The organism is Streptomyces flaveolus, assembly GCF_014648815.1.
Taxonomy (GTDB): domain Bacteria; phylum Actinomycetota; class Actinomycetes; order Streptomycetales; family Streptomycetaceae; genus Streptomyces; species Streptomyces flaveolus.
Genome location: NZ_BMRV01000019.1, coordinates 56,758 through 110,687, shown reverse-complemented (window position 1 = coordinate 110,687; position 53,930 = coordinate 56,758). Strand labels below are relative to the sequence as shown.

The 53,930-nt window shown below is 71.3% G+C and carries 60 protein-coding genes and 5 pseudogenes (2 of these 65 only partly in view); 45 read left to right on the top strand and 20 right to left on the bottom strand.

Annotated features, from left to right (window positions below):
- Nucleotides 1-2,008: the 3' end of a DNA repair ATPase gene (locus IEZ05_RS32295; protein ID WP_189233847.1), read on the top strand. It extends 3,005 nt beyond the left edge of the window; the window shows 2,008 of its 5,013 coding nt (coding positions 3,006-5,013); its start codon lies beyond the left edge, outside the window; its stop codon occupies nt 2,006-2,008.
- A 40-nt stretch (nt 2,009-2,048) separates the two neighbouring features.
- Nucleotides 2,049-2,375 (top strand): hypothetical protein, encoded by a 327-nt coding sequence (locus IEZ05_RS32290; protein ID WP_229869959.1) that lies wholly within the window; start codon nt 2,049-2,051, stop codon nt 2,373-2,375.
- Between the two features lie 70 nt (nt 2,376-2,445).
- Here the strand turns inward: IEZ05_RS32290 and IEZ05_RS32285 are convergent, their stop codons facing one another.
- The 3 genes from IEZ05_RS32285 to IEZ05_RS32275 all read right to left on the bottom strand — a co-directional run bounded on the left by IEZ05_RS32285 (nt 2,446) and on the right by IEZ05_RS32275 (nt 4,351).
- On the bottom strand, nt 2,446-2,997 hold the full coding sequence (locus tag IEZ05_RS32285) for a DUF4396 domain-containing protein (protein WP_189233846.1): 552 nt from the start codon (nt 2,995-2,997) through the stop codon (nt 2,446-2,448).
- Nucleotides 2,998-3,172: 175 nt separating this feature from the next.
- The gene (locus IEZ05_RS32280; RefSeq protein ID WP_189233845.1) at nt 3,173-3,829 is read right to left on the bottom strand and encodes a DUF305 domain-containing protein; all 657 of its coding nucleotides are present in this window, start codon (nt 3,827-3,829) and stop codon (nt 3,173-3,175) included.
- Nucleotides 3,830-3,949: 120 nt separating this feature from the next.
- Nucleotides 3,950-4,351, bottom strand: a complete 402-nt coding sequence (locus tag IEZ05_RS32275; RefSeq protein WP_189233844.1) for a DUF6153 family protein — start codon at nt 4,349-4,351, stop codon at nt 3,950-3,952.
- A gap of 130 nt (nt 4,352-4,481) precedes the next feature.
- Here IEZ05_RS32275 and IEZ05_RS32270 point away from each other — a divergent pair, with 130 nt between their 5' ends.
- Nucleotides 4,482-5,165: a hemerythrin domain-containing protein gene (locus tag IEZ05_RS32270; protein WP_308426975.1), complete on the top strand. Its 684-nt coding sequence runs from the start codon at nt 4,482-4,484 to the stop codon at nt 5,163-5,165.
- 2 nt (nt 5,166-5,167) lie between these two features.
- On the opposite strand, the gene IEZ05_RS32265 is transcribed toward IEZ05_RS32270, so the two are convergent.
- Nucleotides 5,168-6,133 carry a Rieske (2Fe-2S) protein gene (locus tag IEZ05_RS32265; RefSeq protein WP_229869958.1) on the bottom strand — a complete coding sequence of 322 codons (966 nt, stop codon included), beginning with the start codon at nt 6,131-6,133 and terminating at the stop codon, nt 5,168-5,170.
- A gap of 545 nt (nt 6,134-6,678) precedes the next feature.
- On the opposite strand from IEZ05_RS32265, the gene IEZ05_RS32260 reads away from it, so the two are divergent.
- Entirely contained in the window at nt 6,679-7,206 is a 528-nt protein-coding gene (locus IEZ05_RS32260) for a hypothetical protein (protein ID WP_189233843.1), read from the top strand.
- A 75-nt stretch (nt 7,207-7,281) separates the two neighbouring features.
- Here the strand turns inward: IEZ05_RS32260 and IEZ05_RS32255 are convergent, their stop codons facing one another.
- Together IEZ05_RS32255 and IEZ05_RS32250 are read right to left on the bottom strand one after the other, a co-directional pair.
- Nucleotides 7,282-7,872, bottom strand: coding sequence for a hemerythrin domain-containing protein (locus IEZ05_RS32255; protein WP_189233842.1), 591 nt, complete (start codon nt 7,870-7,872; stop codon nt 7,282-7,284).
- A 9-nt stretch (nt 7,873-7,881) separates the two neighbouring features.
- A complete protein-coding gene (locus IEZ05_RS32250; protein WP_189233841.1) occupies nt 7,882-9,081 on the bottom strand; it encodes a hypothetical protein in 1,200 nt (399 codons plus the stop codon).
- 218 nt (nt 9,082-9,299) lie between these two features.
- Between IEZ05_RS32250 and IEZ05_RS32245 the strand changes: the two genes are divergently transcribed.
- The 3 genes and pseudogenes from IEZ05_RS32245 (at nt 9,300) to IEZ05_RS32240 (ending at nt 10,368) form a co-directional block, all read left to right on the top strand.
- A complete protein-coding gene (locus tag IEZ05_RS32245; protein WP_189233840.1) occupies nt 9,300-9,692 on the top strand; it encodes a hypothetical protein in 393 nt (130 codons plus the stop codon).
- Nucleotides 9,682-9,798: pseudogene (locus tag IEZ05_RS36635) on the top strand (four-helix bundle copper-binding protein); the annotation flags it as partial. The gene IEZ05_RS32245 and the pseudogene IEZ05_RS36635, both read left to right, overlap by 11 nt.
- A gap of 87 nt (nt 9,799-9,885) precedes the next feature.
- On the top strand, nt 9,886-10,368 hold the full coding sequence (locus IEZ05_RS32240; RefSeq protein WP_189233839.1) for a DUF5994 family protein: 483 nt from the start codon (nt 9,886-9,888) through the stop codon (nt 10,366-10,368).
- Between the two features lie 5 nt (nt 10,369-10,373).
- Here the strand turns inward: IEZ05_RS32240 and IEZ05_RS32235 are convergent, their stop codons facing one another.
- Nucleotides 10,374-11,321, bottom strand: coding sequence for an STAS domain-containing protein (locus tag IEZ05_RS32235; RefSeq protein WP_189233838.1), 948 nt, complete (start codon nt 11,319-11,321; stop codon nt 10,374-10,376).
- Between the two features lie 149 nt (nt 11,322-11,470).
- Between IEZ05_RS32235 and IEZ05_RS32230 the strand changes: the two are divergent.
- A pseudogene (locus IEZ05_RS32230) lies at nt 11,471-11,804 on the top strand (Asp23/Gls24 family envelope stress response protein).
- Between the two features lie 36 nt (nt 11,805-11,840).
- Nucleotides 11,841-12,068, top strand: coding sequence for a hypothetical protein (locus IEZ05_RS32225; protein WP_189233837.1), 228 nt, complete (start codon nt 11,841-11,843; stop codon nt 12,066-12,068).
- A gap of 210 nt (nt 12,069-12,278) precedes the next feature.
- Here the strand turns inward: IEZ05_RS32225 and IEZ05_RS32220 are convergent.
- From IEZ05_RS32220 to IEZ05_RS32210, 3 genes and pseudogenes are all read right to left on the bottom strand, one after another.
- Nucleotides 12,279-12,877 (bottom strand): annotated as a pseudogene (locus tag IEZ05_RS32220) (NAD(P)/FAD-dependent oxidoreductase); the annotation flags it as partial.
- A 5-nt stretch (nt 12,878-12,882) separates the two neighbouring features.
- Nucleotides 12,883-13,302, bottom strand: coding sequence for an arsenate reductase ArsC (locus tag IEZ05_RS32215; protein ID WP_189233836.1), 420 nt, complete (start codon nt 13,300-13,302; stop codon nt 12,883-12,885).
- 47 nt (nt 13,303-13,349) lie between these two features.
- Nucleotides 13,350-13,982: an arsenate-mycothiol transferase ArsC gene (locus tag IEZ05_RS32210; RefSeq protein WP_189233835.1), complete on the bottom strand. Its 633-nt coding sequence runs from the start codon at nt 13,980-13,982 to the stop codon at nt 13,350-13,352.
- A gap of 87 nt (nt 13,983-14,069) precedes the next feature.
- Here IEZ05_RS32210 and IEZ05_RS32205 point away from each other — a divergent pair, with 87 nt between their 5' ends.
- From IEZ05_RS32205 to IEZ05_RS36885, 4 genes and pseudogenes are all read left to right on the top strand, one after another.
- Entirely contained in the window at nt 14,070-14,378 is a 309-nt protein-coding gene (locus IEZ05_RS32205; RefSeq protein ID WP_102638831.1) for an ArsR/SmtB family transcription factor, read from the top strand.
- On the top strand, nt 14,375-15,484 hold the full coding sequence (gene arsB / locus IEZ05_RS32200; protein ID WP_189233834.1) for an ACR3 family arsenite efflux transporter: 1,110 nt from the start codon (nt 14,375-14,377) through the stop codon (nt 15,482-15,484). The genes IEZ05_RS32205 and arsB overlap by 4 nt, the downstream gene beginning before the upstream one ends.
- Nucleotides 15,481-15,630 (top strand): annotated as a pseudogene (locus tag IEZ05_RS32195) (FAD-dependent oxidoreductase); the annotation flags it as partial. The gene arsB and the pseudogene IEZ05_RS32195, both read left to right, overlap by 4 nt.
- A gap of 23 nt (nt 15,631-15,653) precedes the next feature.
- On the top strand, nt 15,654-15,785 hold the full coding sequence (locus IEZ05_RS36885; protein WP_268255244.1) for a hypothetical protein: 132 nt from the start codon (nt 15,654-15,656) through the stop codon (nt 15,783-15,785).
- A 25-nt stretch (nt 15,786-15,810) separates the two neighbouring features.
- Here IEZ05_RS36885 and IEZ05_RS32185 read toward each other — a convergent pair whose 3' ends face one another.
- Nucleotides 15,811-16,176, bottom strand: coding sequence for an ArsR/SmtB family transcription factor (locus tag IEZ05_RS32185; RefSeq protein WP_163078056.1), 366 nt, complete (start codon nt 16,174-16,176; stop codon nt 15,811-15,813).
- A gap of 82 nt (nt 16,177-16,258) precedes the next feature.
- Here IEZ05_RS32185 and IEZ05_RS32180 point away from each other — a divergent pair, with 82 nt between their 5' ends.
- From IEZ05_RS32180 to IEZ05_RS36630, 3 genes and pseudogenes are all read left to right on the top strand, one after another.
- Nucleotides 16,259-16,429, top strand: a complete 171-nt coding sequence (locus IEZ05_RS32180) for a hypothetical protein (RefSeq protein ID WP_189233833.1) — start codon at nt 16,259-16,261, stop codon at nt 16,427-16,429.
- 30 nt (nt 16,430-16,459) lie between these two features.
- Nucleotides 16,460-17,857 (top strand): NAD(P)-binding domain-containing protein, encoded by a 1,398-nt coding sequence (locus IEZ05_RS32175; protein ID WP_189233832.1) that lies wholly within the window; start codon nt 16,460-16,462, stop codon nt 17,855-17,857.
- Nucleotides 17,854-18,186 (top strand): annotated as a pseudogene (locus tag IEZ05_RS36630) (MFS transporter); the annotation flags it as partial. The gene IEZ05_RS32175 and the pseudogene IEZ05_RS36630, both read left to right, overlap by 4 nt.
- Before the next feature lie 152 nt (nt 18,187-18,338).
- Here the strand turns inward: IEZ05_RS36630 and IEZ05_RS32170 are convergent.
- Entirely contained in the window at nt 18,339-18,776 is a 438-nt protein-coding gene (locus IEZ05_RS32170) for a hypothetical protein (protein WP_003974483.1), read from the bottom strand.
- A gap of 514 nt (nt 18,777-19,290) precedes the next feature.
- Between IEZ05_RS32170 and hemL the strand changes: the two genes are divergently transcribed.
- The 7 genes from hemL to ccsB all read left to right on the top strand — a co-directional run bounded on the left by hemL (nt 19,291) and on the right by ccsB (nt 27,096).
- Complete coding sequence (gene hemL, locus IEZ05_RS32165) at nt 19,291-20,607, top strand: glutamate-1-semialdehyde 2,1-aminomutase (RefSeq protein WP_189233831.1); 1,317 nt, start codon at nt 19,291-19,293, stop codon at nt 20,605-20,607.
- A 41-nt stretch (nt 20,608-20,648) separates the two neighbouring features.
- Entirely contained in the window at nt 20,649-21,296 is a 648-nt protein-coding gene (locus tag IEZ05_RS32160) for a histidine phosphatase family protein (protein ID WP_189233860.1), read from the top strand.
- A 153-nt stretch (nt 21,297-21,449) separates the two neighbouring features.
- Nucleotides 21,450-22,748, top strand: a complete 1,299-nt coding sequence (locus IEZ05_RS32155; RefSeq protein WP_189233830.1) for a polysaccharide deacetylase family protein — start codon at nt 21,450-21,452, stop codon at nt 22,746-22,748.
- Nucleotides 22,749-22,814: 66 nt separating this feature from the next.
- The gene (locus IEZ05_RS32150) at nt 22,815-23,456 is read left to right on the top strand and encodes a TlpA family protein disulfide reductase (protein WP_189233829.1); all 642 of its coding nucleotides are present in this window, start codon (nt 22,815-22,817) and stop codon (nt 23,454-23,456) included.
- Nucleotides 23,457-23,466: 10 nt separating this feature from the next.
- The gene (locus IEZ05_RS32145) at nt 23,467-24,228 is read left to right on the top strand and encodes a cytochrome c biogenesis CcdA family protein (RefSeq protein ID WP_228754175.1); all 762 of its coding nucleotides are present in this window, start codon (nt 23,467-23,469) and stop codon (nt 24,226-24,228) included.
- A gap of 4 nt (nt 24,229-24,232) precedes the next feature.
- Nucleotides 24,233-25,960 (top strand): cytochrome c biogenesis protein ResB, encoded by a 1,728-nt coding sequence (gene resB, locus IEZ05_RS32140; RefSeq protein ID WP_189233827.1) that lies wholly within the window; start codon nt 24,233-24,235, stop codon nt 25,958-25,960.
- Between the two features lie 92 nt (nt 25,961-26,052).
- Nucleotides 26,053-27,096 (top strand): c-type cytochrome biogenesis protein CcsB, encoded by a 1,044-nt coding sequence (gene ccsB, locus IEZ05_RS32135; protein WP_373298885.1) that lies wholly within the window; start codon nt 26,053-26,055, stop codon nt 27,094-27,096.
- Between the two features lie 223 nt (nt 27,097-27,319).
- Here the strand turns inward: ccsB and IEZ05_RS32130 are convergent, their stop codons facing one another.
- A complete protein-coding gene (locus tag IEZ05_RS32130) occupies nt 27,320-27,919 on the bottom strand; it encodes a TetR/AcrR family transcriptional regulator (protein WP_189233825.1) in 600 nt (199 codons plus the stop codon).
- 136 nt (nt 27,920-28,055) lie between these two features.
- Here IEZ05_RS32130 and IEZ05_RS32125 point away from each other — a divergent pair, with 136 nt between their 5' ends.
- Entirely contained in the window at nt 28,056-28,559 is a 504-nt protein-coding gene (locus IEZ05_RS32125; RefSeq protein WP_189233824.1) for an LppU/SCO3897 family protein, read from the top strand.
- A gap of 127 nt (nt 28,560-28,686) precedes the next feature.
- On the opposite strand, the gene IEZ05_RS32120 is transcribed toward IEZ05_RS32125, so the two are convergent.
- A complete protein-coding gene (locus IEZ05_RS32120; RefSeq protein WP_189233823.1) occupies nt 28,687-29,016 on the bottom strand; it encodes a PLD nuclease N-terminal domain-containing protein in 330 nt (109 codons plus the stop codon).
- 88 nt (nt 29,017-29,104) lie between these two features.
- On the opposite strand from IEZ05_RS32120, the gene IEZ05_RS32115 reads away from it, so the two are divergent.
- From IEZ05_RS32115 to IEZ05_RS32070, 11 genes are all read left to right on the top strand, one after another.
- A complete protein-coding gene (locus IEZ05_RS32115) occupies nt 29,105-30,562 on the top strand; it encodes a menaquinone biosynthesis decarboxylase (protein WP_189233822.1) in 1,458 nt (485 codons plus the stop codon).
- Entirely contained in the window at nt 30,559-31,464 is a 906-nt protein-coding gene (mqnP, locus tag IEZ05_RS32110) for a menaquinone biosynthesis prenyltransferase MqnP (protein WP_189233821.1), read from the top strand. Before IEZ05_RS32115 ends, mqnP begins: the two co-directional genes overlap by 4 nt.
- A 31-nt stretch (nt 31,465-31,495) precedes the next feature.
- On the top strand, nt 31,496-32,179 hold the full coding sequence (locus tag IEZ05_RS32105; RefSeq protein WP_189233820.1) for a UbiX family flavin prenyltransferase: 684 nt from the start codon (nt 31,496-31,498) through the stop codon (nt 32,177-32,179).
- A gap of 73 nt (nt 32,180-32,252) precedes the next feature.
- Nucleotides 32,253-32,708 carry an Lrp/AsnC family transcriptional regulator gene (locus tag IEZ05_RS32100; protein WP_189233819.1) on the top strand — a complete coding sequence of 152 codons (456 nt, stop codon included), beginning with the start codon at nt 32,253-32,255 and terminating at the stop codon, nt 32,706-32,708.
- Nucleotides 32,709-32,765: 57 nt separating this feature from the next.
- Nucleotides 32,766-33,929 (top strand): aminofutalosine synthase MqnE, encoded by a 1,164-nt coding sequence (gene mqnE, locus IEZ05_RS32095; protein WP_189233818.1) that lies wholly within the window; start codon nt 32,766-32,768, stop codon nt 33,927-33,929.
- Between the two features lie 158 nt (nt 33,930-34,087).
- On the top strand, nt 34,088-34,726 hold the full coding sequence (locus tag IEZ05_RS32090) for a UdgX family uracil-DNA binding protein (protein ID WP_189233817.1): 639 nt from the start codon (nt 34,088-34,090) through the stop codon (nt 34,724-34,726).
- Nucleotides 34,727-34,768: 42 nt separating this feature from the next.
- Entirely contained in the window at nt 34,769-35,293 is a 525-nt protein-coding gene (locus tag IEZ05_RS32085; RefSeq protein ID WP_189233816.1) for a GNAT family N-acetyltransferase, read from the top strand.
- 101 nt (nt 35,294-35,394) lie between these two features.
- On the top strand, nt 35,395-35,694 hold the full coding sequence (locus IEZ05_RS32080) for a DUF4229 domain-containing protein (protein WP_189233815.1): 300 nt from the start codon (nt 35,395-35,397) through the stop codon (nt 35,692-35,694).
- A 139-nt stretch (nt 35,695-35,833) separates the two neighbouring features.
- Nucleotides 35,834-35,935: a putative leader peptide gene (locus tag IEZ05_RS37145; RefSeq protein ID WP_362492336.1), complete on the top strand. Its 102-nt coding sequence runs from the start codon at nt 35,834-35,836 to the stop codon at nt 35,933-35,935.
- Nucleotides 35,936-36,008: 73 nt separating this feature from the next.
- Complete coding sequence (locus tag IEZ05_RS32075; RefSeq protein WP_189233814.1) at nt 36,009-37,322, top strand: dicarboxylate/amino acid:cation symporter; 1,314 nt, start codon at nt 36,009-36,011, stop codon at nt 37,320-37,322.
- 99 nt (nt 37,323-37,421) lie between these two features.
- Nucleotides 37,422-38,099 carry a TetR/AcrR family transcriptional regulator gene (locus IEZ05_RS32070; RefSeq protein WP_189233813.1) on the top strand — a complete coding sequence of 226 codons (678 nt, stop codon included), beginning with the start codon at nt 37,422-37,424 and terminating at the stop codon, nt 38,097-38,099.
- Here IEZ05_RS32070 and IEZ05_RS32065 read toward each other — a convergent pair.
- Nucleotides 38,084-38,941: a MaoC family dehydratase gene (locus IEZ05_RS32065; RefSeq protein ID WP_189233812.1), complete on the bottom strand. Its 858-nt coding sequence runs from the start codon at nt 38,939-38,941 to the stop codon at nt 38,084-38,086. The genes IEZ05_RS32070 and IEZ05_RS32065 overlap by 16 nt on opposite strands.
- Nucleotides 38,942-39,285: 344 nt before the next feature.
- Between IEZ05_RS32065 and IEZ05_RS32060 the strand changes: the two genes are divergently transcribed.
- The gene (locus tag IEZ05_RS32060) at nt 39,286-41,211 is read left to right on the top strand and encodes an AMP-dependent synthetase/ligase (RefSeq protein ID WP_189233811.1); all 1,926 of its coding nucleotides are present in this window, start codon (nt 39,286-39,288) and stop codon (nt 41,209-41,211) included.
- A 15-nt stretch (nt 41,212-41,226) separates the two neighbouring features.
- On the opposite strand, the gene IEZ05_RS32055 is transcribed toward IEZ05_RS32060, so the two are convergent.
- Both IEZ05_RS32055 and IEZ05_RS32050 read right to left on the bottom strand, forming a co-directional pair.
- Nucleotides 41,227-41,871 (bottom strand): class I SAM-dependent DNA methyltransferase, encoded by a 645-nt coding sequence (locus tag IEZ05_RS32055; protein ID WP_189233810.1) that lies wholly within the window; start codon nt 41,869-41,871, stop codon nt 41,227-41,229.
- 139 nt (nt 41,872-42,010) lie between these two features.
- Nucleotides 42,011-42,214 (bottom strand): cold-shock protein, encoded by a 204-nt coding sequence (locus IEZ05_RS32050; protein ID WP_003974443.1) that lies wholly within the window; start codon nt 42,212-42,214, stop codon nt 42,011-42,013.
- Nucleotides 42,215-42,502: 288 nt separating this feature from the next.
- On the opposite strand from IEZ05_RS32050, the gene IEZ05_RS32045 reads away from it, so the two are divergent.
- From IEZ05_RS32045 to IEZ05_RS32025, 5 genes are all read left to right on the top strand, one after another.
- A complete protein-coding gene (locus tag IEZ05_RS32045; RefSeq protein ID WP_189233809.1) occupies nt 42,503-43,351 on the top strand; it encodes a menaquinone biosynthetic enzyme MqnA/MqnD family protein in 849 nt (282 codons plus the stop codon).
- Nucleotides 43,352-43,414: 63 nt separating this feature from the next.
- Entirely contained in the window at nt 43,415-45,067 is a 1,653-nt protein-coding gene (locus IEZ05_RS32040; protein WP_189233808.1) for a serine/threonine-protein kinase, read from the top strand.
- 50 nt (nt 45,068-45,117) lie between these two features.
- Complete coding sequence (locus tag IEZ05_RS32035; RefSeq protein WP_189233859.1) at nt 45,118-45,855, top strand: prepilin peptidase; 738 nt, start codon at nt 45,118-45,120, stop codon at nt 45,853-45,855.
- A gap of 78 nt (nt 45,856-45,933) precedes the next feature.
- Complete coding sequence (gene mqnC / locus IEZ05_RS32030; RefSeq protein WP_189233807.1) at nt 45,934-47,133, top strand: cyclic dehypoxanthinyl futalosine synthase; 1,200 nt, start codon at nt 45,934-45,936, stop codon at nt 47,131-47,133.
- 7 nt (nt 47,134-47,140) lie between these two features.
- Nucleotides 47,141-47,740 carry a hypothetical protein gene (locus IEZ05_RS32025; RefSeq protein WP_189233806.1) on the top strand — a complete coding sequence of 200 codons (600 nt, stop codon included), beginning with the start codon at nt 47,141-47,143 and terminating at the stop codon, nt 47,738-47,740.
- A gap of 5 nt (nt 47,741-47,745) precedes the next feature.
- Here the strand turns inward: IEZ05_RS32025 and IEZ05_RS32020 are convergent, their stop codons facing one another.
- Nucleotides 47,746-48,762, bottom strand: a complete 1,017-nt coding sequence (locus IEZ05_RS32020) for a chitinase (RefSeq protein ID WP_189233805.1) — start codon at nt 48,760-48,762, stop codon at nt 47,746-47,748.
- Nucleotides 48,763-48,945: 183 nt separating this feature from the next.
- On the opposite strand from IEZ05_RS32020, the gene IEZ05_RS32015 reads away from it, so the two are divergent.
- The 4 genes from IEZ05_RS32015 to IEZ05_RS32000 are packed head-to-tail and all read left to right on the top strand — an operon-like array spanning nt 48,946 to nt 53,474.
- The gene (locus IEZ05_RS32015) at nt 48,946-49,353 is read left to right on the top strand and encodes a hypothetical protein (protein WP_189233804.1); all 408 of its coding nucleotides are present in this window, start codon (nt 48,946-48,948) and stop codon (nt 49,351-49,353) included.
- Nucleotides 49,354-49,372: 19 nt separating this feature from the next.
- Nucleotides 49,373-51,622, top strand: a complete 2,250-nt coding sequence (locus tag IEZ05_RS32010; protein ID WP_189233803.1) for a bifunctional polysaccharide deacetylase/glycosyltransferase family 2 protein — start codon at nt 49,373-49,375, stop codon at nt 51,620-51,622.
- Nucleotides 51,622-52,755: an acyltransferase family protein gene (locus tag IEZ05_RS32005; protein WP_189233802.1), complete on the top strand. Its 1,134-nt coding sequence runs from the start codon at nt 51,622-51,624 to the stop codon at nt 52,753-52,755. Before IEZ05_RS32010 ends, IEZ05_RS32005 begins: the two co-directional genes overlap by 1 nt.
- Before the next feature lie 23 nt (nt 52,756-52,778).
- Nucleotides 52,779-53,474, top strand: coding sequence for a demethylmenaquinone methyltransferase (locus IEZ05_RS32000; protein ID WP_189233801.1), 696 nt, complete (start codon nt 52,779-52,781; stop codon nt 53,472-53,474).
- Between the two features lie 12 nt (nt 53,475-53,486).
- Here the strand turns inward: IEZ05_RS32000 and IEZ05_RS31995 are convergent, their stop codons facing one another.
- Nucleotides 53,487-53,831, bottom strand: coding sequence for a PASTA domain-containing protein (locus IEZ05_RS31995; protein ID WP_189233800.1), 345 nt, complete (start codon nt 53,829-53,831; stop codon nt 53,487-53,489).
- 92 nt (nt 53,832-53,923) lie between these two features.
- On the bottom strand, nt 53,924-53,930 hold the final stretch of the coding sequence (locus IEZ05_RS31990; protein WP_189233799.1) for a GNAT family N-acetyltransferase. Its footprint extends 500 nt past the window's final position; only the last 7 of its 507 coding nucleotides appear in the window; its start codon lies off the right edge, out of view — the gene reads right to left on this strand; its stop codon occupies nt 53,924-53,926.

Genomic DNA, 53,930 nt, shown 5'->3' with positions numbered 1-53,930 from the left:
GCTGCGTCACGAGCCCGCCGCCCGCGCCGCCGCCCAGATGTTCTGGGCGCACGGCACGACGGACCGGGCCCGGCAGGACTGGCGGCGGCGCGCGGTCTCCCTGGCCCGCGCCCGGGACACCTTCGGGCTCGCGCCCGCCATCGCCGACCTGCGGCAGGAGCTGGCGCGGGCCGTCACCGAGGGCGCCGGGGAGACGGCGGCGACGGGGGAGGCCGCCGCGGCGTACCTCTTCGAGGAGCTGACCTGCGGACCCGACGGCTTCGTCCTCGGCGCCGGCACCCGCACGCTGCTGGACAAGTTCCGCCGCACGGTGGGCGGTCCGGCCTACGACGAGGACGTCGCCGCCCTCGGTGACCTTGCCGCGCGCCGCCAGCTGGTCGAGGCCTGGCTCACCGCGTACACGGCGTCCACGGGCACGGAGACCACGCCGGGCGACCTGGCCGAGGCGGTGGCCGCCGAACTCTGCCCGGACCTGCCGCGCTACCCGTACGACGCCCCGCTCGCCCTGACCGTGCGCGGCCTGCTCGGCACGCACCCGCGCATCACCGACGGCGCCCTCACGCTGCGCCTCGACGAACTCCTCGCCCGCACCCGCGCGTTCCGCGCCCACGACCTGCCCGGCCACCGTGCCTACCAGCGCCGCCGCGCCGCCCTGCTGGACGCCGAGCGGGCCCGGCTGCGGCTGGACGAGTACCGCCCGCGCGTGCTGCCGGCCTTCGTCCGCAACCGGCTCATCGACGAGGTGTACCTCCCGCTGATCGGCGACAGCCTCGCCAAGCAGCTCGGCACCGCGGACTCCGCGCACCGCACCGCCGGCGGCGGACTCCTCCTGCTCGTCTCCCCGCCCGGCTACGGCAAGACGACACTCGTGGAGTACGTCGCCGACCGCCTCGGCCTGATGCTGGTGAAGATCAGCGGTCCTGCGCTGGGACACGCGGTGACCTCCCTCGACCCCGCCGACGCGCCGAACGCCACCGCCCGCCAGGAGGTCAAGAAGATCAACTTCGCGCTGGAGGCGGGCGGCAACACCCTCCTGTACCTGGACGACATCCAGCACACCTCGCCCGAGCTGCTCCAGAAGTTCATCCCGCTGTGCGACGCCACCCGCCGGATCGACGGCGTACGGAACGGCGCACCGCACACCTACGACCTGCGCGGGAAGCGCTTCGCCGTGTGCATGGCCGGCAACCCCTACACCGAGTCCGGCAGCCGCTTCCGGATCCCCGACATGCTCGCCAACCGCGCCGACGTCTGGAACCTCGGCGACGTCCTCACCGGCAAGGAGCACGTCTTCGCGCTGAGCTTCGTCGAGAACGCCCTGACGGCGAACCCGGTTCTCGCTCCGCTCGCCGGCCACGACCGTGCCGACCTCGACCTGCTGCTCCGCCTCGCCGAGGGCGACGGCACGGCCCGCGTGGACCGGCTCGTCCACCCGTACGCCCCGGCCGAACTGGAACGCGTCCTGGCCGTGCTGCGCCATCTGCTCACGGCCCGCACCACGGTCCTCGCCGTGAACGCCGCGTACATCGCCTCCGCCGCCCAGCAGGACGACGCCCGCACGGAACCGCCCTTCCGGTTGCAGGGGTCGTACCGCAACATGCGCAAGATCGCCCAGCGGATCCAGCCGGTCATGAACGACGCGGAACTGTCGGCGCTGATCGAGGACCACTACCGCGCCGAGGCCCAGACCCTCACCACGGGAGCCGAGGCCAACCTCCTCAAGCTGGCCGAACTGCGCGGCACGCTGAGCTCCGGGCAGGCGGCCCGCTGGGCCGAGGTGAAGACCGCCCACATGCGTGGCCGGGCGCTCGGCGGCCCGGAGGGCGATCCTTCCCCGGCCTTCGGCCGGAGGGACCCCCATCTCGCTGCCCTCGCGCGGGCCGTGGCCGCCCTCGGTCTGCTCGCCGACCGCATCGGCGCCGTCGAGTCGGCGATCGCCCGCGCCGCGGCGCCGTCGCCCCGATCGGCCGACGGGCATGCTCGGCACCCGGAGGCGGGCGGGGAGTGATGCCGCGCCCCGGAACAGGCGGACGTCCGGCGTCGGCTCCGTGGGCGTCCGGACACCGGGGCAACGCGCCTCCCTCGGCGTGGGCGCGGTCTTCGTCACCGCGACCACCACGGCGCTCGCCATGGTCGACCACCGGGAGGCGGGGCTGGCGTCGGGTGTCGTCAACACCTTCCACGAGGTGGGCGGGTCGATCGGTGTGGCGGTCGTCTCCACGGTCGCGGCCTCCGGCTTCGAGCCGGGACCCGCCGGCGGATTCACCGGCGCGTTCGCGCTGTGCGCGGTCGCGGCGGCCGTCGGCGCGGCCGTGGCCCTGGTCCTCGTGCCGCGGGGCAAGCTCCGGACGACGGGGGGACCGTACGTCCACTGACAGGACGGCGGTACGACGCCGGGCGGCCCCCGCGATGGTCGAGGGGCCGCCCGGCGGGGTGGGGGTGCGGTCAGTGGTAGGCGTGGACGACGGCGTGACCCTTGCCGCGGCCGATCATCCACTTGTTGACCGGCGTGGTGAGTACGAAGGCGACGGCGAGCCCGCCGAGCAGCGCGTACCAGAACAGCCCGTCCGACAGGTGCGCGTCCATCGCGCCCGGCACGAGGGCGATGATCCCGTTGTCGACCAGTTCCATCACCGCGATGGAGACGGTGTCGGCGGCCAGCGCGACCTTGATCGCGGCCTTCAGGTCCAGTCCGGCCCGGCGCACCGCGAAGAGCGTGAACGAGTAGCCGAAGAGGAACGCGAGCGCGATGGCGAGGGTCATCGTCGGGACGTTGCCCCACATCAGGGCGGTGCCGATCACCATCCCGAGGATCTCTCCGATGGCGCACCCGGTCAGGCAGTGCAGCGTCGCCTTCGCGGCCATGGCCCACGACGCCGGGCCGGGCCCGTGGTGGTGTCCGTGGCCGTGGCCGCCGTGGTGCTCCCCGTGTCCGTGGCCGCCCGCGGGAGCGGCGTGGTCGTGCGTGGCGCCGGAGTGGTGCGTGCTGTGGTCCATGACGTCGTCCCCATTCGATGTCCCGCGAGCCTCTGGTGGCCCCCACGTCTTCGACTATATACCCCCCGGGGGTATAACGCCAAGGGGTGTGGGCGACCGCTGAACAGAAGCGGGTGAAAAGGGAGGCGGGCGGGGCGGGCACCGGCGGTACCCACCCCGCCCCGGGGCGACGAGGTCAGCCCTTGCCGAGCAGCTTGTTCATCTGCTCGATCTCCGCGCTCTGGGAGGTGATGATCTCTCCGGCCATCTTCTTCGCGGGCCCGTAGGCGCCGTCGGCCCGCTCGGCCTCGGCCATCTCGACCGCGCCTTCGTGGTGCTTGATCATCATTTCCATGAAGGCGGCGTCGAACGCCGTGCCCGAGGCGTTCTCGAGCTCGGTCATCTCCTGGGCCGTCATCATGCCGCCCATGCCGCCCGTACCGCCCGTGCCGTGCATGGAGTGGTCCATGGCGCCCTCGGCGGGCACCTCCTCACCCCAGGAGGTGAGCCAGCCGGACAGCGTCCTGATCTCCGGGTCCTGGGCCTTCTTGATGTCCGCGGCGAGTTTCTTCACGTCGGCCGACCGGGCCCGGCCGGGCGCGAGGTCGGCCATCTCGACGGCCTGACGGTGGTGGGGGATCATCCCCTTCGCGAAGGCCACGTCGGCGGCGTTGTGCTGCCCCTGCGGGGCGGAGGCGGAGGCCGGCGCGGAGGGGGAGGCGGCGTTGTGGGCGCCGTGCCCGGCCGGGCTGCCGCCGTCGCCGTCCCCGCCACAGGCGGCCAGGATGAGCGCTGCCGCACCGGCGGCGACCAGGGCGGCACTGCGGCGGACGAGAGAACGCTTGCGGTTCATGGTGGTGCGACTCCTTCACGCGCGCCGTTCGCGGCACGCGGTGGAACGGATGGAGGGCGTGCGAGGGCACGGCACCCGTCATCCGGGGATCACCGGGCGTGGGGTGCCGAGCGGGCCGCTCTATATCCGCAGGAGCTGGAGTTCGGAGAGGTCGGGCGGTGCCCGTCCGTCATGGGGCGACCCCGGCAAGGCCGCGGCCGGCGCGGGGGCCGGGGGCGCGTCCAGCAGAGCGCCGGCCAGAGCCGGCGGCGCGTACGCCGAACCGATGCCGGCAGCCGCACACGTCCCGTCGGCGTGATCGAGGTGACGTGTTCCGCCGTCCGTGTGCGCACAGGCCCCGCCCGCGTGCGGCATGCCGTCCGCCGCGGTCGTCACCATCGCGTGGCCGGCGTCCGCGTGCGCCGTCGGCGTCACTCCGGGGGCCAGGCCGTGCATGGCGAGCACACCGGCCAGCACCGCCATCACCAGCAGCACGAACGACCGCCCGGCCGGGCGGTCGCTTGATCGGGTGCTCCTGGTCACGCGCCCATCGTACGGACGGGCCCCCGCAGCGGCACGCCGACTCGTGCGGCGGCCGAGGCGACGGCCGGGACGGTGCGGGACGCGCGCGGTGGGCACCCGGACCCCACGAACCGACGAGGCAGGAGTGACCGTGACTGTTTCGATCTCTCACCGGGATGCCGCAGCGCTCGGAGGCGGCGAAAGCATCCTGATGCGCCAGCGCCGGGACCACGCACGGCTCGACGCGATGATGAACCGCTGGCCGGCCGAAGGGGGCACGGACGAAGAGCGGGACGCCCTGTGGCAGGACATCGTCCAGCTGGTGTTCAGCCATGCCTTCGCGGAGGAGACGGTCCTGTGGCCGCTCCTGCGCCGGGTGGCCCCCGAGGGCGAGGAACTGACCGGCCGGGTGGAGCTGGAGCACCAGGCGATCAACGACCTGATCACCCGGGTCGAGAAGGCGCCCGACGACCCCCGGCGTGCCGAGTGGATCCAGGAGGCGTTCACGCTCATCCGCGAGGACATCCGCGACGAGGAGGACGAGCTGCTTCCCCTGCTGCGGGACGCGTTCGGTGATCGTCGGCTGCGGCGCATCGGCGCCGCGTGGGAGGCCGTACGGGCGACCGCGCCGACCCGCCCCCACCCAGGGGTCCCCCGGCGCCCGCCGGGCAACGCCCTGCTCGGCGTGCCCCTCAGCGTCTTCGACCGGCTGCGCGACCTGGCGCCGGGCGGTGGCCCCGTCGCCCGCAGGGCCGCCCTGGTGATCTCCGCAGCCGCGGCGGCCGCCGTCGTGCTGGCGGCGCGTGCCGCCCGCCGTCCGGCGCACGGCGGGTGAGGTCAGGCGCCATGCCCGTGCAGCCTGTTCTCGTCCACCCGCGATGACACCTCGTCCGCCTCGGGGCCGGCCGGTACTGCGTCCGGCCCGCGAAGGCTGATCTCCACGTGCCCGTCGACGACGCGCGTGTCGAAGGCGGGCTGGGGCGCGGTGGCGGGGCCGCGGACGTTCCAGCCGTCCGAGAGCCGGAAGACGCTGCCGTGCCAGGGACACTGCACACACCCGTCGGCGACCGTACCCTCGGACAGCGGTCCCGCCAGATGGCTGCACCGCTCGGCCAGCGCGTGGAAGGTGCCGCCGACCTCGCGCACCACCAGGACCGGCACGTCGTCCACGGTGCGCCGTACGGCCTGGCCGGCGGGGAACTCGTCCACGCTGCCGACCCGGTGCCACCCCTCGGAGACGACGTGCGGGACCTCCTCGGCGTGATTGGCGCCGGACGCCTGCCGGTAGGCGAGGTGGCCACCGAGCATGCCTCCCACACCGACCGCGGTCAGCCCGAGGAAGCCGTACGCCCGGCCCGCCCCGGCCCGCCCGGTGAGGCGGCAGAACAGCGAGGCACCGTACAGACCCACGGCCGTCACGTTGGTCAGCGCGTGCACCAGCCCCACCCGGGTCTGCTGACGGTGCAGTTCGGCCCAGTCGACCGCGCCCGCCAACGCGGCGGGACCGGCCGCCGCCAGTCCGACGCCCACCAGGAATCCGGCCTCCCGGGAACGGCCCGGCCACAGGTCCAGCACCGCGGCCGACATCCAGCTGCCGATGGGGACCTGCACCATCAAGGGGTGCGCGGGATGGCCGAGCGGCTTGCCGTGCAGCGCGTCCCGCGCCCGGCCCAGCGGCAGCGCCCGTACGCGCTTGGTCAGCACGTCGATCACCGCGTCCGCCCGGGGGTCACGTTCCAGGGCGTCCAGCAGCGACAGCATGCGGTTCTGTCCGATGATGCGGCGGTCTGACCTTTTTCTCATGGGCGCAGGGTTTCCCCGGGCGCGAAGGACAAACAGCGGACCTGGACGCGGCGGCGCCCGTGCCCGTCCGGTCGGACGTGCTCGACCGCGCCACCTCACTCGTACGGCTGGAAGTCAGGGCCGTTCGGCCCCAGTCCTTCACGATGCACGGCACGATCACGCTGCTGCTGTTCGCCACCCCGACGTGCGCCGGGTTCGCCAACGCGATCAGGCCGTTGCAGATCGGCTCCGCGGCGGGATCCCGCGTAGGCGGCATCGCGGAGCCGGCATCGCGGAGCCGGCGCAGTCGACCGGTGGGATGCAGGTGGGGCAGGTCCCGGGCGTAGTGGCCGAGGACACGGTGGTGGTGCCCGGAGCGGGGTGTGCGGCTTCCAGGGACAGCGAGGCGAAGGTGCGCCGGCGACGACCGGGAGCATCCCCAGCGGTTCCCCATGGACAGCCCTCCGCTGGAAACCCGGCCATCGCCGATCGCGGGGCGGGCTTCCGCGACACCCGTGAACCGAAGCGGGTGGGGCGACCGCGTCCGGTGTGGGTACCCGGGCGGCATGATGAAGAGCGCACTGTGGCAGGGGCTGTTCGCGGGAACGGCCGGGGTGCTGGTGATGACTCTGGGGGAGAAGGCCGAGCAACGGCTCACCGGGCGTCCCGACAGCCATGTGCCCGCACGCACCTTGGAGCGCCTGGCCGGCCTGCCGGAGTACCCGGGCCGCCAGCCGGTGCCGCTCAACTTGGCCATGCACGTGGGCCAGGGCGCGGCCCTCGGCGTGCTGCGGTCGGTGATGGCCCACGCCGGGCTGCGCGGGCCCTGGTCGTCGGCGAAGTTCGCCGTGGTGCGCCTCACCAACGACCAGATCCTGGAGAACGCCACCGGCGTCGGCGCGCCGCCTTCGACCTGGCCCCGCCGCGAGCTCGTGGTCGACCTGCTGCACAAGACGGTGTACGCCATGGTCACCGGTGCCGTCGCCGACGCCCTGGCCGCCCGCTCGGGCCCCGGCCCCGGGCAGCGCCACGCCGCCGTGCGTTCCGGCCGTCACAGCGACGTGGGCCCGCTGCCCCGGGAACGGGGACGTTGACCGCCGGTCGTCCTCTCCACTCGTCCGCGACCCGGCCGACCGGTCAGGCGTGCCCGGCCGGCCGGCAAACGGGAGTCAGCCCTTGCCCATGGCCTTGCGGACGGCATCCTTCGTGCGGTCCATGAGCGCGGCGACCGGGCCGAGGGCCATGTTCTTCGCCCCGGACTCGACGCCCGGGTGGGGCCGGGTGGGCGCCATCGCCTCGGCGGCCTTGACGGCCTTGGCCATCGCGGCGAGGTTGGCCGCGTCGGCGCTACGGCGGATGTGGGTGAACTCGTAGCGTTCCTCGGCCCGGGCGTGCGCCTGGACGTCCTTGCGCAGCTTGAGCAGCTGGGGCATGAACTTCGGGTCGTCGGTGTCCAGCTCGTCCAGGGCGGCCAGCGTCTCCTTGGCCGCCTTCTCCTCGGCGAGGCGGTCCTCCACGATCTGCTCGCCGCCGGGGAAACCCTTCCGGGCAAAGGGGTGGACGACCTCTTCCTCGGCGGTCTCGTGCACGGCCAGCAACCTCACCAGACGGCGGAACGCGTCCCGGCGCTCCTCGCCCTTACCGGCCTCGACCTCGTCGAAGAGGTTGCGGATGTCACCGTGCTGGCGCATCAGCAGGGAGACGACGTCGTCGTCCTGGGCCTTGTCGTCCCCGGCGTGCGGGGTGTGCAGCTCGGACATGTCGGTTTCCTACTTCTCGCGCTGCGCGGGGTCGGGGTGCTCGCCCTCGGTCTGGACCCGGTACTCGCGGCCGAACATCTCGTCGTGCTCGGTCATGACCCGGTCGCTCGGGGGAGCTTCGCCGCCGTGGATGTCCTCCTGCATCTTCTCGAACCGCTCGTGCGCCTCGCGTACATAGCCGGCGCCGAGCGTCGTGAGGTCCATCTGGGTGTCGAGCAGCTCGCGCAGGTAGCCCTTGTTCGGCTCGAAGGTCAGCACGTTGGGCAGCTCGGGGGCCAGCACGGAGGCGGGGTCGCGGCCGTCGTGCGCGCGCATGAGGTCGCAGGCGGCGTGCAGGTGCTCCAGCTCCATGTTCAGGTGCAGCTCCCAGATCGCCTTGACCCTGGGGTCGCTCTCCTGCTCCATGAAGGAGTAGTACAGGTAGCACTCGTTGTACTCGTGGTTGACGAGCTGCTCCCACCACGTCTCGCCCGGGTCCACGAGGGACTCGTAGTGGGTGACGTGCTCCTCCTCGATCAGCCCGATCTCCTGGTAGAGCTGGCGGGCGATCGGCTCCATGTAGGTGGGGCCGGTGTTCATGTAGAAGTTCATGGTCTGCTGCTCCGCCGACATGATCGTCAGGGCGTGCAGCTTCGACAGCGGGTCCGTGCGGTCCTTGGCGTACGGGTCGCGGACGTTGTCGACCGGATTGCGGTGGTGGTACCGGGTTGGCCGACCGGGCATGACCTCGGTCAGGTTGTCCACGATCGACTCCGCCTTGCGGTGCTCGATCATCTCGTACAGGTTCGCGTACCGGTACAGGTGGTCGAAGTCCTCCAGCACACCGAACTGGTACGCCTGCTTCAGATACGGGTCGGGCTCCATCCGCGCCACCCACGCGGTCAGGTCCACCGCGACCTGCTCGTAGGCGATGGTCGTCTCCAGCACCGACGACACCCCCGGGAGCAGCCAGTTCACGACCTTCTGCTGCTGTGCCTCGATGTAGCGCACCCGCGCCAGCTGCCGTTTGATCTCCGGGTCCACCGTGTGGCGGGCGAGCTGGTGGCTGAACAGGATCGCCTCCACCTCGATCCCGTTCATCGTGATGATCCGGCACCGGGTGTACGGGTCGCAGTGGTCCGGATCGATCGGATCCACGTTCAGCTCACGCCAGTTGCGCAACTGACGGTCCAGCGGGATACCCCGCTGCCCCAGCGGATTGAAGGTCATGGGGGTGGTGCCTCCTGAGGACTAGGGGGACTCGCGCGCCGCTGGGGTACCCCGCTTCAAGCGACGAGCACAGACTTGCGCCCCAGTCTGTTCACCTTGGTCACTTTTGAGCCACCGCTCGCACCCGCGGAGCGCACGGTTCCCCCGTACGGCTCAGACACGGCGTGATCAAGCCCCGGCAGGGGCACTTGGAGGGCGCCCCATCGAAGGGACGGGTCATGAGAGAGACGCGAACCGGCGATCCCATGCGTAGCGTCGCGCTCGCGCACGGTGCCTGCAACATCATCGGCGGACTGTGGCCCCTGCTGCACTCGCGCAGCTTCGAGTGGGTCTTCGGGTCGAAGACCGACCGTTGGCTGCAGAGGACGACCGCGGGACTGCTGGTCTCCGCCGGCCTCACCCAGATGACGGCGGCGCGTGACCCCCAGGGCTTGGCCCACGCCCGCCGAACCGGCCTGGGCACCGCCGGTACCTTGCTGGCCATCGACCTGGTGTACGTGCCGAAGGGCACGATTCGGTGGACGTATCTCCTGGACGCCGCGATGGAAGCGGGCTGGATCGTCGCCTGGGCACGCTGCCCGACCACAGCGGACCCGGCCGGCCCGCGGTGACGAGTGCGCCGGCCACGCGGACATGCGCGAGCCCTGCCGCGTGTGCGCCGAGGCGTGCCGTCGGTGCGAGCAGGGGTGCAACGACCTGCTCGCCGGCCTGGGGTGATCGTCGGTGCGCGTGGTGCCAGGAGTAGCGTGGCAGGTGCGGAGCGGGGAACACGTCCGCACCGGCTCTCGAAGACGGGTGGCCCTCATGACCAGCTCGGACACGCCCCCTGTTTCCTCTCGCCTGCCCAGCGGCGCCCACGACGCGGTGCGACCGGGGTCCGCGCTTCTCCGGCTGGAGACGACCGAATCGCGCGAAGGTGTCCTCGACGGTGCGTGGTGGCCGCGGTCGCGCGACATCGAGGTCGAGCTGCCCGCGCTGCTGAGCGCTCTGGTCGGACACATCGGCCCCGTGACCCGCGTGGGACTGGACGCCGCGGCCTGGGAAGGCATCCCGACGCGCATCGTCGTGGACGACCGGGTGGTGCGCGTCGATTCCTTCCCGGTCGGTGACGACACGGTCCTGATCACCCGGGGGGACCGGGACGTGTTCTCGCTGCTGGTGGTCCCGCCGAACACGGCACCGGACGCCGCCCGCGCCGCGATGACCCAGGCCGTCCGGGCGGACAACGTCAGCCAGGCGGAACAGATCCTCATCGACACCGCGAGCGAGCGGGGGCCGTCGGACTGATCGGTTCACCGCCCGGATCGTGGCCGGACCGGATCCTCCCGAGGCAGTGTCATCACGCACGGGGTGATCGACCCCGGCAGCCCGACGATCTCTCCCATGTTCCGCCAGCCCCAGGACGCGAAGGTGGCTTGTCCGGCTCGGTCAGCCGGGTGGAGGAGGGCGACTCCGAGCTGGGAGTGCCGGTCGGCGAGCAGATGCTGCTGCAGGCGGCGGGCGATGTCGCGGTTCCGAGGGTGCGGATGCGCGACGAACTGGGTGAGGACGACGAACTCGGCGCAGGACGTGAGCCGCCCGATGCACGTCAGCAGCGTTTCGTCGTGGCCCTGCTGCGCGGAGCCGGCCTCACCCACCGGAAAGCCGTAGGCGCAGCCGACCAGCTCCGTCGTCTCGGCGACCAGCAGCGCGAAACCGGGGTGCCGGGCGCTGACGGCCAGCCGGCGCAGGATTTCGCGCCCTTCTTTGTGCGCCTCGCCGGCGGTGCCCGCGACGGACGCCACGGCCAAATCCGCGATGTCCTCCTCCATCGCCTCCGTCTGCCAACGACTCAGCCGGCGAAGACGGACCCCCTCCGGGATGTCCGGCCCGCGAACAGACTCCGCGAGCGTGTCCGCCGTGCCCTCCAGGGAGGCCGGTTCGAGGAGGCCGAGTCCCTCGGGAGCGGATTCCGTGGCGGCGAGAAGCCGGCTGATCTGCGCGCACGGGTGGTGCAGCCGCAGGGAGGCGTGCACCCGGCCGGCGCGCCGTGACGCCGACAGGAGGACGTCCAAACCCCTGGCATCACAGGAGCCGACCGTCAGCAGGTCGACGTCGATCACGGTGACGCCGTCGCGCAGACACTCCTCCAGCGCGGCACGCAGCAACGGCGCCGTGGCCGGGCCGATCTCACCGGCGAGCGTGACGAGCGCGCCCTCTCCTTGGTTGCGCCGGTGGATGTCCAACCGGGACAGGGTCATCACATCTCCCCTCGGCGGGGGCACGGCCGGAGTGCGTGATGCCCTCGGTACTTCCACCGTACGCGCTTGAATGAGGTCAAAATGCCCAAAAACGCTATAATTTGACCGGCGAGTGTCGTGTGAAGACCTCTCTTGAGGGAGGAAACCGGATGTCTGAGAACACCGGCCTGAGGCACGGCGGAGCGCCCGGTTCTCGCGGCCGGACGGCCATCGCGGACGTGGTGGTGGAGAAGATCGCAGTGGCAGATCCGCGACGCGCGGGGTCAGTGTCGAGGTCGGAGAACTGCAGGCGGCCATCGATCTGGAGATCGTCGTCGAGTACGGCGTCACGATCGCGGACCTGGCCAGTGCGGTGCGGGAAAACGTGATCGCGGCAGTGGAGCGGAGGCGCGTCGGGAAGTCGTGGAAGTCAACATCATGGTCAGCGACGTGAAGCTGCCCGATGGGGAGGAAGAAGGAGAGGAGCGGCAGCGGGTCCAGTAGCCGGGGCGGAGCAGCTTCCCGAGTGAGGAGCGCGTGATGAGCAGGGCGATGGTGGGCTTGAGCGCGGGAATGGCGCTGGGTTTCGCCGCGTACTTCGGGGACTTCTGGGCTTTCCTGCTGGTGTTGGGGCTGGGCGTCGTCGGTCTCGTGGTCGGGCGGTTGACGGAAGGTGACCTTGAACCGAGCGACTTCGTCCGTCGCCGGGACCGGCAGGGGCGGATCCGCGAGGACCGGCGACGGGCGCGGGGAGACTGGCGGCAGTGACCGGCTGAGCCTTTCCAGGCCGGCCTCTTGGCGAACCGTCCCGTCGCGCCCTCGCGTGGTGACGGTATGGACCGTGGTAGTCGACAGACATGCCGATGAAGCCTTCTACTGCCGCGGACCGTTGGTCATGGGTCGGGCGGCTGCGCCGTGCCCTCAGTCGTTCGCCAGTCGGGCGTGGGTGGCGACGGAGCAGGGCCATTGAGCTGGGGTGGCGAAGGAGATCTTGTCGTCGGCGAAGGCCCGGTTCTGCATGGCCTGCGAGGCGCGCAGGGTGGAGCGACGGTGAACGACGGTCACCGAGCGGGCGAAGCGGGTGAGGAAGGTCGCCTCCTCGATCGCGGTGACACCGCCGCCGACCACCACGATGTCGCGGTCCCGGAAGAAGAAGCCGTCGCAGGTGGCGCACCAGGACACGCCCCGGCCGGAGAGTTCGTCCTCCTTGGGCAGGCCGAGCCTGCGGTAACCGGACCCGGTGGCCACGATCACCGTCTTCGCGCGGTGCACCGTGCCCTCCGTGTCGGTGACGGTCTTGATGTCCCCGGTGAGGTCGACGGCGACATCGTCGCCGTCGACCATCTCGGCGCCGAACTTCTCGGCCTGGGCGCGCATGCTCGTCATCAGGTCCGGGCCGTCTACGCCCTCGGGGAGCCGGGGAAGTTCTCGACCTCGGTCGTCGTGGAGAGCGCGCCGCCCCCGAAGATCGCACCGCCGAACACAAGCGGCTTGAGTTCGGCGCGGCCGGTGTAGAGGGCGGCTGTGTACCCGGCGGGGCCGGAGCCGATGACCTCGCGTATGCCGGTGTCGCTCACCGAGGTCACGCCTCCTGCTCGGCGTCGATCTCGGCGATGAGCGCTTCGATGCGGGTCTTGATCTCGTCGCGGATCGGGCGGACGGCCTCGACGCCCTTGCCCGCCGGGTCTTCAAGGGCCCAGTCGAGGTACTTCTTGCCGGGGAAGATCGGGCACGCGTCGCCGCAGCCCATGGTGATGACGTAGTCGGACGCCTGGACGGCCTCGGTGGTCAGGATCTTCGGCTTGGCGCCGGCGATGTCGACGCCGACTTCCCTCATGGCCTCGACGGCTGAGGGGTTGACCTGGTCGCCCGGGAGGGAGCCGGCGGAGCGGACCTCGATCCGGTCGCCCGCGAGGTGGGAGAGGAATCCGGCAGCCATCTGCGAGCGCCCGGCGTTGTGGACGCAGACGAACAGCACGGAGGCGAGCGGGCTGGAGGGCATCGGTTCTTCCTTCGTCAGTGGTTCTTGCGGTGGTGCGGGGTACGGGTTCAGGTGCTCGGCAGGGAGGCGAGCAGTTCGGTGATGTGGGCGTCGAGCTCGTCGCGGATGCCGCGGACCACGGCGATCGGGGCGCCCTCGGGGTCGGTGACCGGCCAGTCCAGGTAGCGGCGCCTGGGCAGGACGGGGCAGGCGACCCCGCATCCCATGGTGATGACGATGTCGGCGGCCTGCACGACCTCGTCGGTGAGCGGCTTGGGGAACGCGTCGCTGAGGTCCACGCCGGCCTCGGTGAGCACCTGGGTGACGACCGGATCGACCTCGGCGGCCGGGAGCGGGCCCGCGGACGAGACGACCACGTGTCCGCCCGCGCGGTGCGCGAGGAGGGCTGCCGCCATCTGCGAACGGCCGGCGTGGCTGCAGACGAAGAGCACGCGGGGCAGGCCGCAGCCGGGCGCGCCCTCGACGTGAGCGAGCGCGTCCAGCCGCTCGGGGGCCAGGTGCTCGGCCAGTACGACCAGGTGGGTGCGGATGCGGGCGTGCTCGGCCAGCCGTTCGCAGGAGTCGGTGACGAGGCGCCGGATGGTCTCCGGGGCGAAGCGCCCGCGGTAGCGCAGGGCGCGTCGGGCGATGCCCGACGCGAGGAGCTCATTGGGCAGGACGGGAGGCGGGGATGCGGTCACGGGAACCCCCTTCGGGGCAGAGGGACGCGAGTCCCACACATCAGCCCTGGCTGATATCAGCTCGGAGTGATGTGACAGTATCAGCCCATGATGACGTCAGTCGACACTGACCTGATCCGGGTTCTGGCCGACCCGCTCAGGCTCCGGATCGTGACCCTGCTGGCCCGCGAGACGCTGTGCACCACCCACCTCGTCGAGGAGACCGGCGCCCGGCAGACCAACCTCTCCAACCACCTGAGGGTCCTGCGCGAGGCCGGGGTCGTGGAGACCGAGCCGTGCGGGCGCTTCACCTACTACAAGCTGCGCCCCGACGTCATCGCCCAGCTCGCCGGGCAGTTCGCCGATCTGGCCGAGTCCGCCCGCAACGCCGCCGACAACAAGAGGGCCTGCCCGTGACCTCCACCGAGCCCACCACCTCCGCTCCGGCCGGGGTCGGGGACGACTCGATCGTCAAGAGGCTCTCCACCCTCGACCGCTACCTAGCGGTGTGGATCCTCATCGCCATGGCCGTGGGCCTCGGGCTCGGGCGACTGATCCCCGGGCTGAACGACGCGCTGGCGAAGGTGGAGGTCGGCGGCGTCTCCCTGCCCATCGCCCTGGGTCTGCTGATCATGATGTACCCGGTCCTGGCCAAGGTCCGCTACGACAAGCTGGACGCAGTCACCGGTGACCGCAAGCTGATGATCTCCTCCCTGGTCATCAACTGGGTCCTCGGACCCGCGGTGATGTTCGCCCTGGCCTGGATCTTTCTGCCGGACCTGCCGGAGTACCGCACCGGCCTGATCATCGTGGGTCTGGCCCGCTGCATCGCCATGGTCATCATCTGGAACGACCTCGCTTGCGGCGACCGCGAGGCCGCGGCCGTGCTCGTCGCGCTGAACTCGGTCTTCCAGGTCCTGGCGTTCGGCCTGCTGGGCTGGTTCTACCTCGACCTGCTGCCCGGCTGGCTCGGGCTCGGTGACGGGGAGCACCTGGACATCTCGATGGGGGAGATCGCCTTCAACGTGGTCGTCTTCCTGGGTGTCCCGCTGCTGGCCGGTTTCCTGACCCGCCGGATCGGCGAGAAGAAGATGGGCCGCGAGAGCTACGAGTCCCGCTTCCTGCCGAAGATCGGCCCCTGGGCGCTGTACGGGCTGCTGTTCACGATCGTGATCCTCTTCGCCCTGCAGGGGAAGACCATCACCTCCCAGCCGCTGGACGCCGCCCGCATCGCGCTGCCGCTGCTGGTGTACTTCGCGGTCATGTTCTTCGGCACCTTCCTCCTCGGCAAGAGCCTGGGGCTGGCCTACGACCGGACCACCACCCTGGCGTTCACCGCGGCGGGCAACAACTTCGAGCTGGCCATCGCGGTCGCCATCGCCACCTTCGGCGTCACCTCCGGCCAGGCCCTGTCCGGCGTCGTCGGACCGCTCATCGAAGTCCCGGTGCTCATCGGCCTCGTCCACGTCGCGCTCGCCTGGCGCAAGAAGTTCACCGCCGACGCGGTGACTACGACCCCGTGACGCAGCACGTGGATGTGGTGGTGGCCGGCGGTGGCCAAGCAGGGCTCGCCGCCGGCTATCACCTGCGTCGTCAGGGCATCGACTTCACCATCCTCGACGCCGAACCGGCGTCGGGCGGGGCCTGGCAGCACATGTGGGACTCGCTGCGGAGACACCCAACGGGCCGTACATGCGACGGATACCTCCGGCGCTACCACTGCCGTCCGACGTCCACCGCGCCGACGGTGCCACCATGGCCCATCGCCTGGACGCCCTCAAGGAGTACCTGCTGCGCTGCTGCCCGCCCGGCTGCGGCGCCTGACCGCGGACCCGGCTCATGGCGGCGGTCAGCCGCGCAGGTCGAGCATGGCCGCCATGGCCGCCACCACGGACGGGGCGACCTGGTAGTAGACCCAGGTGCCGCGCCGCTCGGAGGTCAGCAGTCCGGCCTCGCGCAGCTTCTTGAGGTGGTGGGAGACGGTCGGCTGGGAGACCCCGACGTCGGCGATGTCGCACACGCACGCCTCGCCGCCCGGGTGGGAGGCGATCTTGGAGAACAGCCGCAGGCGCACCGGGTCGGAGAGTGCCTTGAACATGGCGGCCATCTTCTCCGCGTCCGCCGGGGACAGCTCCCCGGCGGTGATCGGCGGGCAGCACGGCACGACGTCGCCGTCCTGCAGGACGGGCAGTTCCACGACCTCTGATTTCGACATGCGTCTATGTTGACACTCGTCGATACGGGTGGCAAGCTCCGAGGTGCAGGGACATCGACAAGTATCGAATCAAGGGGTCGTCGTGACCACCGTCCTCCGTACGGTTCTCACCGCGGCCCGGGTCCGCCGCACCACCCGCCACCTGGTCGGCGTCACCTTCTGCGACGGCTGCGCCCAGGTCAGCGACAGCGCCTCCCGCGTGGCGGCACGTCGGCGGCACGCCCAGATGACCGCCTTCACCCACGCGCGCTGACCCCTTCATCCCCAGAGGAGACCGAGCATCATGAGCACCCAGCAGCTCCCCGTCATCGTCGTCGGGGCCGGCCCCGCCGGACTGGCCGCAGCCACCCACCTCATCGAGCGCGGCATCGAGCCCCTCGTTCTGGAAGCGGGCGACAAGGCCGGCGCGGCCGTGCGTGAGTGGAGCCACGTGCGGCTGTTCTCCACCTGGGGTGAGGTCGTCGACCCGGCCGCCGAGAAGCTCCTGGCCCCCACCGGCTGGACCCGGCCCGACCCGGCGACGTACCCGTCCGGCGGCGACTGGGCCGAGCAGTACCTTCAGCCGCTCGCCGACACTCTCGGTGACAAGGTTCGCACCGGCGCCACCGTCACGGGTGTCTCCAGGGAGGGCCGTGACCGGATTGTCGACGCCGACCGGGAACAGCAGCCTTTCGTCGTGCATGTTGAGTACGCCGACGGCCGTGAGGAGCGCATCCGGGCCCGCGCGGTGATCGACGCCTCCGGTACCTGGGCCACGGCCGGCCCGGCCGGCGGCAGCGGCCTGCCCGCGCTCGGGGAGAAGGCTGCGGCCGACCGGATCAGCTACCGCGTGCCGGACCTGAGGAACCCGGCCGTCCGTGCCCGGTACGCGGGCAAGCGCACGGCCGTCATCGGTTCGGGCGCCTCCGCGTTCACCGCGCTCGCGTACCTCGACGAGCTGGCCGAGTCCGAGGACGGCGGGGGAACGCGCGCGGTGTGGGTCCTGCGCCGGGGCATCTCCGGCTCCACCTTCGGCGGCGGCACCGCCGACCAGCTCCCCGCACGCGGCGCCCTCGGCCTCGCTGCGAAGGCCGCTGTCGACAAGGGGCACGCGGACGCGGTCACCGGCTTCCGCACCGAGGCGTTCGAACGCGACGCCGACGGACGCCTGGTCCTGGTGGGCGAGGACGGCCGCCGCCTGGAGCCCGTGGACGAGGTGATCGTGCTTACCGGCTTCCGTCCCGACCTGTCCTTCCTCTCCGAGATCCGCCTGAACCTCGACGAGCGCCTCCAGGCACCTGTGGAACTCGCCCCGCTGATCGACCCCAACCAGCACTCCTGCGGCACCGTCTACCCCCACGGGCACCGCGAGCTCTCCCACCCCGAGCAGGGCATCTACCTGGTCGGCATGAAGTCCTACGGCCGCGCCCCCACCTTCCTGGCCATGACCGGGTACGAGCAGGTCCGCTCCGTCGCCGCGGCCATCGCCGGCGACCTCGACTCCGCCGACCGCGTCGAACTCACCCTCCCCGAGACCGGCGTCTGCGGGGGCGCGGGCCTGTTCGACACCCCCGACGCTCAGCAGACCGAAGGCGGCGGCTGCTGCGCCGCACCGGAACCCCAGCTCGTCCAGCTCGCCGCGCCCGCGGCAGTGAGCGCCGCTGCTGAGGACGCTTCGGCGGGCGGCTGCTGCGGCTCCTGACCGGCCTCGACACCCGCGACAGCGGGGCCGCGACCGGAACAGGGGACCGGTCGCGGCCCCGCGCCGCTCTACCCGCCCTCTGCCTGACGCAGATCGTGAGCTGGGGCATCGTCTACTACGCCTTCCCCGTCCTCAACCCACAGATCACCCAGGCGACAGGCTGGTCGGCCGGAGCGACCACGGCGGCGTTCTCACTCGGCCTCGTAGCCTCCGCGCTCGCCGGAATCCGTGTCGGGCGCATCCTCGACCGGCGTGGTCCCCGCGCTGTCATGACGATCGGCTCGGGCCTCGGCGTCACCAGCCTGCTGGTGGTCGCTACGGCTCCCAACACGGAGCCGTCGGAGACCGGAGAGCCTCAGGGCACATCACCGCCCCAGCAGAACCGATGTGCCCTCAATGTGCCCTGGCCGCCTGACGGCCCCTCCCCGGCACGCAAAAGGGCGAGGCCCGAAGACCTCGCCCGACCCCCACGAACCCCAGCTCAGGGCCACACCAGGCAATACGGCTGGTGCCCCGCCTCATGCAGCCGGTGCGAGAAGTCCTGCCACTCGTGCAGCAACTGGTAGACGTTGAACGCGTCCCGCGGTCCGCCCCGGTCCGGGACCGTCGACCAGATGAAGGCCGCCGCGCCGACCGCCTCCTCGCCGATGCCGCGCAGGGGGTCGACGACCGTCATCGGGAGTTTCACGACCGCGTAGTCGGGGTGCAGGACGACCAGCTCCAGCGGGGGCACCTTGTGCAGGGGCACGCCCTCGATGCCGGTGAGGACCATGGCCGCCATGGTCTCCGGCTTGATCTTGGTGAACATGCCGTTCATCCCGAGCTCGTCGCCGCCGAGTTCCTCGGGACGCATCGAGATCGGGACGCGGGCCGCGGTCGCGCCGTCGGGCGCGCCGAAGTACTTGTACGTCACCCCCACCCGACCACCATTCCCGCTCCCCGCCCCCGGTCGGCCGACCCGTCGGTCGGTCCGGTCGGGCTCGATCGGCGCACCGTGTGCCTGACGTGTCTCGCGTGCTTCGGCGGTGTCCTCCGCGTCGCGTCGGTGCCTTCCCCGCCGGGCACGTCGAGGACCCAGGTCGTCGGTCCCCTCGCCCAGTCCGCCACCGCGATGCATATCTCCACCCGACTGCTTTTCTAGGACGCGTGACCCCCGCCGCGCAACCCGATCATCGTGTCAGTGACCTCCCCCACGGCCGCTCGCCGAAACGTGCGGTGAACATCTGGCCGTCACCTGGCCGTCAGATGCCCGCAGGAGCCGGCGGCCCCGGTCCGCGCCGCCCGAATGAGCTGCGTGGACGGGCTCCAGTCTGGCAGACGGCACGGCGTTCGGGCGGGTTGTCTACCCTGAATGAGGTCACCCTGGGCAACCAGAGCCGGAGCAGGGTCCGAGAAGTCGGAGAAGGTCGAGAAGGTCGGAGAAGTCGCAGGTCATGAGCGAACTGGCATATCCATACGAAGCACCGGCCTCGCAGGCTCTGTTCGACCGTGCGGCGGCCGTCACGCCGGGCGGGGTGAACTCCCCGGTGCGGGCGTTCCGCGCCGTCGGCGGCACGCCCCGGTTCATGGTGTCCGGCACCGGGCCGTATCTGACGGACGCGGACGGGCGGGAGTACGTCGACCTCGTCTGCTCCTGGGGTCCGATGATCCTCGGGCACGCGCACCCCGAGGTGATCGCCGCCGTGCAGGAGGCGGTCGCGCGCGGGACGTCGTTCGGCACGCCGGCCGAGGGTGAGGTCGCCCTCGCGGAGGCGATGACCGAGCGGGTCGCGCCGCTGGAGCAGGTGCGGCTCGTGTCCAGCGGGACCGAGGCCACCATGTCGGCCATCCGGCTCGCCCGCGGGTTCACGCAGCGCACCAAGGTGATCAAGTTCGCCGGGTGTTACCACGGTCACGTCGACTCGCTGCTCGCCGCCGCCGGGTCCGGCCTCGCCACGTTCGCGCTGCCCGACACCCCGGGCGTCACCGGCGCCCAGGCGAGCGACACGATCGTCCTGCCGTACAACGACCTCGACGCCGTGCACGCCGCCTTCGCCGCCCACCCGGGTGAGATCGCCTGTGTGATCACCGAGGCGTCGCCCGGCAACATGGGTGTCGTGCCGCCGCTGCCCGGCTTCAACCAGGGACTCAAGGACGCCTGCGCCGCGAACGGCGCGCTGTTCGTGTCCGACGAGGTGATGACCGGCTTCCGCACCAGCAGGGCCGGCTGGTACGGCGTCGAGGGCGTCGTCCCCGACCTGATGACCTTCGGCAAGGTCATGGGCGGTGGGTTCCCCGCCGCCGCGTTCGGCGGGCGCGCGGACGTCATGGCGCACCTCGCCCCGGCCGGCCCCGTCTACCAGGCCGGCACCCTGTCCGGTAACCCGGTCGCCACCGCCGCCGGGCTCGCTCAGCTGCGACTGCTCGACGACGCGGCGTACGCCAAGGTCGACGCGGTCTCGGAGCAGATCCAGGGCCTGGTCACCGAGGCGCTCACCAAGGAGGGCGTGGCGCACACCCTCCAGACCGCCTCCAACATGTTCTCCGTCTTCTTCACGGACCGGCCGGTGCGCAACTACGAGGACGCCAAGGCGCAGGAGTCCTTCCGGTTCACCGCGTTCTTCCACTCGCTGCTCGCGAACGGCGTCTATCTGCCGCCGTCCTCCTTCGAGTCCTGGTTCGTGTCCACCGCCCACGACGAGCGGGCCGTCCAGCGCATCGCCGACGCCCTTCCGGCGGCGGCCCGCGCGGCTGCGGAGGCGACCGCGTGAGCGCCGGGGACCGGAAGGACGAGCTGACCGTCGTCCACGTGATGCGGCACGGCGAGGTCGAGAACCCGACCGGCGTGCTCTACGGCCGGCTGCCCGGCTACCACCTCTCCGAGCTGGGCCGGCGCATGGCCGACCGGGTCGCCGAGCACCTCGCCCCGCGCGATGTGACGTACGTCGTGGCCTCCCCGCTGGAGCGGGCGCAGGAGACGGCGACGCCGATCGCCAAGGCGCACGGTCTGGACCTCGGCACCGACGAGCGGCTCATCGAGGCCGAGAACGTCTTCCAGGGCAAGACCTTCGGCATCGGCGACGGCGCGCTGCGCCGGCCCGCCAACTGGAAGCACGTCGTCAACCCGTTCAAGCCGTCCTGGGGCGAGCCGTACGTCGACCAGGTGGTGCGGATGATGGGCGCGCTGAACGCCGCCAAGGACAAGGCGCGCGGGCACGAGGCCGTCGTCGTCAGCCACCAGCTGCCGATCTGGATCCTGCGGTCGTACGTCGAGCGGCGGCGGCTGTGGCACGACCCGCGCAAGCGGCAGTGCACGCTGGCGTCCCTGACGACGTTCACGTTCCAGGGCGACCGGATCGTGTCCGTCGGCTACACCGAGCCAGCCCGTGACCTCGTCCCGGCCCACCTCCTCGCGGGGGCCAAGCCGGTGAAGGGACAGGGCAAGGCCTTCGGGGCCTGACCGGCCTTCGAAGCCTGACGGCCACGCAGGCCGGCGTCCACGGCCCGCCGTTCGCGAACCTCGTTACGGAATCCGCACAAATATCCGGAACCCGACCGTTCGTCACGTCCTCTCACCCAGTGACCACCCAAGGACGTGACGAACGAGGTTGCGATGCGCACTTCCACCCGCACTCTCACCCGCAGGGGGATGCTCGGACTCGGCGCGGGCGCCGCGGCCGCCGTCGGGCTCGCGGGCTGCGGCTCCCACCCGTCGACGGACGGCTCGCACCAGGCCGGCGGTTCCGCCGGGCGGCCCTCGCCGTCCGGCAGCACGGCACCGCCCGCCCGCCCCATCGGCGACGGCTCCACGTCGTACACCGGCAAGCAGCCGCACCAGCCGGACGCGCCCGTGCCGCTGGAGCCCGGCGAGACCCCGCCGCAGTTCGTCGTCTTCTCGTGGGACGGTGCGGGGGAGGTCGGCAACGGGCTCTTCCCGCGCTTCCTCGACCTCGCCCAGGAGCACGGCGCGCACATGACCTTCTTCCTCTCGGGCCTGTATCTGCTGCCCGAGTCGAAGAAGCGCCTCTACGACCCGCCGAACAACCCGCGCGGCGCCTCGGACATCGGCTACCTCACCGACGCCCACATCAAGGACACGCTGAAGAACGTCCGCCGGGCCTGGCTGGACGGCCACGAGATCGGCACCCACTTCAACGGCCACTTCTGCGGCGGCAGTGGCACCGTGGGCAACTGGACCCCGGCACAGTGGCGCAGCGAGATCGACCAGGCCAAGTCCTTCGTGAAGGAGTGGCGGACCAACAGCGGCTGGACCGACCTGCCGTCGCTGCCCTTCGACTACGACAAGGAACTCGTCGGCGGCCGCACGCCCTGTCTGCTAGGCCAGGACAACCTGCTGCCCACCGCCCGCGAGCTCGGCTGGCGCTACGACGCCTCCTCGCCCGGCGGCCGGCAGGTATGGCCGGCGAAGAAGGACGGGATCTGGGACCTGCCGTTGCAGCAGATACCTTTCCCCGGCCACTCCTTCGAGGTCCTCTCGATGGACTACAACATCCTCGCCAATCAGTCGGTCAACTCGACCAAGGCCCCCGCCCACAACTACCCGGGCTGGCGCGATCAGGCCACCCAGTCGTACATATCCGGCTTCAGGCGGGCATACGAGTCGAACCGGGCACCCTTCTTCATCGGCAACCACTTCGAGGAGTGGAACGGCGGCATCTACATGGACGCCGTCGAGAACGCGCTCGAGCACATCGCGCGGGAGAAGGAGAAGGGCGGGGACATACGCCTCGTCTCCTTCCGCCAGTTCACCGACTGGCTGGACGTGCAGAAGCCCGAGGTGCTCGCCAAGCTCCGTACGGTCGAGGTGGGGCAGCAGCCCGCCGGCGGCTGGAACGCCTTCCTCAAGGACACGTCCACCGAGGGCTCGACACCCACGGGGAACGCCGCCTGAAATGCGGATTTCCGCCCGTGAGGGGGGTGCGCAAGATCCCCGGAACGGACATGCGAAACTTTTCACATGAGTGCCGCCAGCCGCGCCCCCCTGCGCTCGAACCGCACCGCCGCCCGCGTCCGCCGTCGCGCCGCCCTGACCACCGGTGCGGCCGTGGCCGCGCTGCTCGTGTCCGCGTGCAGCTCGGGAGGGACGTCCGGCGGTGGCGGCCAGACCGGCTTCATCACCGGCTCGGACGGCATCTCCACCGCCAAGAAGGGGGAGCGGGCGGACGCCCCCGAGCTGTCCGGCAAGACCGTCGACGGCGGACAGGTCGACGTCGCCGACTACAAGGGCAAGATCGTCGTCATCAACGTGTGGGGCTCCTGGTGCGGGCCCTGCCGCGCCGAGGCGAAGAACCTGGAGACGGTCTACCGGGACGTCAAGGACCAGGGCGTCCAGTTCGTCGGCATCAACACCCGTGACCCGTCCATCGGTCCGGCCCGGTCCTTCGAGAAGGACTTCGGGATCAGCTACCCGAGCCTGTACGACCCCACCGGCAAGATGATGCTCCGGTTCGAGAAGGGCACGCTCAACCCGCAGGCCATCCCGTCCACGCTGGTCATCGACCGGGACGGGAAGGTCGCCGCGCGCAGCCTCCAGGGGCTCAGCGAGGAGAAGCTGCGCAAGATGCTCGCGCCGTTCCTCGCGGAGAAGCCGGGGACGTGACGTGACCGTGATGTCCACGCTCGCTGCGGACGGCTACAACGGCACTGTGCTCAACGGCGCCCTGCTGGTCGCCCTCCCCGTCGCGCTCCTCGGCGGCCTCGTCTCCTTCTTCTCGCCCTGCGTCCTGCCGCTCGTCCCCGGTTACCTCTCCTACGTGACCGGGGTCACCGGCACCGACCTCGCCGAGGCCCGGCGCGGGCGGATGGTCGCCGGCGCCTCCCTCTTCGTCCTCGGCTTCACCGCGGTGTTCGTCTCCGGCGGGGCGCTGTTCGGCTACTTCGGCGAGACGCTCCAGGCCAACCGGGGCGTCCTGACCAAGGTGCTGGGCGTCTTCATGGTGCTCATGGGCGTGTTCTTCATGGGCCTGATGCCCTGGCTCACCCAGCGCGAGTTCCGCTTCCACCGCAAGCCCGTGAGCGGGCTGGTCGGCGCGCCCGTGCTCGGCGCCCTGTTCGGCATCGGCTGGACGCCCTGCATCGGCCCGACCCTCTCCTCGGTGCTGGTGCTCTCCTCCCAGCAGGGCACCGCCGGCCGCGGCGCCATACTGACCGTGGCCTACTGCCTCGGCCTCGGCGTGCCGTTCGTCCTGGCCGCGGTCGCCTTCCGCAAGGCGCTCGGCGCCTTCGGCTGGATCAAGCGCCACTACGTATGGGTGATGCGTGTCGGCGGCGTCATGATGATCGCGACCGGTCTGCTGCTGCTGACCGGCGCGTGGGACAGCATGGTGCAGGACATGCAGACCTGGTCCACCGGCTTCAACGTGGGAATCTGAATCGATGAGCAGCACTTCGAAAACGGTGCCGGGGAACACCCCGAGGGCCGGCGACGACCAGGACCTCGGCGCCGCCGGCTCCCAGCTCTCCACCGCCCCCCAGGAGGAGGCCCCGAACCTCCCCGCACTCGGCGTCGTCGGCTGGGTCCGCTGGTTCTGGCGGCAGCTCACCTCGATGCGGGTGGCGCTGCTGCTGCTCCTGCTGCTGTCGCTGGGCGCGATCCCCGGGTCGCTGATCCCGCAGGAGGGCATCGACGCCACGAAGGTCGACGACTTCCGCACCAGGCACGACCTCCTGGCGCCGGTCTACGACAAGCTCGGCCTCTTCCACGTGTACGGCTCGGTGTGGTTCTCCGCGATCTACATCCTGCTGTTCGTCTCCCTCATCGGCTGCATCATCCCGCGCACCTGGCAGTTCGTCGGCCAGTTGCGCGGCCGCCCGCCCGGCGCCCCCCGGCGCCTGACCCGGCTGCCCGCCTACACCACCTGGCGCACCGGGGCCGAGCCCGAGCAGGTCCGCGAGGCCGCGCTGGCGGTGCTGAAGAAGCGCCGCTTCCGCGCCCACACCGTCGATGACGCCGTCGCCGGTGAGAAGGGCTATCTGCGCGAGGCCGGCAACCTCGCCTTCCACATCGCGCTGATCGTGATGCTGATCGCCTTCGCCTGGGGCCAGCTGTTCAAGTACGAGGGCAACAAGCTGATCCTGGAGGGCGACGGCTTCTCCAACACCCTCACGCAGTACGACGACTTCAAGTCCGGCAACCTGTTCGACCCGGACCGCGACCTGGCCCCCTTCAGTTTCACCCTGAAGGACTTCCACGGCACCTACGAGGCGACCGGCCCCAACCGCGGCACTCCGCGCGTCTACGAGGCCAAGGTCACCTACAGCGAGGGCGCCTACGGCAAGGACGAGCCGACCACCATCAAGGTCAACGAGCCGCTGGAGATCGACGGCTCGAAGGTCTACCTCACCGCCCACGGCTACGCGCCCGTCCTCACCGTCAAGGACGCCAAGGGCAACGTCGTCATGGACCACGAGGCGACGGCGCTGCTGCCGCTGGACTCCAACGTCACCTCCTCCGGCGCCGTCATGGTCCGGGACGGCTACCGCAACGCCGAGGGCGTCAAGGAGCAGCTCGGCTTCAACGCGTTCTTCCTGCCGACGTACGGCGGCAAGGGAAGCGCGATGTTCTCGACCTTCCCGGCGCTGCTCAACCCGATGCTCGCGCTCTCCGCCTACCACGGTGACCTCGGTGTCGACGCGGGCTTCCCGAAGAGCATCTACCAGCTCGACAAGACCAAGCTGAAGGAGTTCAAGGACTCCGACGGCGAGCTGTTCAAGAAGCAGCTCAAGGTCGGCGACACCATGACCCTGCCGAACGGCGCCGGCACGGTGACCTTCGACGGCGTCCAGGAATGGGCCAACTTCCAGGTCACCCGGCAGCCCGCCAGCGGCTGGGCGCTCGGCGGTGCCGTCGTCGCCATCCTCGGCCTCGCCGGCTCCCTGTTCATCCAGCGCCGCCGCGTGTGGGTGCGGGCCGTCAAGGGCGCCGACGGCGTCACGGTCGTCGAGATGGCCGGCCTCGGCCGCAGCGAGTCCGCGAAGGTGCCCGAGGAGCTCGGCGAACTGGCCGGGATCCTGTACGAGCAGGCGCCCGGCGCCCCCGACGCCGACGCCGATCCCGAAACCCCCGATCCCCGAGTCGTACCTGCCGAAGGGGCTGAGAAGTGACTCTCGCCGCCGCAACAGAGGCCGCAACGGAGTTGGCCACCGCCACCAACGAGCATCTCGCGAACCTCAGCAACACGCTGATCTACTCCGCGATGGCCGTCTACACCCTGGCCTTCTTCGCCCACATCGCCGAATGGCTCCTCGGCAGCCGCAGCAAGGTCGGCCGCACGGCCGCCGCGCTCACCGCCACGGCCGAGGCGAAGGGCGCACCGGCCGTCACCGTGAAGAAGGCCGGCGGCACCGCCGTGCTGGAGCGGCCCCAGGTCGTCGTGCGCTCCGCGGCCGGCTCCCGTGACGTGCCCGACGGGCCGGGTGCCCACGGCGGCACCGAGAAGGGCGACCTCTACGGGCGGATCGCCATCTCGCTCACCGTGCTCGCCTTCGCCATCGAGGCGGGCGGTGTGCTCACGCGTGCCCTGTCGGTGAAGCGGGCGCCGTGGGGCAACATGTACGAGTTCAACATCACGCTCACGACGGTCGTCGTCGGCGTGTACCTCGTCCTGCTCGCGCTGAAGAAGAACATCCGCTGGCTCGGCCTGCCCCTGGCCACCACGGTCCTGCTGGACCTCGGCCTGGCCGTCACGGTCCTGTACACGGCGAGCGACCAGCTGGTCCCGGCGCTGCACTCGTACTGGCTGTACATCCACGTCTCCACGGCGATCTTCTGCGGCGCCGTCTTCTACGTGGGCGCGGTCGCCACGATCCTGTACCTGTTCAAGGACTCGTTCGAGAACAAGCTCGCCACCGGCGGCACCCCCGGCCGTTTCGCCAACTCGGTCCTGGACCGGCTGCCCGCCGCCGCGTCCCTCGACAAGTTCGCGTACCGCGTCAACGCCGCCGTCTTCCCGCTGTGGACGTTCACGATCATCGCGGGCGCCATCTGGGCGGGCGACGCCTGGGGCCGCTACTGGGGCTGGGACCCCAAGGAGGTCTGGTCCTTCATCACCTGGGTCGCGTACGCCTGTTACCTGCACGCCCGCGCGACGGCCGGCTGGAAGGGCCGCAAGGCCGCCTACCTGGCCCTGGCCGCGTTCGCCTGCTGGCTGTTCAACTACTACGGCGTGAACATCTTCGTCTCCGGCAAGCACTCCTACGCCGATGTCGGCCTGGGCGCGCTCCAGTCCGTCGGCTTCTGACCCCGGAACACCGCGAGGCCGGTGCCCATGACCCAGGTCACGGGCACCGGCCTTCGTCGTGCCCGGGGATACGACAGTCTCTCCAGCACCGCGTAGTCCGCGAAGCTCCTCCGGTACCGCAGGTGACCGCGTCTCCCGTGGGTGCCGGCGCTGCCACTCCTCGACGTCCTCCGGGCCCGGGCGCGGTCCCGAGGGACTGCGCCGCAACGGCACGCCGACCGTTTCACTCGCCGTCCGCGCTCACCGACCGCCAGATCCGTTCCGGCAGGACGCGCGCGGCCTCGTCCAGGTCGATGTCGCCGACGGCCAGCCAGCGGCGGGACGCGCCGATGACGGGGCCGAGGACGAGGCTCTCGAGGAGCGCCGGGGTCAGGGGGGCGAGCTCTCCCTTGTCGACGTACAGCTGGAGCCACTCGGACGCCGGTGTCAGCCTGGCCTCCTGGGCGTCACGGAGCTGTTTGGCCTGGGCCATGCCGAGTCGGTCGGCGTGGGACGAGTGCAGGAGCCGGCCCGCATCCGGGTGCTCCCGGACGAAGGACAGATAGGCGCGCACGAGGGCACGGATGCCGGTCCGGGCGGTGCGTGAACGTTCCAGCGCGGTGACCATCTCGCCCAGCAGCCGTTCCAGCCACCGCATCAGCAGCGCGTTGACGAGGCCGTCGATGCTGCCGAAGTGGTGGTAGAGGCTGCCCAGGCTCACGCCGCTGGCCTTGGTCACGGCGCTGACGGTCAGCCCCTGCTCGCCCGATTCGCCGTACACCCGCAGGGCGGCGTCCAGGAGCAGCTCGACGGTGGCCTCACCACGTTGTTGCTTGGGACTCATGAGGCGACCGTTCTCTCCTGGGGACCGTGACGACCAGCGTAAAGCAAGGGTTCGGTCGTCACGAAGCAGGTGAATTTCTAGAGGATGTTTCTAGAAACATACTCCGGTCTGTGCCCTGCCGACGCACACTGTGCGCATGTCTGCATCAGAGATGCGCGCCCGGGCGGTGGCGTCGGCGATCGCCGTCGCGGCCGCGGTGCTCGCCCTGTCGGTCACCGGTTGCGGCAGCACCGACAACGACGCACCCGACGCCGCCCCACCCGTCAGCTCCGTGCCCTACGAGACCGCCACGGAGGACCCGTACACCGAGGATCCGTACACCGAGGACCCGGTCGCCGACGACCCGTACGCCACCGAGAGCGCCGCACCCGACCCGTACGACTCGGGCACCTGTCTCAACGGAACGCTGCCGGACTCCACGACCGCCCAGGAGGTCGACGACGTGGAGGAGGTCGACTGCTCGGCGTCCGACGCCCACTACCAGGTGATCCAGACGTTCCCCATGACGTCCGACCTGAGCCAGTGCAACAGCAACTCCCGTACGGAGTACGCGTTCTCCTACCGCTACACCCTCAACGGCGCGGCGATCAACGAGTACGTGTACTGCCTGGTCGGACTCGGTCCGTACGCACGGAGCTGAAAGCAGTTTCTAGAAGCATCTTTCAATCCGGGGCCGCGATGGTACAGACTGGCCCCTCGGCCGGACCCGTGTCCGTCCGTACGACCCGGGGGGGAACGTACGGCCACGGGTCCGGTCCGGGGGTGACTCAGTCCCGCCGGGGATCCTCGTCCGCGTCCTTGTCGCCGCCCGTGTCCTTGTCCCGGTCCTCGCCGAGGGACTTCAGGAAGTCCGGGTTGTCGTCCGGCGCGACCCACTGCCGCCGTCCGCCGCCCTGTCCGAACGCCGTGCCGGCCGGGTGCCGCTTCTTTCCCGCGATGAGCCAGGAGATCGAGCCGACCAGCGGGAACAGCAGCACGAGGATCGCCCACAGCGGCTTGGGCATGTGGCGGATGTCGGCATCCTTCGTGCTGATGCAGTCGATGAACGCGTAGACGCTCAACGCCAGTGGCACGAGGAACATCAGCACCCGGAGCATGGGGCCTCTCCAGCTCAAGCGGTGGGCGGGGACGCGTCACGGCCCCCAGGTACAGGGCCAGCGTAGCCGCTCGGGGATACTGGACCGCATGGCTTACGACGATCTTCGCTCCCTGCTCAGGGCGCTGGAGCGCGAGGGTGACCTCAAGCGCATCAAGGCCGAGGTGGACCCGTACCTGGAAGTCGGGGAGATCGTCGACCGGGTGAACAAGGCCGGCGGCCCCGCCCTGCTCTTCGAGAACGTGAAGGGCTCCGACATGCCCCTCGCGATGAACGTCTTCGGGACCGACCGGCGCCTGCTCAAGGCTCTCGGCCTGAAGGCGTACAGCGACATCTCCGACAAGATCGGCGGGCTGCTGAAGCCGGAGCTGCCGCAGGGCTTCGTCGGGATGCGCGAGGCGTTCGGCAAGCTCGGCGCGATGGCGCACGTGCCGCCGAAGAAGGTGAAGTCCGACAGCGCGCCCGTGCAGGAGGTCGTCCTGCACGGCGACGACGTGGACCTGGGGCGGCTGCCCGCCCTGTTCACGTGGCCCGACGACGGCGGTTCCTTCTTCAACCTGGGACTCACGCACACCAAGGACCCGGAGACGGGCATCCGCAACCTGGGCCTGTACCGGCTCCAGCGCCACGACAAGCGCACCATCGGCATGCACTGGCAGATCCACAAGGACAGCCGCAACCACTACCAGGTGGCGGCCCGGCGCGGCGAGCGCCTGCCCGTCGCCATCGCCTTCGGCTGCCCGCCCGCCGTGACCTACGCCTCCACCGCGCCGCTGCCCGGCGACATCGACGAGTACCTCTTCGCCGGCTTCGTGCAGGGCAAGCGGATCGAGATGGTCGACTGCAAGACCGTGCCGCTCCAGGTTCCGGCGAGCGCCGAGGTCGTGCTGGAGGGCTGGCTGGAGCCCGGCGAGATGCTGCCCGAGGGCCCCTTCGGCGACCACACCGGCTTCTACACGCCCCAGGAGCCCTTCCCGGCCCTGAAGATCGACTGCGTGACGATGCGGAAGCGTCCGCTGCTCCAGTCGATCGTGGTCGGCCGCCCGCCGACGGAGGACGGCCCGCTGGGGCGGGCGACGGAGCGTTTCTTCCTCCCGCTCCTCAAGATCATCGTCCCGGACATCGTGGACTACCACCTCCCCGAGGCGGGCGGCTTCCACAACTGTGCGATCGTGTCGATCGACAAGAAGTACCCCAAACACGCCCAGAAGGTGATGCACGCCATCTGGGGTGCGCACATGATGTCCCTGACCAAGCTGATCGTCGTCGTCGACTCCGACTGCGACGTCCACGACCTGCACGAGGTCGCCTGGCGCGCGCTCGGCAACACCGACTACGCCCGCGACCTCACCGTCGTCGAGGGCCCGGTCGACCACCTCGACCACGCCTCCTACCAGCAGTTCTGGGGCGGCAAGGCGGGTATCGACGCGACGAAGAAGCTGCCCGAGGAGGGGTACACGCGGGACGGGGGCTGGCCGGACATGGTGCTGTCCGACCCGGATACGGCGGCGAAGGTCGACCGCCGCTGGAAGGAGTACGGACTGTGACGTCGGCTTCCGCCGCGCTGCCGCAGCAGCCGGGACGCACCAAGGCGTTCCTGCGCCTGGTGATGATCGAGCACTCGGTGTTCGCGCTGCCCTTCGCCTACATCGCCGCCCTGACCGCGATGTACGAGTGGGACGAGAACATCCACTGGGGCCGGCTGCTCCTGGTCACCGTCGCGATGGTGGGCCTGCGCACCTTCGCGATGGCCGTCAACCGGATCATCGACCGCGAGATCGACGCCCGTAACCCGCGCACCGCCCACCGCGAACTGGTCACCGGCGCGATGTCGGTCAAGCACGCCTGGACCGGCGCGCTCGTCGCCCTCGTCGTCTTCCTCGGCGCGGCGGCCCTGCTCAACCCGCTCTGCCTCGCCCTCGCGCCCGTCGCGGTGATCCCGATGGTGGTGTATCCGTACGGCAAGCGGTTCACGAACTTCCCGCAGGCCATCCTCGGGCTCGCCCAGGCCATGGGCCCGGTCGGCGGCTGGCTGGCGATCAGCGGCGCGTGGTCCTGGGAGGCCGTGATCCTCGGCCTCGCGGTGGGCATCTGGATCGGCGGCTTCGACCTGATCTACGCCTGCCAGGACGTCGAGACCGACCGGCAGGTCGGCGTGAAGTCGGTCCCGGCCCGCTTCGGCATCCCCGCGGCGATCTGGGGCGCCCGCGCCTGCCACACCGTCACCACGGCCCTGTTCGCCTGGTACGCCGTCGCCACCGACGCCGGGGTCTTCTTCTGGCTCGGCCTGCTGATCGTCGCGGGCGCCTTCGTCTACGAGCACACGATCGTCCGGCCGCACGACCTGTCCCGTCTGAACAGGGCGTTCTTCAGCGTCAACGGCTTCATCGGCATCGCCCTGTTCGTGTGCGCGCTGCTCGACCTGCTGGTTCGGGGCCTCACCGTCTGAATACTCGGAGCCTGCGGCTAGGCTCGACATCATGAAGCCAGGACAGACGCAGCGCGCGCCTTGGATCGTGGGGGTGTCGGGGGCCTCCGGTACGCCGTACGCGGCATCCGTGCTGCGGGCACTGCTCGCGGCCGGCGAGAGCGTCGACCTGGTGGTCAGCCGGGCCTCGCGGCTCACCCTGCTCGACGAGACCGGCATCTCCTTCCGCGACGCCCACTGGCAGCAGGACCTGCGCGAGTGGCTGGCCCGCGGAGCCGACGGCAAGCCGGACACCTTCGACGTCGACCTCGGCGGCGACCGGGTACGGCACTGGAGCGCGGGCGATCTCGCGGCCGGGCCGTCCTCGGGGTCGTACCCCGCCAAGGGCATGCTGATCGTGCCCGCCTCCACGGCCTGCGTGGCCGGGGTCGCGCTGGGACTGTCGAAGGACCTGCTGCAACGGGCGGCGAGCGTGACCCTGAAGGAGGGGCGCAAGCTGGTGGTGGCCGTACGCGAGACCCCGCTGGACGGCCGGACCCTGCGGCACCTGGTCACCCTGGACGACGCGGGCGCGACCGTGGTGCCCGCCTCCCCGGCCTTCTACGCGGGGGCGACGCACATCCAGGACCTGGTGGACTTCGTCGCCGGACGCGTCCTCGACGCGGCGGGCGTGGAACACGGCCTGTATCGCCGCTGGCGCGGCGAGCTCGGCGGAGGGTCGCGCACCACCGACTGAGCACGAGCACCACATGAGCACCATCTCCCCCCACACGTATCTTCAGACCTCTTCAGTGGAAGGCTTCGATCGCATGGACGCGGTGGACAGGCAGCTCATCCAGGCCCTGAGGGAGAACGGCCGGGCCTCCTACGCGGAGCTGGGACGCCTCGTCGGACTGTCGGGACCCAGCGTCACCGACCGCATCAACCGGCTGGAGGCGGCCGGTGTCATCACCGGCTACCGGGCCACCGTCGACTCCGCGTCGCTCGGTCTCGGCGTCACCGCCCTGGTCGGCGTCTCGCTCTCCGACGCGGCCGACCACGAGGACGTCGCGCAGCGGCTGCGGGACCTCCAGGAGATCGAGGACTGCTGGTTCATCGCCGGCGACGACTCCTACATGCTCAAGGTGCGCGCGGCCGACGTGGACGGCCTGGAGAGCATCATCCGCCGGCTGTCCGGCACGAAGGGCGTCTCCCGGACCCGTACCACGATCGTGCTCTCCACCAAGTGGGAGAACCGGGTGGGCGAGCTGCCCGAAGAGGCCTGACCGCCGGGGCGTACGGTTTACGGAGTCTGACGGATCTGTCGGAGAAAGAGGTATCGCATGGACGCCGGGCTCAAGCGGGAGCTGGAGCAGAAGGTCCGCTCCGGTGAGCGGCTGACCCGCGAGGACGGCATCGCGCTGTACGAGTCGGACGACCTGGCCTGGCTCGGTGGCCTCGCGCACGAGGTGCGGACGCGGAAGAACGGCGACGTCGTCCACTTCAACGTCAACCGGCACCTCAACATGACCAACGTGTGCACGGCGTCCTGCGCCTACTGCTCCTTCCAGCGCAAGCCGGGGGAGAAGGACGCGTACACGATGCGCATCGAGGAGGCGGTGAAACTCGCCAAGGCGATGGAGGGCGAGAACCTCACCGAGCTGCACATCGTCAACGGTCTGCACCCGAACCTGCCGTGGCGCTACTACCCGCGCTCGCTGCGGGAGCTGAAGGCCGCCCTGCCGAACGTGTCGCTGAAGGCGTTCACGGCCACCGAGATCCACCACTTCGAGACGATCTCCGGGATGTCCGCCTCCGACATCCTCGACGAGCTGATCGACGCCGGTCTGGAGTCCCTGACCGGCGGCGGCGCGGAGATCTTCGACTGGGAGGTGCGGCAGCACATCGTCGACCACCGCACCCACTGGGAGGACTGGTCGCGCATCCACCGCCTGGCGCACGAGAAGGGTCTGAAGACCCCGTGCACCATGCTCTACGGCCACATCGAGGAGCCCCGCCACCGCGTGGACCACGTGCTGCGGCTGCGCGAGCTCCAGGACGAGACGAACGGCTTCCAGGTCTTCATCCCGCTGCGCTACCAGCACGACTTCGTGGACATGAAGGACGGGAAGATCCGCAACCGGCTCCAGGCGCGCACGCAGATGGCCACCGGCGCGGAGGCGCTGAAGACCTTCGCGGTGTCGCGGCTGCTGTTCGACAACGTGCCGCACGTCAAGGTCTTCTGGGTCATGCACGGCGTCCAGACGGCGCAGCTGGCGCTGCAGCACGGTGCGGACGACATGGACGGATCGGTCGTCGAGTACAAGATCACGCACGACGCGGACGACTTCGGCACGCCGAACAAGCTGACGCGTGAGGACCTGCTCGACCTGATCCGCGACGCGGGCTTCCGCCCGGTGGAGCGGAACACGCGCTACGAGATCATCCGGGAGTTCGAGGGGCCCGACCCGGCGCGGCGTGACTCGCCGCAGCCGATGCGGGTGTGATTCTCCGGTCGTCTCTCGGCTGCGGGTGAGTGGGGGCCGTTCGCGCAGTTCCCCGCGCCCCTTTCAGGGGCGTCCAGCGCGGGGAACTGCGCGACCAGCCACGAGCCACCCGCACCCGGCACCGGATCCGAACCGGCCACGGCGGGTACCCGCACCCCATGGCCCCCGAGGACGACTACACCGCACAACCCTTCGTTCCGAAGCGCGGCGGCCTGACCGCACTGCGCAGGGCCGCCGCCGACTGCCGGGGCTGCCCCCTGCACCGGGACGCCACGCAGACCGTGTTCGGCGCCGGCAAGGCGGACGCCCGCGTCATGCTCGTCGGCGAGCAGCCCGGCGACCAGGAGGACCGCCAGGGCAGGCCCTTCGTCGGCCCCGCCGGAAAACTCCTCGACCGGGCGCTGGCCGAAGCCGGCCTGGACCCGGCGGACGCGTACGTCACCAACGCCGTCAAGCACTTCAAGTTCACCCGGGCCGAGCCGCGCAAGCGCCGTATCCACAAGGCGCCCACCCTGCGCGAGATGACGGCGTGCGGGCCGTGGCTGGCCGCCGAGCTGGCCCGGGTGCAGCCCGAGCTGATCGTGGTGCTCGGCGCCACGGCCGGGAAGGCGCTGCTCGGCTCGTCGTTCCGGGTCACGCAGGTGCGCGGCACCGTCCTGGAGGAGGAGATCCACGGGCGGCCCGAGACGCTGGTGCCCACGGTGCACCCGTCGGCGGTGCTGCGGGCGGACGACCGGGAGGGCGCCTATCGGGGCCTGGTCTCCGACCTGGAGGTGGCGGCGCGGGCCTTGTCGTAGATCACATCCCGAGGCCCTAGAGGTAATAGCTAGTATGGGTGCGTGTCCCTTACCTTCACGCTCGACCCCGCCCTGACCCCCGAGCTGCGCGACGGCGTCCTCGGCCTGTGGACCGACGTGTCGAACGCCGGCGGCTCCGTCGGCTTCGTACCGCCGGTGGCCCGGGAGGACGTCCGCCCCGAGCTGGTCAAGCACATGGTGGCCATGGCCGAGGGCCGCACCCGGCTGCTCGTCGGGCACGACGAGGAGGGGCAGGTGGCCGCCACCGCGTTCCTCGCCCTCAACACCCACCGGCTGATGACCCACTGGCTGTGGCTCTACACGGTGATGGTCCACCCGCGCCACCAGGGCCGGGGATACGGCCGGGACCTGATGGCCGCCGCCGCCGACGCAGCCCGCACCTGCGACGGCATCGAGGCGATCCGGCTCACCTGCCGGGGCGGCCTCGGCCTGGAGCGGTTCTACGCGTCCTGCGGCTACAAGGAGGTCGGCCGGGTGCCCGGCGCGATCCGGGTGGCGCCGGGCGACGACCGGGACGACATCACGATGCTGCTGCCGCTGACCTGAGCGCGGGACCCCGGCTGTGGCGGGCGGCCCCCGGCGTGCTTCACTGGACGGTGCCCTTTTGGGTACGTTCTGGCCTCCCCCAAACGGAAGAGTGGATTGAGATGCTCCGCTACACGCTGATGCGCCTCGGGATCTTCGTGGGCTGCCTCGTGGCCGTCTGGGGCCTCGTCTACGTCGGCGTGTTCCCGCGCGGCCTCGGCGACTCCAACGGCATGTGGATCGTCCTGCTGTCCCTGGTCCTCTCGGCCCCCATCAGCTTCGTGGTGCTGCGCAAGGAGCGGGACCGGGCCTCCGTTCAGGTCGTGCAGCGGGTGGACCGCATGAAGGCCAACCTGGAGGCCAGCCGCGGCCAGGAGGACCTCGCCGACGACACCGCCCGTGCCCAGGGCCAGACCTCGTAGTACCCGACACGCGCTCGAGCGCCCCGGTTTCCGAAACACAGGAAACCGGGGCGCTTTGCGTTTTACGGCCAGTAGTCCACTCCAGCCTCTCAAAGCGAGGCTTTGGGGGTCTCAAAGCATAGGTGTTAAAGTCATATGCATGATGTCAGCAGCCGCGCCCGCCACACCGCCGAGCCTCGGGCTCGTGGCGCGCCTGCACGTGGACCTCTGTCGGTGCGCGTCCGCGAACTGTCGCCCCTGACGTTCCTTCTCATCCCACCGTTCTCCACGTCAGCACTGCGCGTCCGTCCCCGCGTCCCGTCCCCCTACGGAGCTTGTCCGTGTCCTCCCTCACGAAGTCCTTCAAGGTGCCCTTCTGGGCCCAGATAATCGCCGGTCTCGTCCTCGGCGTCCTGCTGGGCTGGCTGGCCCGCAGCCAGGACGTCTCCTGGCTGGTCACCACCCTGGACAAGATCGGCGGCACCTTCATCGGCCTGCTGAAGCTGGCCGTCGCCCCGCTCGTCTTCTTCGCGATCCTGGTGTCGATCACCAACCTGCGGAAGGTCAACAACGCGGCGCGCCTGGCGTCCCGCACCCTCCTCTGGTTCATGATCACGTCGCTGATCGCCGTGGCCATCGGCCTCGTCATCGGCCTGGTCACCAACCCCGGCGCGGGCACCGGCCTCACCCCGGCCGACGGCGCCAAGCCCGAGCACACCGGCTCCTGGATCGACTTCCTGACCGGCATCGTGCCGACCGACGTCATCACGCCGTTCACCGAGCTGAACGTCCTCCAGATCGTCTTCATGGCCGCCGTCGCCGGTATCGCCGCCCTCCAGCTCGGCGAGAAGGCCCAGCCGATCCTGAACCTGAGCGAGTCCGTCCTCGAACTCCTCCAGAAGGCCCTGTGGTGGGTCATCCGCCTGGCCCCGCTCGGCACCGTCGGCCTCATCGGCCGCGCCATCGCCACCTACGGCTGGGACCTGATCGGCAAGTACGCGACCTTCACCGCCGACATCTACGTCGGCTGCGCGATCGTCCTCTTCGTGGTCTACCCGACGCTGCTCGCCACCGTCGCCAAGGTCAGCCCGCTCCAGTTCTTCAAGGGCGCCTGGCCCGCCATCCAGCTGGCCTTCGTCTCCCGGTCGTCCGTGGGCACCATGCCGCTGACCCAGAAGGTCACCGAGCGCCTCGGCGTGCCGAAGGAGTACGCGTCCTTCGCCGTGCCGTTCGGCGCGACGACCAAGATGGACGGCTGCGCCGCGATCTACCCGGCGATCGCCGCGATCTTCGTCGCGCAGATCTTCGACATCCACCTCGGCATCGGCGACTACCTGCTGATCGCCTTCGTGTCGGTGGTCGGCTCCGCCGCCACGGCCGGCCTCACCGGCGCCACGGTCATGCTGACGCTGACCCTGTCCACGCTGGGCCTGCCCATGGAGGGCGTCGGCCTCCTCCTCGCGATCGACCCGATCCTGGACATGATGCGCACCGCCACCAACGTCGCCGGCCAAGCGCTCGTCCCGGTCATCGTCGCCGCCCGCGAGGGCCTGCTCGACCGCAAGGCGTACGACGAGGCGCACAGCTCGCCGCTGGACGAGCCGGAGCAGGAGAAGCAGGACGCGAAGCCCGTCCCGGTCGCGGCCTGAGTGCCCGACCGCTCGATCGCCTGACCGTGGCAGTGGCGTCCGGACGTGCCGACGTCCGGACGTCCTGACCACGGCCGCACGGACCGTACGCTGATCCGCATGGGTGTGGGAAAGACCAAGCGGATGCCGCGTGCGGTCCGTGAGCAGCAGATGCTGGATGCCGCGGTGCGCACCTTCGGGCAGCGCGGGTACATGGCGGCGTCGATGGACGAGATCGCCGAACTCGCGGGCGTGTCCAAGCCGCTGGTGTACCTCTACCTGAACTCGAAGGAAGACCTCTTCACCGCCTGCATCCGCCGTGAGGCGCGGGCGCTGACCGAGGCCGTACGCGCCGGCGTCCGCCCGGGCCTGCCGGCCGACGGCCAACTCTGGTCCGGCCTGCGGGCCTTCTTCACCCACACCGCCCGCAACCCGGACGCCTGGACGGTGCTGCACCTTCAGGCCCGCACCCACGGCGAGCCGTTCGCCGCCGAGGTGGCGGTGATGCGCGAGGAGATCGTCGCGTTCGTGACGCAGCTGATCGCCGCCGCCGCTCGGGACGCCCACCGTGACCCGGACCTGCCCGAGCGCGAGGTCGCCGGGCTCGCCGAGGCCCTGGTCGGCGCCGCCGAGTCGCTCGCCGACTGGGCCAACGCGACCGAGGGCGTCAGCGCGAAGCAGGCGGCGGCGACCCTGATGAACTTCGCCTGGGCGGGGCTGGGCAACCTGATGACCGACCGGCCCTGGACCCCGCCCGAGGAGCCCGGGGCCGAAGCGGTGGCTCAGGCCGCCGGATAGGGCCCGGCCTCGCCCGACAGGTGCAGCCGTCGACCCCCGTCGCCGCGCAGCTCGAACCGTCCGTCCCCGGCCCCGTACGTCACCGTCCCCGGCATCGGTACCGGCGCCTTGAAGGCGGCCCGCACCGCGACCGCGTCCGGCGTGCCGTGCTCGGCGAGGCACCGGGCCACGCTCCACATGCCGTGCGCGACGGCGCGCGGGAAGCCGAACGGGCGGGCGGTGAGCGGGTGCAGGTGGATCGGGTTGCGGTCGCCGGACGCGGCACCGTAGCGCCGCCCGAGGTCACCGGCGAGCCGCCACTCGGCGCGCACGGGCAGCGGCGGCTCCTCCTGTCGCGGGGCGCCGGGAGTGTCCGTTCCCTCGGTGCGGTGCCGCGCCAGGTAGGTGCTGCGCGACTCCCACACCAGGTCCCCGCCGGCCCGCAGTTCCGTCACGACCGCGGCCTCGGTGCCGCGCCGGTGCGGCAGCAGGGACTCGACGCGCACGGCGAGTTCGTAGGTCCCGGCCACCGGCAGGGGCGCCCTGCGGGTGAGGCCGATCGACGTGTGGACGAGCCCGAGCAGCGGCAGCGGGAAGTTCCGGCCGCTCATCAGCCGCATGGCCAGCGGGAAGCCGAGCACGTGCGGATACGTCGGCGGAAGCGTGTCCGCCCCGGCCGGGAAGCCGCACACCCGCTCGTAGGCGGCCAGCCGCGCCGGGTCCACGCGCAGGCCGGGGACCACCAGGCGGGTGCGCGGGAAGTCCGCGTCCGGGCGGGGCCGTTTGAGGGGCGACAGCAGGGCGCCGCGCGCGAGGAGCGGCAGGAGGGAGGGGACGCCGGCCAGCGGGCGGTCGTCGGCCATGGGTGACTCCCAGCTCCGTGAACAGACCCAAGGGCACTTACTCTGAAGTAAGGTTACCGGAGGTAAGCCTTGTCGTGTCGCCAGGGGGAGATGCAGTGTGACGGCCATTTCGGAAAGAACGTGACCTACCCGCAGGTAACCCCCGAGACTGCACAGCCCCGGCGCCGGACCATCCCCGAACCCGCACCAACTCCCCACGCGAGCCCCGTACGATCCCGAACCTGACCGCCGGTAACCCCCGGCAGGACCTCGTCCTCCGGCCCGGGCGGTGAACGCCTCGGCGCGCGAGGCACGTACGTCATGCAGCTGAGCAGTGTCGCCGCTGCACGTCCCAGGAGCCGCCCGTGTCCACCCCGCTTCCCTCCTTCGCCCCCTCCGCCGCGTTCGCCGACTCGCCCGGTCCCACCCTGGTGGCACCCGAGACGCGACGCCTGGACGGGGCCGTGCGGGAGGCGTACGTGCCGCCGTTCGCCCCGCCGGTGCGGCACGGCTCCCTGGCCGACCTGCCCTTCGACAACGCGGCCGCCGTCCCCGACACGGTGGTCCTCAGCCGCAGGTCCGGGGACGGACGCTGGAGCGACGTGACGGCGGCCGAGTTCGCCGCGCAGGTGCTGGCGGTGGCGAAGGGCCTGATCTCCGAGGGCCTGATGCCGGGCGACCGGATAGCGATCATGGCCCGGACGACGTACGAGTGGACGCTGCTGGACTTCGCCGCCTGGGCCGCGGGCCTCGTCACGGTCCCCGTCTACCCGACCTCCTCGGTCTACCAGGTCCGCTGGATCCTCCAGGACTCGGGCGCGGTCACCCTGATCACCGAGACGGCCGCGCAGGCGGCGGCCCTGGGCCCCGAGCTGGACCGCCTCCCGGACCTGCGGCACCTGTGGGTCATGGAGAAGGGCCACGTGGAGCAGCTCGCCGAGCTGGGCGAGCGGGTGCCGGACGCAGAGGTGGACGTGCGCCGGGGCATGCTGAGCCCGAGCACGCTCGCCACCCTCATCTACACCTCCGGCACCACCGGCCGCCCCAAGGGCTGCGTGCTGACCCACGGCAACTTCTTCGCCGAGGTGGACAACGCGATCGAGCTGCTCTACCCCGTCTTCAAGACGCAGACGGAGGAGCCGTCGATCCTGCTCTTCCTCCCCATGTCCCACGTCTTCGGCCGGATGGTCGCCGTGGCCTGCGTCCGGGCCCGGGTCCGCCTGGGGCACGCGCCGAGCCTGAAGGCGGAGGACCTGCTGCCGGACCTGGCCGCCTTCCGGCCGACCTGCCTGCTGACCATCCCGTACATGCTGGAGAAGGTCTTCAACGGGGCGCGCGCCAAGGCCGAGTCGGGCGGCCGGGCGACGGTCTTCGACCGCGCGGTCTCGGTGGCGGTGCGCTACGGCGAGGCCATGGAGGCCCGCCAGACCGGCTCGGGCGGCGGCCCGGGCCGGGCCCTGAAGACCGCCCGTTCCTTCTACGACCCCCTCGTCTACCGCAAGATCCGCAACGCCATGGGCGGCCGGGTCCGGCACGTCATCTGCGGCGGCTCCCCCCTCGGCCGCCGCCTGGCCGCCTTCTACGCCGGCGCCGGCATCGAGATCTACGAGGGCTACGGTCTCACCGAGACGACGGCCGCGGCGACGGTGACGCCGCCGCTGAAGCCGCGCCTGGGCACGGTGGGCTGGCCGCTGCCCGGCACCCGGATCCGGATCGCCGCCGACGGCGAGATCCTCGTCGCCGGCGACCAGGTCCTGCACGGCTACTGGGAACCCCAGGCGGGCGGTGTCGTCCCGGCCGCCCCCGACGGCTGGTTCGCCACCGGCGACCTCGGCAGCCTGGACGACGAGGGGTACCTGACGATCACCGGCCGCAAGAAGGAACTGCTGATCACGGCGGGCGGCAAGAGCGTGGCCCCGGCCCCGCTGGAGAACTGGCTGCGCTCCCACCCCCTGGTCTCCCAGTGCATCGTCCTCGGCGACCGCCGCCCCTACGTCTCCGCCCTGTTCACCCTCGATGCCGACGGCATCACCCACTGGCGCCGCATGAACGGCAAGCACCCCGTGCCGCCGGAGCTGCTGACCGACGACGAGGAGGTCCGGGCGGTGCTCCAGCGCGCGGTCGACGAGGCCAACAAGCTGGTCTCCCGCCCGGAGTCCATCCGCCGCTTCGCCGTCCTGCCGAGGGACTTCACGGAGTGGGAGGGCCATCTGACCCCCTCGCTGAAGCTGCGGCGCGAGGCGATCATGCGGGACTTCGCGGAGGCCGTCGAAGGGCTGTACGAGGGGTAGCCGGGCGAGCCGGCCTCAGCGGCGGGCGATCAGGCACGCCTGCGGGACCTTCGAGGAGGTCTCCGCCTCCTGCACCCGCACCGTCCGCGACAGCACGGTGAAGCCGGCCCGCTCCAGCAGCTCGGCCATCCGCTCCGGCCGTCGCCGTTCATGGTCCAGGGCAACCGGGTGGCCGAAGGGGCGGTCGACGCGGAGGGCCTCGTCGCCGACCTGGAAGGCGAGGAGCAGATGCCCGCCCGGGGCCAGGACGCGCCGTACCTCCGCGAAGAAGTCCGGCAGCCGCTCCCACGGCGTGTGGATCGACGAGTACCAGGAGACCGCGCCCGCGAGGGCGCCGTCGGGCAGGTCCAGCTCCAGCATGGAGCCCTGCTCGAACCGCAGGCCCGGGTTCTCGCGACGGGCGATCGCGAGCATGGACGCGGACAGGTCGAGGCCGAAGACCCGCAGGCCGAGCGAGGCGAGGTGGGCGGTGACCTGGCCAGGTCCGCAGCCGAGGTCGGCCACCTCCCCGTCCGGTCCCACCAGCTCGGCGAAGGCGCCCATCAGCGCCCGGTCCAGCGGGGCGTCGGCGAGCACGGTGCGGAAGCGCTCGGAGTAGTCCTCGGCGATGGCGTCGTAGAAGGTGCGGGTGGTGTCCAGGAAGCCGGTGTCGTGGGTCATGGCGGGACCCTAGGGCCTGCCACTGACAGCCACCGGCCGTCGGAATTCACCGGGAATTCATGGAGGCGCCGGAAAGGGGCGGGAAAGGGCAGGAGCCCCGTCGCCGGAAGGCGCGGGGCTCCTTGGGTACTGCTGTCAATCAGACAGGAGTGACATTCTCCGCCTGCGGACCCTTCGGGCCCTGCGTGACGTCGAACGACACCTGCTGGTTCTCCTCGAGGGAACGGAATCCCTGAGCGTTGATCGCGGAGTAGTGGACGAAGACGTCCGGGCCGCCGCCTTCCTGGGCGATGAAACCAAAGCCCTTTTCGGCGTTGAACCACTTCACGGTTCCGGTAGCCATAAGCCCTCCTTGGGCCCAAAGGGTTGCCCTGCTCCAGAACCAGCAAGTGTGAAGACCGATCCGCACAACTGCATATGTCTGAGAATGACGAGAGCCCGCGGTCACATGCTCCGCAGGCTCTGTACTGCAAGGGAAACCAAACTGCAACTTGCTGTGAGCGTAGCACGCAGGCCCCCGAGCGCAACAGAGGCCAAGATCACTTCACCCGGATGTTTGAACGAACGTGTCATTCGGCTGACAGCGGGGGGTGCCGCCGGGCGTCCGGCGGGGGAGGGCTAGCCTCGCGATGTGGACAATTCTCGCACCCGGCCGCGCGTCGGCCACATCCAGTTCCTGAACTGCATGCCTCTGTACTGGGGGCTCGCGAGAACGGGAACGCTCCTCGATTTCGAGCTGACGAAGGACACCCCGGAGAAGCTCAGCGAGCAGCTGGTGCAGGGCGATCTCGACATCGGTCCGGTCACCCTGGTCGAGTTCCTCAAGCACGCGGACCAACTGGTCGCCTTCCCCGACATCGCCGTCGGCTGCGACGGCCCGGTGATGTCCTGCGTGATCGTCTCGCAGGTCCCGCTGGACAAGCTGGACGGCGCCCGGGTCGCCCTCGGGTCGACCTCGCGCACCTCGGTCCGGCTCGCCCAGCTGCTGCTGGCCGAGCGCTTCGGCGTCCAGCCCGACTACTACACCTGCCCACCGGACCTGAGCGTGATGATGCAGGAGGCCGACGCGGCCGTCCTCATCGGCGACGCCGCGCTGCGCGCCAACATGATCGACGGGCCGCGCTACGGCCTCGACGTGCACGACCTGGGCGCGCTGTGGAAGGAGTGGACGGGCCTGCCGTTCGTCTTCGCGGTCTGGGCGGCCCGGCGCGACTACGTGGAGCGCGAGCCGTTCATCGCCCGCAAGGTGCACGAGGCCTTCCTCGCCTCCCGCAACCTCTCCCTGGAGGAGGTCGACAAGGTCGCCGAGCAGGCGGCCCGCTGGGAGTCCTTCGACGAGGAGACCCTCGCGCGGTACTTCACGACGCTGGACTTCCGCTTCGGCGCCCCGCAGCTGGAGGCGGTCGCGGAGTTCGCCCGCCGGGTCGGCCCGACGACGGGTTTCCCGGCCGACGTGAAGGTGGAGCTGCTCGCGCCCTGAGCGTCGCGCCGTCGGGCCACTACCCTGCTGGAAGGTTCAGGCGTACGGGGGAGGGGTGGGCCGATGCGGCCGCTCGATGTCGACGAACCCACGGTCGTGGGGCCCTACCGGCTGCTCGGCCGGCTGGGCTCCGGCGGCATGGGCAGGGTCTACCTGGGCCGCAGCGCCGGCGGCCGGACGGTCGCCGTGAAGATCGTGCATCCGCACTTCGCGCTCGACGAGGAGTTCCGGGCCCGGTTCCGCCGCGAGGTGGACGCCGCCCGCCGGGTGGGCGGCGCCTGGACCGCGCCCGTGCTCGACGCCGACCCGGGAGCGCGCGTGCCCTGGGTCGCCACCGCGTACGCGGCCGGACCGTCCCTGACGGCGGCAGTCGCGGACGGCGGCCCGCTGCCGGCCCACTCCGTACGGGCGCTCGGCGCGGGTCTCGGCGAGGCGCTGGCCGCGGTGCACGAGCTGGGCCTGGTGCACCGGGACGTGAAGCCGTCCAACGTGCTGCTCACCCTCGACGGCCCCCTTCTGATCGACTTCGGCATCGCCCGCGCCACGGACGGCACCGCCTCCCTGACCTCGACGGGCGTCTCGATCGGCTCGCCCGGCTACATGTCGCCCGAGCAGATCCTCGGCAAGGGCGTCACCGGTGCCGCCGACGTCTTCTCCCTCGGCGCGGTCCTCGCCTTCGCGGCGACCGGCCGGCCGCCCTTCCCCGGGGACTCCTCGGCCGCGCTGCTCTACAAGGTCGTCCACGAGGAGCCGGAGCTCGGCGCCCTGGACGGCGAGGTGCGGGAACTGGTCCGCCAGTGCCTGGCCAAGGAGCCCGGCGCCCGTCCCGCCCCCGGCGAGGTGGCCCGGCGGCTCGCCCCGGACGGCGCCGCCCGGCTGGTCGCGGGCGGCTGGCTGCCGGGGGTGCTGGTGGAGCAGGTCAGCCGGAGCGCCGTACACCTGCTCAACCTGGAGGCGGCGGGGGAGGGCGGTCCGGGGTCGGGACCGGTGGACTTCAGCCGGTCGTCGGTGCCGGCCGGGGAGCAGGAGGCCGGCGCTCACGCCGCCGGTGTCTTCGGTCCGCCGCCGGTGATGCCCCAGGCTCCCGCACCCCCCACTGCCGTGCCCGGGCCGCGGGACGGTGAGCGGAGTCCCGGGAAGCTGTCCGTGCACGTGGCGGCGACCTCGACGCGGGGCGGGGACGGGCGTGGGCGCAGGCTCAGTTGCACGGTGGCCCTCGCCGTGGCGGGGGCGCTGGCCGCGGTGACGGTCGGCTCGGTGTTCCTGTTCGACCTGCTGCCGGGCGAACGCCGGGACACCGCCGGCGGTGACGCCGACCAGGGCACCCACTCGCCGTCCGCCTCGGCCCCGGGGGACGCCCAGGGCACCGTCCCGGCCGCCTACCTCGGCACCTGGGAGGGCCAGGGCACCGCCCTCGGCGGCACTCTGCCGGCGGGCACCTTCCGCGTCACCGTCGAACGCGTGGGCATCGGCCAGGAGTTGGGACGGTTGCGCCAGACCGACCAGCTGGGCGGTGTCTGCGTCGACGTCCTGACGCTGAAGCAGGTGACGGACAAGCAGATCGTCGCCGCGTCGGTCGGTGCCGAGGGCAATCACAGCGGCTGCAACCAGTCGCCCACCACCGTCCGCTTCACCCCGGTCGGCGACGACCTTCAGTACGCCTCCGAGAGCGCCGCGTCGGGGAAGCCGGAGGCCCGGCTGTCGAAGGTCGAGTAGCCGGAAAGGGCCACCGGCCGCTCGGCCCGCCGCCATAGGGTGTCCGCGTGCTGAGCGTCGATGTGCCGGTCCTCCTCGTCGCCGTGCTCTGGGGCGCCGCGGCGGGGGCGCTGCTGCCGCGGGCGGCCTACCGTTTCTCCGCCCCCTCGGGTCAGGCGTGGCGGAAGGCGTGCCCGGCCGCGCACCCGGTCCGGGGATGGCTCGGGCCGGCGCGGTGCGGGCGGTGCGCGGACCGCGCGGTGCCGTACGGTCCCGGCGCCGCCGTTCCCGTCGCCGTTACCGCCCTGGTCTGTGCCGCCCTCGCCGCCGCCACCGGGACCCGGCCCGAACTGGCCGTCTGGCTGCTGCTCGCGCCGGTCGGCGTGCTGCTGGCGGTCGTCGACGTGCGGGTACGGCGGCTGCCCGACCCCCTGACCCTCCCGCTCGCGGCCACCGCCCTCGCCCTGCTCGGTGTCACCGCGCTCGTGCCCGAGCACGCCGGGCAGTGGACCACCGCCCTGCTGGGCACCCTCGCGCTCGGCGCCGGCTACTTCGTGCTGTTCCTCATCAACCCCGCCGGCATGGCCTTCGGCGACGTCAAGCTCGCGCTGGGCGCCGGTGCCGTCCTCGGCTGGTACGGCTGGCCGACGCTGATGCTGGGCACCTTCGCCGGGTTCCTGCTCGGGGCGCTCTACGGCGGTGCCCTCGTCGTCGCGGGGCGGGCCGGGCGCGGGACGGCCATCGCCTTCGGGCCGTTCCTGCTCGCGGGTGCCTTCCTCGGTGTCCTCGCGGGCGCGTACGCGGCCTGAGCGCGGCCGGGGAAAAGGGCTGGCGTACGCTGGTCAAGTCCGTCCACAACCCTTACGAACACTGCGAAAGGGACGCCGGTGACCGAGAAGGCCGACCTTCAGACCGTCCTCGACCGTGCCGCCGCCGGTGGGCGGATCACCCCCGAAGAGGCCCTCGCCCTTTACCGCGACGCGCCCCTGCACGCGCTGGGCGCCGCCGCCGATGCCGTCCGCAGGCGCCGGTACGCGGGCACCGAGCACATCGCGACGTACATCATCGAGCGCAACATCAACTACACGAACGTGTGCGTCACCGCGTGCAAGTTCTGCGCCTTCTACGCCGCGCCCAAGGACACCGCCAAGGGCTGGACCCGCGACCTCGACGACATCCTGCGCCGCTGCGCGGAGACCGTGGAGCTGGGCGGCACGCAGATCATGTTCCAGGGCGGCCACCACCCGGACTACGGCGTCGAGTACTACGAGAAGCACTTCGCCGCCATCAAGAAGGAGTTCCCCGAACTCGTCATCCACAGCCTGGGGGCGAGCGAGGTCGAGCACATGGCGCGGATCTCCGGGGTGTCGGTCGAGGAGGCCATCACCCGGATCCACGCGGCCGGGCTCGACTCCTTCGCCGGGGCCGGCGCCGAGCTGCTGCCCGAGCGTCCCCGCAAGGCGATCGCGCCGCTGAAGGAGTCCGGCGAGCGCTGGCTGGAGATCATGGAGATCGCGCACGGACTGGGCGTCGAGTCGACGTCCACCATGCTGATGGGCACCGGCGAGACCAACGCCGAGCGCATCGAGCACCTGCGCATGATCCGGGACGTGCAGGACCGCACCGGCGGCTTCCGCGCCTTCATCCCGTACACCTACCAGCCCGAGAACAACCACCTGAAGGGCCGCACGCAGGCCACGCTCTTCGAGTACCTGCGGATGATCGCCATCGCCCGCGTCTTCCTCGACAACGTCGCCCACATCCAGGGTTCGTGGCTGACCACCGGCAAGGAGGTCGGCCAGCTCTCCCTGCACTACGGCGCCGACGACCTCGGCTCGATCATGCTGGAGGAGAACGTGGTGTCGTCGGCCGGCGCCAAGCACCGCTCCAACCGGCTCGAGATCATCGACCTGATCCGCAAGGCGGGCCGCGTCCCGGCGCAGCGTTCCACGACGTACGAGCACCTCGTCGTGCACGACGACCCGGCGAACGACCCCGTCGACGAGCGGGTGGTCTCCCACATCTCGTCCACGGCGATCGAGGGCGGCACGGCCCACCCCGAGCTGAAGCTGCTCGCTTCCAACTGACGCCGCCGTGCTGACGATTCACGTCGCCGAAGCCTCGCCCGAGACGGCCGTCGTGGTCGACGGCGCGCATCTCGCCGCCGTCGGCCCGTACGAGGCACTGGCCGCCGACCACCCGCGGGCACGGGTGCGCCGGTGGCCCGGACTCCTGACGCCCGGACTGCTCAACCCTTACGGTCCGGAACTGCTGGAGCAGGCCTACCACCCCGACCCGCGCGAAGCGGACCGGCTCGGCACCGAGCCGGTCTTCGGGGAGCGCGGGCTCGCACTTCTGGCCGCCGACCCGTCCGCGCGGGGCGCCAGCGCGCGCCGCGGAGTACAGCGCATGCTGGCGCACGGAACGGTTGCCGTCGCGGGTGAGCTGCGGGGTCGCGCGGTGCTGGACGCGGTGCGGGGAGCGGGGCTCGCCCTGGCGGGGCGGCCGGCCACCCTGCCCGGGCCCGCGTCGTTCTCACCGGTGCCGCTCGTGCTGCTTCCCGGGCTCGCTCCCGGGAAACCCGCACGGTTCGCGGTGTTCGACGTACCCGACCGGGCCGCGCTCGTGCGGGACGGCGCGTCCACGTGCGTGGCGACCGTCGTCGCGGGCCGGATCGTGTACCGGCGTCGCTGATCGCGCTAGCCCGCGAAGGCCTTCGCGAACGCGCCGGTCTCCTGCTGCACCCCGCTGCAGTCGGTCAGCGCGTCGTCCGCGGAGGCGTCGTCGGCGCACTGCTGGTCGCGGAACGTGGCCCACATCGACACCCAGGCGATGCCGTTCTCCTCGGCGAAGGAACGGACCTCGGCGGCGTCCGCGAGGGTGAACGTCTCCCCGGCGACGTCGTTGACGCCCAGCATCGAGGTGAGCGCCATGCCCCGCCACGCGTCCGCGTCCGACGTCCCGAAGACCTTCCTCAGCTGCGTGTGGGCGGCCTTCGCCGAGGTGAGGGCGTACTCGCCCATGTCGCCGCCGTACGACTCGCCGTAGTTCATGGTCATGAGGTTGACCGTGGAGACCTTCACGCCGTGGTCGTTGGCGGACGCCAGCAGCGCGAGGGAGTCGGCGTCCAGGCCCGAGGGCATCACCGGGAGGGTGAAGGAGACCTCCAGGTCACTCCGCTCCTCCTGGAGCAGCGCGATCGCCTCCGAGCGCAGGGCGACCGAGTCGGCGTCGGTCAGTTCGTCGCCCTCGACGTCGAAGTCGGCCCGCGTGGCACCCGCCGCGTCCAGGGCCTCGCCGTAGGCCGCCGCCAGCGCGGAGGCGCTGTCGCACGTGGCCGCCAGTTCCCTGCCGGAGGCGCCGCCGAAGGAGACGCGGACGGCGGCGCCGGACTCCGTCAGCTTCGCGACGCGGGAGGCGACCGAGGCGTCGCCGACCTGCTGGACGCCGTTCCAGCGCGGCTCGCAGTCGTCGCCGGAAGCGATCACGAAGGCCAGGTTGTACGTCGCCGGGGAGCCCGCCGCGTCGTGGGCGGAGGCCGTGGTGGCACTGACGTAGGGGGCGTAGGTGGTGCCCGGCGCGGCGGCGGACGGTGCGGCGGAGCCGGACGGTGCGGCACCGGCCGCGTCGGTCGTGCCGTCCTGCCCGGAACAGCCGGCGGTGGCCAGGGCGAGCAACAGGGCGCACCCGGCCGCCGCCTTCCGGTAAGCCCTCATGTGCGCACGCTCCCGTTCTCGTCGTCGGACGAGTGAATGTCTCACGGGCGGCTGGGCCTTTCCTGAGAGAAGTGCGAGGTTTTCCGGCTTCTCCCAGGGGACGGACAGGTTGCGTCGCGTTTCATCGTGAACCCACAACGAAGCCCCAGGGTGCGACAGGCAAGGCTCCCTAACGTCCGGGGAATGCATTCCGAGCCTGCCTTCGAAAGCCGCGCCGCCCTGGGCGAGGGGCCCGCGCGCGGTCGCCGCCGTAAACGCGGCAACGGGTCCGCCGAAGGGCCCGTGTTCGTCGACAACTCCGGACGCCGGGCCCGGCTGCTGCGCCGGCTGGGTCTCCTCGTCGGAGTCGTCTGCGTCGGCTACGCGGCCGTACTGGGCCTGGCCTTCATGGGCATCGGCACCTCGATCAACCCGTCCTCGCTGCTGCCCTTCGGGGGCGGCCAGGACGGCCGTGCCCCGGACGGCGGTGCGCGCCCGCAGGACGGCCTCGCTCCCACGGGGGCCCCGCCCGTCGGCGCCCGCACCGGTGCCCCCGGCGGCCAGGCGCCCACCGCCACCCCCACCTCCGGCGCCTCTGCCGCCACCGACTGACCGGGACGCCGCCACAGCCATGACCACGACCACACCCCCCACCCCGCCCGCACGGGGCCGCCGACGGGCCCCCACCAGGATCGAGCGGGCCGCCGGCCGGGCCGCCGCCCTGCAACGACCGCGGGTGCTCCTCGCCCTGCTGCTCCTGCTCGCGCTGACCTGCGTGATGCTCCTCGACGGCTATCTGCGCGCGGAGGTCGGCGGCGACCAGCGCGTGCGCACCGGGGCGAGCGCGAGCGACGTACCGGACGACGTCCTCGACGGCGGGCCGATCCTCACCTTCCGCGGCGGACAGGCCACCACGGTCTCCGTCCCGGACAAGACGATCGCGCTGACCTTCGACGACGGCCCGGACCCGACCTGGACACCGCAGGTGCTGGAGATCCTGGAGAAGTACGACGTGCCCGGCACGTTCTTCCTGGTCGGCTCCATGGTCTCGCGCTATCCGGACATCGTGGAGGACATGGTCGAGCAGGGCAACGAGGTGGGTGTCCACACCTTCACCCACATCGACCTGTCCTACCAGAGCGAGGCCCGCGTCACGCGCGAGATCGAGCAGACCCAGCTCGCCCTCGCGGGCGCGGCCGGCATCACCACCACGCTGTTCCGCGCGCCGTACTCCTCGCAGACCGATGCCATCGACAACTACAGCTGGCCCGTCTACGAGAAGCTCGGCGAGGACGGCTACACCAGCGTCTTCATCGACACCGACAGCGACGACTGGAAGCGGCCCGGCGTCTCGGAGATCGTCGACTGGGCCACGCCGGAGGACGACGAGGGCGCCTCCGTCCTCTTCCACGACGCGGGCGGCGAGCGGTCGCAGACGATCGAGGCGCTGCCGAAGTACATCGCGAAGATGAAGGCGAAGGGATACACCTTCACCACCATCAGCGGCGCCATGGCCGATCAGCAGGCCGGGCAGCAGCCCTCCGGCGGGCCCGCCGCCCAGGCGTCCGGCGCCGGGGGCGGCGGCCTCCAGGCCGCCCACCACCGGGCCACCGGCACGACCCTGTACGAGGGCAAGGCGCTCGTCGCGGCCGTCGCGGTCGCCGAGTGGACCGTGCCGGCTCTGTCGGTCGGGCTCATGGTCGTCGGCGTCGCCGTGATGGGCCGCTTCGGGATGATGCTGATCCTCGCCCGCCGCCACCACCGGAAACGCAACCGACGCCGCTTCAGCTGGGGACCACCCGTCACCGGGCCGGTGAGCGTGATCGTCCCGGCGTACAACGAGAAGGAGTGCATAGCCAACACCCTCCGGTCGCTGGCGCGCAGCACCCACCCGATCGAGATCGTCGTCGTGGACGACGGGTCGACCGACGGCACGGCCGAGATCGCCGAGTCCCTCGGCCTGCCCAACGTCCGGGTCGTCCGGCAGGCCAACGCCGGCAAGCCCGCCGCCCTCAACAACGGTGTCCGCCACGCCCGGTACGACATCGTCGTGATGATGGACGGCGACACCGTCTTCGAGCCGGACACCGTACGGCACCTCGTGCAGCCCTTCGCCGACCCCGGCGTCGGCGCGGTCGCGGGCAACGCCAAGGTCGGCAACCGGCGCACCCTCATCGGGGCCTGGCAGCACATCGAGTACGTGATGGGCTTCAACCTCGACCGGCGCATGTACGACCTGCTGCGCTGCATGCCGACCATCCCCGGCGCGATCGGTGCCTTCCGGCGGGACGCGGTGCTGGAGGCCGGCGGCATGAGCGAGGACACCCTCGCCGAGGACACCGACATCACCATCGCCCTGCACCGCGCCGGGTGGCGGGTCGTCTACCAGGAGCACGCGCGGGCCTGGACCGAGGCGCCGGGCTCCCTGAAGCAGCTCTGGTCGCAGCGCTACCGCTGGTCCTACGGCACCATGCAGGCCCTGTGGAAGCACCGCGGGTCGCTGACGGACAGGGGGCCCTCGGGGCGCTTCGGGCGGGTCGGCATGCCGCTGGTCGTGCTCTTCCAGGTCGTCACGCCGGTCTTCGCCCCGCTCATCGACGTCTTCACCCTCTACTCGATGATCTTCATCGACTTCCGGGCGGCGCTCCTCGCGTGGCTGGCGGTGCTGGGCGTGCAGCTCCTGTGCGCGGCCTACGCCTTCCGGCTCGACCGGGAGAAGTACCGGTACCTGCTGATGATGCCGCTCCAGCAGCTGGCGTACCGGCAGATGATGTACCTGGTCCTCATCCACTCCTGCGTCACCGCCCTCACCGGCGGCCGGCTGCGCTGGCAGAAACTCAAGCGGACGGGCGAGGTGGGAACGCCGGCGGGGAACGGGTGATGGGGGCGCACAGCAAGGGGACGGCGCGGCGCGCTCCGGCGGTGACCGGGGAGACGGGGGCCGGGGACGCCGTGCGCCGTGCCCCCGGGGGCGGCCCGGCGGCGGGCCGGGACCGCTACTTCGACACCCTGCGCGCCGTCGCCCTGGTCCGGGTCGTCGCGTACCACGCCTTCGGCTGGCCCTGGGCCGGGCTGGTCTTCCCCTCGATGGGCATCATGTTCGGCCTGGCCGGCACCCTGATGGCCCGGTCGCTGCGGCGCCCGGCCCCGGCGGTGATCCGCGGCCGGCTGCGGCGCCTGCTGCCGCCGTTCTGGTGCTGGGGCCTGTTCGTGACCGGCGCGATGCTGGTGCACGGCTGGATGCCGGGGTGGCAGGCCGTCTACTGGATCGTGCCGCTCGGCGACCCGCCGGGCAACGCCTGGGGCGAGCAGGCCTGGGAGATCCTCTGGTATCTGCGGACCTACCTGTGGTTCGTCCTCCTCTCGCCGCTGCTGCTGCGGGTGTTCCGGGCGGCGCCCGTGCCCGTCCTGGTGCTGTCGCTCGTCCCCGCCGTCGTGCTCCGGTACGTCTGGCAGCCGCCGGACGGCCGCTTCGGCAGCGCCCTCACCGACCTCGCCACGTTCCTCTTCTGCTGGCTGCTCGGCTTCGCGCACCACGAGGGCGTGCTGGGGCGGCTGAAGCCGGCCGCCGTCGCCCTGCCCGCGCTCGCCGCGCTGGCGTACGGCGGGTGGTACGCGTTCGCGCACCAGGGCGAGTACGGCACCTACGACCTCGACGACATCCCGCTGGCGCAGGCCCTCTGGTCGGCGGGGTTCGTGACACTGCTGATGTACACGAAGGCACGGTTCGGCACCGACTTCGCCGGACTGGCCCGCTTCCGGCGCCTGGACCGGCTGGTGACCGTCTTCAACGCCCGTGCGGTGACGATCTACCTCTGGCACGAACTCGCGCTCGTCCTCGCGGTGCCGCTGATCGACCGCTTGTGGGGCGTACCGGCGTTCGAGGCACATCTGCCGCTGGACAGCCAGTGGTTCCTGCTGGGCGTCGGCTGGGTCCTGATCGCGGTGTCGGTCGTCCTGTTCGGCTGGGTGGAGGATGTCGCCGCGCGGAAGAGGCCGAGGCTCGTGCCGTGACCCGGCCCTGCAACAATGGGCCCGTGACCCGCGCCTCCCTGAACAAGCAGCCGCACGAAGTCGCCTCGATGTTCGACCACGTCGCGGAACGGTACGACCTGACGAACACCGTGCTCTCGCTCGGCCAGGACCGGGCGTGGCGCAAGGAGGTCGCCAGAGCCGTCGACGCCCGGCCCGCGCAGAAGGTCCTCGACCTCGCCGCCGGCACGGCGACCTCGTCCCAGCCCTTCGCCCGCGCCGGTGCCTACGTGGTCCCCTGCGACTTCTCCCTGGGCATGCTCCAGGTGGGCAAGCAGCGGCACCCCTGGATGCCGTTCACCGCGGGCGACGCCACGCGGCTGCCGTTCCGGGACGACGTGTTCGACGCGGTCACCATCTCCTTCGGGCTGCGCAACGTGCAGGACACGGACGCGGCGCTGCGCGAGATGTACCGGGTGACACGCCCCGGCGGCCGGGTCGTGATCTGCGAGTTCTCGCACCCGACCTGGGCGCCGTTCCGCACCGTGTACACCGAGTACCTGATGCGCGCCCTGCCGCCGGTGGCCCGCGCGGTGTCGTCCAACCCGGACGCCTACGTCTACCTCGCCGAGTCCATCCGCGCCTGGCCCGACCAGGCGGCCCTGGCGGAGCGGCTGCGGAAGGCCGGCTGGTCGAAGGTGGCGCACCGGAACCTGACGGGCGGCGTCGTGGCGCTGCACCGGGGCTTCAAGGAGAGCTGAGCGGCACGCGCCTCAGGGGCGGCCGAGCAGCACGAAGCGGGGTGTCCCGCCCGGTTCGGCCGACTCTCGCCGGAGCCCGCCGCGGGGCGGGCCGGGCACGCGCGGCTCGCGGATGCCCCCGCCGTCCTCGCCCTCCCCGAAGTCGAACCACACGTACACCCTCGACTCCCGCGGCACCCGGGCGCCCGGCGGCGGGTACTGGCGCACGACGTGGTCGACGACGGCGAGGCGGAGGTCGGGCCGGTCCGGCGAGGTGAGGGACAGGCCCTGTCCCCGCGCCACCTCGTCCGCGTCCACGGCCATCAGGCCGACCAGGTGCGGCACGCACACGTCGGGTGTCTTCGATGTCAGGCGCACGGGCGTCACCCCCAGCGGTACGGGCACAGTAACTCCGCCGCGCACCGCCCGGAAGCGTCACGTCGCCGACTGCGACACTCCGTCCCGCGGTGTCAGAGA

Excerpts from the sequence above, each read along its gene's own strand:
- IEZ05_RS32285 (WP_189233846.1), bottom strand. The coding sequence starts at position 2,997 with ATGGACCACAGCACGCACCACTCCGGCGCCACGCACGACCACGCCGCT.
- IEZ05_RS32280 (WP_189233845.1), bottom strand. The coding sequence starts at position 3,829 with ATGAACCGCAAGCGTTCTCTCGTCCGCCGCAGTGCCGCCCTGGTCGCC.
- IEZ05_RS32265 (WP_229869958.1), bottom strand. The coding sequence starts at position 6,133 with ATGAGAAAAAGGTCAGACCGCCGCATCATCGGACAGAACCGCATGCTG.
- IEZ05_RS32260 (WP_189233843.1), top strand. The coding sequence starts at position 6,679 with ATGATGAAGAGCGCACTGTGGCAGGGGCTGTTCGCGGGAACGGCCGGG.
- IEZ05_RS32255 (WP_189233842.1), bottom strand. The coding sequence starts at position 7,872 with ATGTCCGAGCTGCACACCCCGCACGCCGGGGACGACAAGGCCCAGGAC.
- IEZ05_RS32250 (WP_189233841.1), bottom strand. The coding sequence starts at position 9,081 with ATGACCTTCAATCCGCTGGGGCAGCGGGGTATCCCGCTGGACCGTCAG.
- IEZ05_RS32245 (WP_189233840.1), top strand. The coding sequence starts at position 9,300 with ATGAGAGAGACGCGAACCGGCGATCCCATGCGTAGCGTCGCGCTCGCG.
- IEZ05_RS32240 (WP_189233839.1), top strand. The coding sequence starts at position 9,886 with ATGACCAGCTCGGACACGCCCCCTGTTTCCTCTCGCCTGCCCAGCGGC.
- IEZ05_RS32235 (WP_189233838.1), bottom strand. The coding sequence starts at position 11,321 with ATGACCCTGTCCCGGTTGGACATCCACCGGCGCAACCAAGGAGAGGGC.
- IEZ05_RS32225 (WP_189233837.1), top strand. The coding sequence starts at position 11,841 with ATGAGCAGGGCGATGGTGGGCTTGAGCGCGGGAATGGCGCTGGGTTTC.
- IEZ05_RS32215 (WP_189233836.1), bottom strand. The coding sequence starts at position 13,302 with ATGCCCTCCAGCCCGCTCGCCTCCGTGCTGTTCGTCTGCGTCCACAAC.
- IEZ05_RS32205 (WP_102638831.1), top strand. The coding sequence starts at position 14,070 with ATGATGACGTCAGTCGACACTGACCTGATCCGGGTTCTGGCCGACCCG.
- IEZ05_RS36885 (WP_268255244.1), top strand. The coding sequence starts at position 15,654 with ATGCGACGGATACCTCCGGCGCTACCACTGCCGTCCGACGTCCACCGC.
- IEZ05_RS32185 (WP_163078056.1), bottom strand. The coding sequence starts at position 16,176 with ATGTCGAAATCAGAGGTCGTGGAACTGCCCGTCCTGCAGGACGGCGAC.
- IEZ05_RS32175 (WP_189233832.1), top strand. The coding sequence starts at position 16,460 with ATGAGCACCCAGCAGCTCCCCGTCATCGTCGTCGGGGCCGGCCCCGCC.
- hemL (WP_189233831.1), top strand. The coding sequence starts at position 19,291 with ATGAGCGAACTGGCATATCCATACGAAGCACCGGCCTCGCAGGCTCTG.
- IEZ05_RS32160 (WP_189233860.1), top strand. The coding sequence starts at position 20,649 with ATGCGGCACGGCGAGGTCGAGAACCCGACCGGCGTGCTCTACGGCCGG.
- IEZ05_RS32155 (WP_189233830.1), top strand. The coding sequence starts at position 21,450 with ATGCGCACTTCCACCCGCACTCTCACCCGCAGGGGGATGCTCGGACTC.
- IEZ05_RS32150 (WP_189233829.1), top strand. The coding sequence starts at position 22,815 with ATGAGTGCCGCCAGCCGCGCCCCCCTGCGCTCGAACCGCACCGCCGCC.
- IEZ05_RS32145 (WP_228754175.1), top strand. The coding sequence starts at position 23,467 with ATGTCCACGCTCGCTGCGGACGGCTACAACGGCACTGTGCTCAACGGC.
- resB (WP_189233827.1), top strand. The coding sequence starts at position 24,233 with ATGAGCAGCACTTCGAAAACGGTGCCGGGGAACACCCCGAGGGCCGGC.
- ccsB (WP_373298885.1), top strand. The coding sequence starts at position 26,053 with ATGGCCGTCTACACCCTGGCCTTCTTCGCCCACATCGCCGAATGGCTC.
- IEZ05_RS32130 (WP_189233825.1), bottom strand. The coding sequence starts at position 27,919 with ATGAGTCCCAAGCAACAACGTGGTGAGGCCACCGTCGAGCTGCTCCTG.
- IEZ05_RS32125 (WP_189233824.1), top strand. The coding sequence starts at position 28,056 with ATGTCTGCATCAGAGATGCGCGCCCGGGCGGTGGCGTCGGCGATCGCC.
- IEZ05_RS32120 (WP_189233823.1), bottom strand. The coding sequence starts at position 29,016 with ATGCTCCGGGTGCTGATGTTCCTCGTGCCACTGGCGTTGAGCGTCTAC.
- IEZ05_RS32115 (WP_189233822.1), top strand. The coding sequence starts at position 29,105 with ATGGCTTACGACGATCTTCGCTCCCTGCTCAGGGCGCTGGAGCGCGAG.
- IEZ05_RS32105 (WP_189233820.1), top strand. The coding sequence starts at position 31,496 with ATGAAGCCAGGACAGACGCAGCGCGCGCCTTGGATCGTGGGGGTGTCG.
- IEZ05_RS32100 (WP_189233819.1), top strand. The coding sequence starts at position 32,253 with ATGGACGCGGTGGACAGGCAGCTCATCCAGGCCCTGAGGGAGAACGGC.
- mqnE (WP_189233818.1), top strand. The coding sequence starts at position 32,766 with ATGGACGCCGGGCTCAAGCGGGAGCTGGAGCAGAAGGTCCGCTCCGGT.
- IEZ05_RS32090 (WP_189233817.1), top strand. The coding sequence starts at position 34,088 with ATGGCCCCCGAGGACGACTACACCGCACAACCCTTCGTTCCGAAGCGC.
- IEZ05_RS32080 (WP_189233815.1), top strand. The coding sequence starts at position 35,395 with ATGCTCCGCTACACGCTGATGCGCCTCGGGATCTTCGTGGGCTGCCTC.
- IEZ05_RS37145 (WP_362492336.1), top strand. The coding sequence starts at position 35,834 with ATGATGTCAGCAGCCGCGCCCGCCACACCGCCGAGCCTCGGGCTCGTG.
- IEZ05_RS32070 (WP_189233813.1), top strand. The coding sequence starts at position 37,422 with ATGGGTGTGGGAAAGACCAAGCGGATGCCGCGTGCGGTCCGTGAGCAG.
- IEZ05_RS32065 (WP_189233812.1), bottom strand. The coding sequence starts at position 38,941 with ATGGCCGACGACCGCCCGCTGGCCGGCGTCCCCTCCCTCCTGCCGCTC.
- IEZ05_RS32055 (WP_189233810.1), bottom strand. The coding sequence starts at position 41,871 with ATGACCCACGACACCGGCTTCCTGGACACCACCCGCACCTTCTACGAC.
- IEZ05_RS32050 (WP_003974443.1), bottom strand. The coding sequence starts at position 42,214 with ATGGCTACCGGAACCGTGAAGTGGTTCAACGCCGAAAAGGGCTTTGGT.
- IEZ05_RS32040 (WP_189233808.1), top strand. The coding sequence starts at position 43,415 with ATGCGGCCGCTCGATGTCGACGAACCCACGGTCGTGGGGCCCTACCGG.
- IEZ05_RS32020 (WP_189233805.1), bottom strand. The coding sequence starts at position 48,762 with ATGAGGGCTTACCGGAAGGCGGCGGCCGGGTGCGCCCTGTTGCTCGCC.
- IEZ05_RS32015 (WP_189233804.1), top strand. The coding sequence starts at position 48,946 with ATGCATTCCGAGCCTGCCTTCGAAAGCCGCGCCGCCCTGGGCGAGGGG.
- IEZ05_RS32010 (WP_189233803.1), top strand. The coding sequence starts at position 49,373 with ATGACCACGACCACACCCCCCACCCCGCCCGCACGGGGCCGCCGACGG.
- IEZ05_RS32005 (WP_189233802.1), top strand. The coding sequence starts at position 51,622 with ATGGGGGCGCACAGCAAGGGGACGGCGCGGCGCGCTCCGGCGGTGACC.